Origin of the sequence: Xanthomarina gelatinilytica (genome assembly GCF_000348685.1) — a bacterium.
Classification (GTDB): domain Bacteria; phylum Bacteroidota; class Bacteroidia; order Flavobacteriales; family Flavobacteriaceae; genus Xanthomarina; species Xanthomarina gelatinilytica.
The window spans coordinates 57,672-103,671 of record NZ_ANLA01000020.1; the positions used below are offsets into that span (position 1 = coordinate 57,672).

Here is a 46,000-nt window from a genome sequence, read left to right on the forward strand (position 1 = left end):
TTTGGTTTGCCATGGTTCCAGTAGGAAAAAACAAGGCCTTGGGCTTACCGAACATTTTGGCAAGGCGCTCTTCAAGCACATTTACCGTTGGGTCTTCTTTATACACATCGTCACCAACCTTGGCTTGCATCATAGCTTCCAACATGTCTTTTGTTGGCTTGGTAACCGTATCACTTCTTAAATCTATAGTCATAAAAAAAATTAAAGTATAAAACTATAAAATTAAATCAAGTTATATTTTATCTGCCAGTTTTTAATTTTATTTTTGTGGAAACAAAATTTAACTATGATTACTTCCGATCAAATTAAAGATCTAAACAAACGTCTAAGTGCGCTTAGACAATATCTTTGACATAGATGCCAAACTTATAGAAATCCAGAACGAAGAAGAACAAACATTTTCCCCTACGTTTTGGAACGATTCCACAGCTGCTGAAATTGTGATGAAATCCCTTAGAACCAAAAAAAAATGGGTTGAAGATTTCAATAAAGCCAAATCCCAAGTTGAAGAACTTGAAATCATTTACGAATTTTTTAAAGAAGGCGAATCCACACAGGAAGATTTAGACACCTGCTTTGAGAAAGCTACTGAATTGATTGAGGATTTGGAGTTTAAAAACATGCTTTCTGAAGAAGGAGACAGTTTAAGTGCTGTCCTGCAAATTACGGCTGGAGCTGGCGGAACCGAAAGCTGCGACTGGGCAAGTATGCTTATGCGCATGTATTTAATGTATGCCGAAAAAAGTGGTTTTAAAGTTAAAGAGCTCAACTATCAAGAAGGAGATGTTGCTGGCATTAAAACGGTTACCTTGGAAATAGAAGGCGACTATGCCTTTGGTTGGCTTAAAGGAGAAAACGGCGTTCATAGATTGGTGCGCATTTCCCCTTTTGATAGCAATGCCAAAAGACATACCAGTTTTGCTTCAGTGTATGTATATCCTTTGGTGGACGATACCATTGAAATTGAGATCAATCCGGCAGATATTGAAATTACCACAGCACGTTCCAGTGGAGCTGGTGGACAAAACGTGAATAAAGTGGAAACCAAAGTACAGTTAACCCACAAACCTACTGGGATTCAAATTTCCTGTTCTGAAACCCGTTCGCAACACGATAACAGAGCACGTGCCTTACAAATGTTGAAATCTCAACTATACGAAATTGAGCTCAGCAAACAAATGGCACAACGTGAAGACATTGAATCTGAAAAAATGAAAATTGAATGGGGAAGCCAAATAAGAAACTATGTCATGCACCCTTATAAATTGGTCAAAGATGTACGTTCTGGACACGAAACTGGTAATGTAGATGCTGTTATGGATGGACATATAGAGCCTTTTTTAAAAGCCTACTTGATGATGATGGGACAAAAAACCGAAGAAAAAACCTTATAACTATGATTAAAATTTATCACAATCCCAGATGCAGCAAATCCAGAAATGGATTGGAAATTATTAAAGAATCTGGTAAAAACTTTGAGATTATTGCTTATTTGGAAAACACTCCAACAAAAGAAGAACTAAAACAGCTTATAAATCTTTTAAATATTCCAGCCGAAGATTTAATTAGAAAAAATGAAGCTGCTTGGAAAGAAAACTTTAAAGGCAAAAATTTAACCCAAGAGCAACTTATTGAAGCCATGGTTTCATTTCCAAAACTTATAGAAAGACCCATTGTAATAAATGGCTCCAAAGCTGTAATAGGTAGACCTCCTGAAAAAATTTTAGAAATTATTTAAAGTCATTAAAGCTTCAAACACCTTGGTTTTTGAAGCTTTTTTTATTTAACAAACTTTTAACCAAACACCACTAAACCAAATTCTATTTTTGCAGTCTTACATTGCAAAAACACAATCATGAACAAAATTTTATTTTCCTTTCTTTTTACATTTTTATCATTTGCGACCATGCAAGCCCAAAAAGATGTTACCATTACAGGTAAAGTCATTGACAAAACTACAGGTCAACCCTTGGAATATGCAACAGTTGCTTTTTTTAGCAAAGCTGAAAACAGAATTGTTACTGGAGGCATTACCAATGAAGCTGGAAATTTCAGCATTCCTGTACCAAGTGGCACTTATGATATCTCCATTGAATTTATTTCATTTAAAAAACAAACCATTCCAGACCAAAAGCTTTCAACCGATAAAAACTTAGGGACTTTAAATTTGGAGGCAGATACCGAAGCCTTGGATGAAATTGAAATCATTGCAGAAAAAACAACTGTTGAAATAAAACTTGATAAAAAAATATATAATGTTGGAAAGGATTTAACAGTTCGTGGTGGAACCGTTAGTGATGTTTTAGACAACGTGCCTTCTGTTTCAGTAGATGTGGAAGGTAATGTGGCCTTAAGAGGTAATGAAAACGTAAGGATTTTAATAAATGGAAAACCTTCTGGTTTGGTTGGCATCAATTCCACAGACGCTTTACGTCAGTTACCTGCAGAGTCCATAGAACGTGTTGAAGTTATTACCTCTCCTTCTGCCAGATATGATGCCGAAGGAACGGCTGGAATTTTAAATATTATTTTACGTCGAAGCAAACTGCAAGGTTTAAATGGTGCTATAACCACCAATGTAGGTTGGCCAAAATCTGCTGGAATTTCAGGAAATATCAATTACAGAACGGGAGATTTAAACATATTTAACACTACCAGTTACGATTACAGGGAAGTACCAGGAAACTCTTCATCTTACACTCAATTTTTCAATAAAGAATTTGATGATAATGGCAATTTAATAGTAGATAATTTAGATACTTATTCAGATGAAACAAATGATTACGACCGTGTTAGAAAAGGTTTGAGCACCAACTTTGGTGTGGAATGGTATATTACGGATTCGGCCTCATTAACTGGTGCCGTTTCTTACAGAAATGGTGACAATGAAAGCAACACCACCAATACATTAATTTACTTGGATGAAAATCAACAGTTTGAATCTCAAAGCAATCGTTTCGATCCAGAAGAGGAAACAGACAACGTTCTTCAGTATTCCGTAAACTTTACTAAGAATTTTGACGATGGTGGCCATAAATTAACCATGGATTTTCAATATGAAGATAATTCGGAAGATGAATTTTCTAAAGTATTACAAGAAGGAATAAATACAGAAAAAGTTGCTACACTTGAAGACCAAAGCCGCATTTTACTTCAAGCTGACTATGTTTTACCTATTGGAGAAAAAAGCCAGTTTGAGTTAGGATATCGTGGTAATTTTAACGACCAAGATACAGATTATACTGTAGAGTTTTTAAATGAAACCACCAATGAGTTTGAGTTAAGCACAGGACTTTCCAACTTTTTAAACTATCGTGAATATGTAAATTCAGCGTATTCACAATTTGGTAGTAAAGTAGGAAGTAAATTTTCTTATTTATTGGGACTTCGTTTGGAAAGCACACGTATTACTGTAGATCAACCTACAAGTGGGGATTACAGTAAAAACGACTATACTGGTTTATTCCCTACAGTAAACTTAAGCTATGAGTTAAGTGAAAATGAAAATGTAACTTTAGGTTATAGCAGACGTATTCAAAGACCAAGATCTTGGTTTATCAATCCATTCCCTTCTAGATCCAGTGTAACCAGTATTTTTAGAGGAAATCCAGAGCTGGCTCCAAGTTATTCAGGATTATTTGATTTGGGTTATTATAAAAAATTTGGTAAAGTCTCTTTAAATACTTCGGCTTATTACCAACATACAACAGATGCCTTTAGTTTTATAAGTTTTGATACTGGGGAAACAGTGGATGTAAATGGCCAAACATTTTCTGTAATTGAGCGTACACCAATTAACTTGGCCGAAGAAGACAGATACGGATTTGAATTTACGCTTACCTATAACCCTATACGTAAATGGAATATCAATGCCAACTTCAATATATTTAGACAATCCATCACAGGTACAGACCCAAACGGCTTGTCTCTTGACAACGATAATACCAGCTGGTTTGCCAGATTAAATAATAAATATACCCTTCCAGGAAAAATAGAATGGCAAACAAGTTTAAACTATAGAGGACCATCAGAAGATGCCCAAAACAAAAGAGAAGGTGTATTTTCTGCAAACATGGCTTTTAGTAGAGATATTTTCAACGAGAATGCTTCTATAGCACTTAACGTAAGCGATTTATTGAATAGTAGAAAACGTACTATGGACACTACAACTCCTACATATACGGGAACTTCAGAGTTTCAATGGAGAGAACGTAGTATCAATCTATCCTTTACCTACAGATTCAATCAACAAAAGAAACGTCAACAACGTAATGGTTATGGTGGAGACGATATGGATTTTGAAGGTTAAGATCTTCAAAATGCAACCCATAAAAAAAGGAAGCCAATTGGCTTCCTTTTTATTTATATGTTAAAAACAAAATTAATTTAATTCACGTTTTGCTTTTTTCTCTTCTTTAATTTCTTTCATACGCTCAATGAATGCGCCACCAATCCAATAAGGGATTACAAACGTTAATAAAAATATCATTAACCAAAAACCAATTGTTAATATGGTTAAAAATGCTATAAATCCTAAGTATTGGTCAAATTCGAACATGATGAAAATTTCTTTTTTAAATTAACTATCGCAAAGATACATGAAAAGGTTTTTTTACACAACAGTAAAATTAAGATTTATTAACATCTTTATTAAGTGTTTTATTAAGAGACATGTTTTTTATACACATATTCTATAACAAAACAACATAATATAATAGATAGGATTACAATAACACCCACAAAATTAGAAGTGTATTGCTGAATCAATAAGGTTATAAAAGCAATTGCACACATTAAAAAACCAAACAATGAAATGATTCTTTTTCCACTAATTTGTTTGGAAAGCTTAAATGCCACATAATTCACTATGGCAAAAATCAATAAAAACCCTGCACTTCCAGCAGTTGATATGCTTTCAAGCTCTAAGGTGTTTGCTATTAACAAGGTTAAAACTGCAGTAATTAACAATCCAATGGGTTTGTTCCACAATGTACTTGTTAAATGGTGAGGTAGTTCATCGTCTTGAGCCACTCCAAAACTTACCCTACTTCCACCATAAAGCGAAGCATTTATGGCAGAGAAAGTTGAAATTAATGCTGCTATGGTCATAATAGTAAACCCAACTTGTCCAAGCATGGGTTTCGCTGCTTCAGCCAAAACATAATCTTCAGCCTTTGCAATGGTTTTAAAAGGCAACGAACCTACTGTTACAATAGCGATAATGACATATAAAAATACCACAAACCATACCGAATAGTTATAGGCTTTAGAAACATTCTTTTCTGGATTTACTATATCTGGCGCTGCATTTGCAATTAATTCAAACCCTTCATAAGCCACAAAAATAACCATGCCTCCAGTTAAAAGCAGCAACGGACTTTCCCAATTGGATATAGCAAGTTGCTCCAAATTTGGGTTTCCAAACAAACCGTAAACGCCAATTCCTACAAATGCCAACAAAATAATAAGCTTAACAATAACAGCAAATGATTCAATTTTACTAACTAAAGATATACTGTAATAATTAATAACAGTTGCCAAAACAATAATTGCACTTAAATAAATATGGGAGTCCATTGAGGTTTTACCTGTAAGCTGATATAGATTGGGAGCATAAGACCCAAAAGCAGATGCATATAGCGATAACATTACTATATAACTTACCCATAACAAATTGTTAATGGTGCCACTGAACACCGTTTTTCCAAAACCTTGATTTATAAATTTAACTGTCCCTCCTCTATCGGGAAAAGCCAATGATAATTTGGAATAACTGTAAGCAGTGAGACTGGCAATAATTCCTGCAAAAAAGAAAGCTATTGGTGTTCCTCCTTGAGCTAATGACACTGCCAAACCCAAAACAGCAAAAATACCTCCACCAACCATTCCTCCAATGCCAATGGAAATGGCTTCGCGTAAACTTATTTTATCAGTGTCTTTGGATTGTATAGGCATGTTTTATTCTATTTATTACATAAAATTAGTTTTTTTAACTCAAGATGAACATCCTAATTGAATATTTTCTTACAAATAACTCTTTAACTCTTAACTAATTTAGTCATAAAATCGTAATTTTGTGGGACATTTAATTTTATTACAATCATGAATTTTAGAATAGAAAAAGATACCATGGGCGAAGTAAAAGTGCCTGCTGACAAACTTTGGGGAGCTCAAACAGAGCGCTCTAGAAATAATTTTAAAATTGGAGCTCCAGCTTCCATGCCATTAGAAATAGTATATGGGTTTGCGTATTTAAAAAAAGCTGCTGCATATACCAATTGCGACTTAGGGGTTCTTTCTGAAGACAAGCGCGATTTAATCGCTCAAGTTTGTGATGAAATCCTGGAAGGTAAACACGACGACCAATTTCCTTTGGTTATCTGGCAAACGGGATCTGGCACACAGAGTAACATGAACGTTAACGAAGTGATAGCAAATAGAGCACATCAACTTGCAGGAAAAGTTATTGGTGAAGGAGACAAAACCATTCAACCAAACGACGATGTAAATAAATCACAATCATCTAACGATACCTTTCCTACTGGCATGCACATTGCAGCCTATAAAAAAATTGTAGAACACACCATTCATGGTGTCATCCAATTAAGAAACACATTCCATACCAAGTCCATTGAATTTAAAAATGTGGTGAAAATAGGTAGAACCCATTTAATGGATGCGACACCTTTAACGTTGGGACAAGAGTTTTCCGGATATGTGTCACAGTTGGATCATGGCTTAAAAGCCCTACAAAACACCTTGCCACACCTGTCTGAACTGGCATTGGGAGGAACAGCAGTTGGTACGGGTTTAAACACGCCAGAAGGTTATGCTGAATTGGTAGCAGAATATATCGCAAAATTCACCAACTTACCTTTTGTTACAGCCGAAAATAAATTTGAAGCTTTGGCTGCTCACGATGCATTGGTAGAAACACATGGAGCCTTAAAACAATTGGCTGTTTCTTTAAATAAAATTGCCAACGATATTAGAATGATGGCTTCTGGACCTCGCTCTGGAATTGGTGAAATTATAATTCCGGCAAACGAACCTGGAAGTTCTATCATGCCAGGTAAAGTTAATCCAACTCAATGTGAGGCCTTAACCATGGTTTGTGCCCAAGTTATGGGTAATGATGTTGCAGTGACAATAGGTGGCACTCAAGGTCACTATGAATTAAATGTATTTAAACCTATGATGGCTGCAAATGTGCTGCAATCTGCTCAGCTTTTAGGTGATGCCTGCGTGAGTTTTAACGAACATTGTGCCATTGGTATCGAACCAAATCACGAAGTTATCAAACAACTGTTAAACAATTCGTTAATGCTAGTAACAGCTTTAAACACCAAAATAGGTTATTACAAAGCTGCTGAAATTGCAAATACAGCACATAAAAATGGCACCACTTTAAAGGAAGAAGCTATTAATTTAGGTTATGTTACTGCTGAGGAATATGATGCTTGGGTAAGACCTGAAGATATGGTTGGTAGTATAAAATAAACTCTAAATAAAATAAAATCAGTATATTAGCACCAACATAACCAACCAAGAATATGAAAAAAATATTACTTACTTTCCTTAGTTTTAATGCAATAATTTTTGCAGGATTTAGTCAAGAGGAAGGCTTTGCAATCCATACTGTTGGACCAACAGGTTCTAATCCGTATGTCATTGACTCCGGACATTTAAACCCAGGAGCCTATCCAGATTTAGCAGTAGGCACACAATCGGGAAATACTGTAGAAATTTATATCAATAATGAAGATGGAACTTTTGCAGCACCAATCATAAAAAATTTAAGTCTGGTAAGTGGTGTTCATATTGCAGATATTGATGGAATAAATGGTAATGATGTTTTGGCATCATCAAGTGGTGGGAGTAAATTAGTTTGGTATGCCAACAATGGAGATGGTACTTTTGCAGACGAAGCAATCATTTCAAGCTCCTTGGATACTCCTGGAACCATTGTTACAGGTTATATAGATTCTGATGCTACACTGGACATCGTATTATCTGTATATGGAGCCAGTGGAGATACAGACAGGGTCATTTGGTTTGCTAACGATGGTTTACCTTGGACAGAACAAGATGTTGTTCCAGCCACTGCAGGTTTAGGCTGTGGAAATATTGACATTGCAGATGTAGATGGAGATACCGATTTAGATATTGTGGTTGCCAATACAGATGCTGGTACTGTTGAATTGTATTACAACAATTACAATCCATTAACAGATAATAACCCTGTTAGTTTTACAGAATCTGCAGGTGGAGATATCTCTACTGGAAACACGTATTTGTTTGGTCTGGATTTTGGTGATGTAAATGATGATTCTTTTATGGACATTGTTAAAGTTGATTTATCTGGTCATGAAATTGCTTATTATCAAAACGATGGAGCCGGGAATTTTACTGAAGTACCAGTAAGTTCTCATCAATATCCATCAATTGCTTTTGTTACAGATTTAAACAACGATGGATATAATGATATAGTTGCAGCAGATGGCCTCAATCAAAATGACGATATGTTTTGGTTTGAAAGCGATGCCTTTGGTGGTTTAGGAGCTGAAACTATAATAACAAACAACACTTTACATAACCAAGTGTATAACTTTACCATAAACGATTTTGACAATGATGGTGACATAGATTTTGCTACATTAGGTTATCAAGATGGTACTTTAAAATGGATTGAAAATAATTTAAATTTAATTGGCACTCAAGAGTTCAAATTAAATACTGTAAGTATCTACCCTAACCCTACTTCCAATAGAATTTATTTTAAAGGTTTAACATCAAATACAGAAAGGGTTTCTGTATATGATATTTTAGGAAAGAAAATCTTAAGTAAAACAGTAAACACCAATAAAGGGTTAGATGTTTCCAAACTTCAAAACGGCATCTACATCTTAAAATTGGATCAATTGAATACAAGCTATAAGTTTGTGAAAAAATAGACTTTTTTCAACTAAACCATGAAACGCTATCATCTTTTCTTGATAGCGTTTTTTTTTTATCAGTAAAAAATTACGGAACTTTGAAAAAAACATAACATTTTGTCACTATTAATTAAAAACATCAAAGAACTTCTTCAAGTTAGGGAGTCACATATTTCAGTAGTAAAAGGAAAAGACATGCGTGTGCTTCCCAGTATTAAAAATGCCTACTTGCTTATTGAACACGATACAATTGTAGATTATGGCTCCATGGATGATATTCAAAACTTAGAAGCCGATAAAATAATTGATGCTTCAGGAAAAATAGTACTTCCTACCTGGTGCGATTCTCACACACATATAGTATATGCTGGCAACAGGGAACAGGAATTTGTTGATAGAATCAACGGATTGAGTTATGAAGACATTGCCAATCGTGGTGGAGGCATTTTAAATTCTGCCGAAAAACTTCAAAACACCACTGAGGAAGACTTATATCAACAATCGGCCAAACGCTTAAAAAATGTCATCAAGTTAGGTACTGGAGCCATTGAGATAAAATCCGGTTACGGGTTGACCCTTGAAGCTGAACTAAAAATGCTTCGTGTTATAAAAAGATTGAAAAAGGAATTCCCAGTAAAAGTAAGGGCTACTTTATTAGCAGCTCATGCTGTACCTAAGGCCTATAAAAACAACAAAACAGCTTTTGTGGATTTGGTTGTGAATAAAATGATCCCAGAAGTAGCCAACGAAAAACTAGCAAACTACATAGATGTGTTTTGTGAGAAAGGATATTTTGACCTGGAAGATACAGAGCGTATTTTAAAGACAGGAAGAGAACATGGCTTGATTCCTAAAATACATGTCAACCAGTTTAATGCCTTTGGTGGTGTAGGAATGGGTGTTAAATATCAGGCGCTTTCCGTAGATCACTTAGAGCAAATGGACCAAGAAGATATTGAAGTACTTAAAAACAGTGATACCATGCCAGTGGCCTTACCATCCTGCTCCTACTTTTTAAGCATTCCTTATACACCTGGCAGACAACTTATTGATGCTGGACTACCATTGGCTTTGGCAACAGATTACAATCCTGGTTCCACACCAAGTGGCAATATGAACTTTGTAGTTAGTACAGCTTGTATTAAAATGAAAATGACACCAGAAGAAGCCATAAATGCTGCTACCATTAATGGTGCTTATGCCATGGGAATAAGTAATATGTATGGTAGCATTACCAAAGGGAAAAAAGCCAACCTAATAATTACCAAAGAAATACCAAGCTATGCCTTTATGCCTTATGCCTTTGGCGAGAACCATATTGAGCAGGTAATTATTAATGGTTTAATTTATTAAAATACCCTTAATTGATATAAAAAAACCCGAAAGCTTAAACTTTCGGGTTTTTGTCATTATTAGTTCTATGGATATTAACTAATGATAACTACTTGTTATTTTAAAGTGAATTCTGAAGTTGACACCAAGTCCTTTTCATTGAAAACGTTAACGGTATAACGGCCTTTTTCAAAACCATCAGCATTTGGAGTCACAAATTCACAAATATTTAAGTTTGCATTTTCGTAATTAAATTTGCTTACCAAACTGTAATTAAGTGTCTTTTCTCCAAATTGAACTTGTTCGTTTACACCCAAGGTGTTGTTTTTAGGATCAATAACCTGAACATAAAGTTCTTGCTCTCCTGGTTGAACCAAAGCGTTCTTGGCAACAGTATAGCATACTCTAATTTTATCGGAACGTCCAGCTCTTTCTGTTGGAATCAATTTCCCTGAAGATCTTTCTATAACACCATAGCCTTTTAAACCAACTGTGGTTAATACAGCTGCATTTTCAACAACTTCTGCTAAAGCTGTATTTTGAACCATTAATGAATCTGTAAACATGGTACGCTCTTCCAATCGAACCCTTGTACTATCCAAAGATGTAGCTAATAAGGAATTTTCAATTTTTAACTTATCGTTTTCTGTTAACAATACATCCATTTCTTTTTGTAAGGCTAGGTATTTGGACTTGTATCTCCACAAGCTTTTTACATTGGTTTCAGAAATTTGTAACGAATCAATTAAACCTTGAATTCTAGCTTTGGCTTCAACTAAATTTTTATTGGCAATTTCATTGTCTCCTATTACAATATCGTATTGCTTGGCCATATTACTTAAGTCTTTCATGACCAATTGTTTTTCCTCTATTAATTGTGCTTCTGTTTCTTTCTTATCTTTTAACAGGTTGAAAGAATAAAAAGCAGCTCCTAAAAAAAGTACCAAGGCAATGCCCAAAGCCACTTTTAAACCCATGTTGTTATTTTTGTTGTTTTCCATTGTTATTTGTGTTTGTTGTTTTTAATTTAATTCCGGTTTTAGTTTTTTTTGTCTAAAAAAATGTAATTTTAACTTCTTTAATATCTAGCCAAAATGGAAGACAAACTTGTTTTATTTAATCCTTCAACTTTAAAAAAGCTGCTTAAAAAAAGACCAGCCGAATCCAAATTTGGTGAACATATTAAAATGTTAACCGACATTTCCAATATATACGAGGATATTAAAAGTTTGGACGTTGATTATGTAATTCTTGGAGTCCCTGAAGATGTAGGGGTTTTCGCAAACTACGGAAAATCAGGGACTTCAGCTGCTTGGGATGCTACAATTAAAATTTTGTTAAATATTCAAGCCAACACATTTACCCACGCAGATAGAGTCCTGGTACTAGGTCATTTAAACTTCGATTCGCTTTTAAAAAAATTATCCTTATTGGACCAAAATCATCCTAAAGACGTTTTAAAAGCCCGAAAAATGGTTTCTAAAATAGATGCTGAGGTTTCAGATATTATTTACAAAATTGTTAAAGCCGGAAAAAAACCCATTATCATTGGTGGCGGTCACAACAATGCATATGGTAACCTAAAAGGAACTTCTTTAGCTTTAAACGCACGTGTAAACGTGGTTAACTTTGATGCACATACAGATTTTAGAAAAGAAGAAGGCAGACACAGTGGCAATGGATTTAAATATGCTTATTCTGAAGGGTTTTTAAGAAAGTATTTCATATTTGGATTGCATGAAAATTACACCTCCATGGATGTGTTTAAAACCTTGGATAACCTTAAAAACATTGCTTACAATACCTTTGAATCCTTATTTATAAGAAAAGAAGTGAAATTTAAAGCAGAAATGTCCAAAGCTCTCCATCATGTGTCAGACCATCCTTTTGGAATAGAAATAGATTGTGACGCCATACAAAACATTCCTAGTAGCGCTATGACACCTACTGGGTTTAGTGTTAATGACACCAGACGTTTTGTTTCATATTTTGGCAAGGATCCCAACGCAACCTATCTGCACATTTGCGAAGCTGCACCAACACCAGAAACAGAATCACAGGTAGGCAAACTTATTACTTATTTAATTACAGATTTCTTAAGAGCCAATGCACATTGACATTATTCCATTCCAAAAAGCATATTCCAAAGATTTTTACTCTCTAAACAAAGAATGGTTGCAAACTTATTTTTATGTGGAACCTTTTGACGAGGAGGTGCTAAGCAAACCCAAAAAGTATATAATAGAACCTGGCGGACATATTTTTTTTGTAAAAATGAAAGATACCATTATTGGTACTGTAGCTTTAATGCCAACCACTAAAACAGCTGTTTATGAATTGACCAAAATGGCTGTGGCTCCAAAATATCGTGGCCTTAAAATTGGACAACATTTAATGCAGCATTGCTTGGAATTTTCAAGAAAACATGCTTTTAAAGAGCTTATACTCTACTCCAACAGAAAACTTGAAAATGCCATTTATATTTACAGAAAGTTTGGTTTTAATGAAGTACCTGTTGAAGAGAACAGTCCGTATAAGCGAAGCGATATTAAAATGACTTTAAAGCTATAATGCTATAAGTGATTTCGAAAAACGAACGTTCGCATAAAAAGCTATCTTTGTAATCATGGAAGAAGACTATATTAAACTCATCTTTGGTTTAAAATTAAAACAAAAACGAACCGAAAGAAACTTATCTCTTTTTGGGCTTTCCAAGCTATCAGGCTTATCAAAATCGTATTTAAACGAAATTGAAAAAGGGAAAAAATATCCCAAACCCGATAAAATTGCCATCCTTTCAGAAAAATTGGATGTTCCATACGACCAAATGGTTTCTTTAAAGCTGGATAAGAACTTAGCTCCCATAGGTGAGATTCTTCAATCTAAAATACTTAAGGAAATCCCTCTTGAACTATTTGGCATCAAGGAAAGCAATTTAATTGATATTGTAGCCAATGCTCCTGCCAAGGTAAATGCATTTATTAGCACCATCATAGAAATTGCCCAAAATTATAACTTTAGCCGTGAGAGTTTTTATTTGGCTTCCGTTCGTTCTTTCCAAGAAGCCAACAACAACTATTTTGATGAAATAGAACAAAGTGTTGTTACCTTCGCCAAAGCCTATCAAATTGATTTAACAAAACCAATTACTTCACACGAATTGGAAGAAATCCTTATTGAAGAATTTGGCTATACCATGAACCAAACAGAACTTGACAAACATCAAGAACTGGACAATTTACGTTCTGTTTACGTACCCAATACAAAAACATTGCTTTTAGCAAGTAGAATGGACGAAGCACAAAAGACCTTCATTTATGCTAAAGAACTAGCTTATAATTATCTGGAATTCAAGGAACGACTGTATACCTTTTCATGGATTAAATTTGAAAATTTCGATCAAGTCCTAAATAATTTTTATGCCTCTTATTTTGCTGGTGCCTTAATTTTACCTAAAGCATCCATTTCAGAAAAACTCCATAAGCTTTTTGCTAAAAAAGCATTTGATGAAACTCTGTTTTTAGATATCATTCAATCTTTTAATGCGTCGCCAGAATCGTTTTATCAACGTTTAACCAATATTTTACCAAAAGAATTCAACATTCAAAACCTGTTTTTTTTAAGGTTTACACATCGTGCAGGAACCGAAAGGTTTCATCTTAAAAAAGAATTGCATTTATCGCATCAACACTCTCCACATGCCAACGAATCCAACGAACATTATTGCAGGCGCTGGGTGTCTTTAAAGGTTTTAAAAGAAATAAGCAATACACAAAAAGAACATATTTTCAATATGCAAATATCAAATTATCCAAGCGATGATATGCGATATTTGGTGTTCTCTTCTGCTACAAAAGACCCTTTTAAAGAAGGCCATTTTAGAAGCATCGCATTGGGTTTGTTGATAGACAAACAATTACTGAGAAAACTAGCTTTTTTAGAACATGCAAATATCCAGCAAATGGATGTAGGTGTCACTTGCGAACGATGTAATATAAAAGATTGCCAGGTACGTCAGGCGCCTGCCATTCGTTTGGAACATAAAGCCAAGAACAAACAAATTGCATTGGTGGTTGAAGATTTGATGAAAAAATTCAGTTAGTTGCCAATTTTTAATAATTTTATATTTTAAATACCGTATTTCAAATGAAACAGAAACTCACTATATTAACTTTATGCATTGTAACGTGTTTATCATTTAGTTGTAAATCTGACAAACAGACATCCAAATTGAAAGAGGAACGAGTGCAAACGGACACGGTTGCTGAAATTGTAAATAAAAAAACCATTTCAGATATTACTGTAAAGCCCATTAACCATGCAAGTTTTATCTTAGAACACGAAGACATTGTAATTTATGTAGATCCTGTTGGTGGCGCAGAGTTATATAAAGATGAAAAACCACCAAGTGTTATTTTAATTACAGACATTCATGGAGACCACTTCGATTTGGAAACTTTTAAAAGTGTCATGACAGATTCTGCCCAGCCCATAGTGCCTCCAGATGTAGCCATTAAAATACCTGAACCTTTGCAATACAACATGTTTGCTGTAAGAAATAATGCCAAAGTAGATTACACAAAAACTGGTTTGGATGTGGTAGTATATTCGGTTCCTATGTATAATTTAAGGGAAGACGCTTTACAGTACCATCCTAAAGGTCGTGGCAATGGTTATATTGTAGAATTTGGAGGCAAACGTGTTTATATCTCTGGTGATACTGAAGACATTCCTGAAATGAGACAATTAAAGGATATAGATATGGCATTTGTTTGTATGAATTTGCCTTACACCATGACCGTTGAAAGTGCAGCCAGTGCAGTTTTGGATTTTAAACCTAAACAAGTTTATCCATATCATTACAGAGGAACCGAGGGTTTTAGTGATGTAGAAAAATTTAAATCACTTGTAAACAAAGGGAACAAAGACATAGAAGTGATACAATTGGATTGGTACAAAAATCCATAGTCTTTTAATAACTAGTTGTTTAGTTAAAAAAAATGTTTATATTTGATTAGCTATTAACCAAATCAAGTACCTACAATGTCACAAGTATTATCACTTTCAGGAACCTTCTCCTTGGCGCTTATTGAACAATCCAGTATTGTTACAGCCCTATCTATTTCAGTTATTTTTTTCTTGGTGCTTTTGATTTTAGGGTTAAGGAAATCTTATTTATTAAGGAAAGAAAGTGAAAAACTAAGTCAATCGTTCTCTTCAGATACCGATGAAGAAACTAAAGTTTACAAAGATTTTACAGAAAGTCACCTGTACGATAACAATTAAAACCAATTATGTTTCCATAAAACTAAAAAGCCTGCAATTGCAGGCTTTTAACTTGTTTCCATATAAAAACTTATCTTACTAATTTTCTATATTTAATTCGTTTAGGCATCAAATCGCCTCCAAGACGTTGTTTTTTGTTTTCTTCGTAGTCACTAAAACTACCTTCAAAGAAATACACTTCGGAGTTTCCTTCAAAAGCAAGAATGTGTGTACAAATTCTGTCCAAGAACCATCTATCGTGACTAATAATTACAGCACAACCTGCAAAATTTTCCAGACCTTCTTCTAAAGCCCTTAAGGTATTTACATCCAAATCGTTTGTTGGCTCATCCAGCAACAGGACGTTTCCTTCTTCTTTAAGTGTCATGGCCAAATGCAATCTGTTTCGTTCTCCACCAGAAAGCATTTTTACTTTTTTGTTTTGTTCACTCCCACTAAAATTAAAACGACTTAAATAGGCTCTGGAATTGACTTGTTTTCCTCCCATCATAATCAATTCTTGCTCATCGCTAAAATTTTGCCAAATGGTTTTTTCAGGATCTATATTGGAATGGGTTTGGTCCACATAGGCAATTTTTGCTGTTTCACCTACTTTAAACTCCCCTTTATCAGGAGTTTCTTCGCCCATAATCATTTTAAAAATGGTGGTTTTACCAGCTCCATTTGGTCCAATAATACCAACAATACCAGCTTGAGGAAGGTTGAAATTTAAATTGTCGTATAATAATTTATCGTCATAACCCTTACTTACTCCAATGGCTTCAATAACATTGGTTCCTAAACGAGGTCCATTTGGAATGTAAATCTCCAGTTTTTCGTCCAATTGTTTTTGGTCTTGACTCAATAGTTTATCGTAATTTTTTAAACGGGCTTTTTGCTTGGTTTGTCTTCCTTTAGCACCTTGTCTAACCCATTCCAACTCACGTTCTAGGGTTTTTTGACGCTTGGAAGCAGATTTTCCTTCTTGTGCCATACGTTTGGATTTTTGATCCAACCATGACGAATAATTCCCTTTCCAAGGAATCCCTTCTCCTCTATCCAACTCTAAAATCCAACCTGCTACATTATCTAAGAAATATCTATCGTGTGTCACAGCAATTACAGTGCCTTTGTACTGTGCCAAATGATGTTCCAACCAATGAACCGACTCGGCATCCAAGTGGTTGGTAGGCTCATCCAACAATAATACATCTGGTTCTTGTAAAAGCAATCTACATAAAGCTACACGGCGTTTTTCTCCACCAGAGAGCACACTAATTTTTTTATCACCTTCAGGAGTTCGCAAGGCGTCCATGGCTATTTCAAGTTTGGTATCCAATTCCCAAGCATCTGAAGCATCAATTTGGTCCTGGAGCACAGCTTGTCTGTTCATGAGTTTTTCCATTTTTTCTGGATCGCTATAAACTTCTTCCAGACCAAACATATCGTTAATTTTATTATATTCTTCCAGAATGGCAACTGTTTCAGCTGCTCCTTCCTTTACAACTTCCATAACGGTTTTGGTTTCGTCCAGTTTTGGTTCCTGTTCCAAGTATCCAACTGTATACCCAGGAGAAAACACTACATCTCCTTGATAGTTTTTATCAACGCCAGCAATTATTTTCAATAAGGTGGATTTACCAGAACCGTTAAGTCCTAAAATCCCTATTTTGGCTCCATAAAAGAAACTTAAATAAATATTCTTTAAAACTGGAGTATTGGCGCTCTGATAGGTCTTGGTTAAACCAGACATAGAGAAAATTACTTTTTTATCGTCGCTCATTTTTTTAATAAGTTAAATTGTTAAATAGAATTAGCTTGTAGTTTTAAACCACAAACTCTTAGACTCTTCCTTTTAGCGCGTTAAAAACCCATGCTACAGCAAAAAAACCAATTCCTACAGCAGCAAAACCCCAGCCTGCAACATCGTCGTATCTAAATGCTCCCAAAGCAATTAAAGCTAATCCTACAAAAATCATGATCCACGTTGCCCAAGCTAAAACGGTATTTTTATTCATTGCCATTATATCTAAAATTTGTAATTAGTAGAAATGCAAATATCGATATTTTTTAAACAAAAAACGCATTGAAATAGCTGCTTTTTAATTGAACTATTTTTATGGGTTATCCCATGGGAACCTCTATAAACAATAAGCTGGATCCCTCCATTGCATCTATTGAAAAACCTACTGCATTTGAAACACCCAATGCATCACGAGTCCCTAAGGTGATGTCTGCAATGCTTACTTGTCCAAAAACAGTCATTACATACACGCCATGATTGTCGCTTTTTAAAGTATACTCATATGTTTTTCCTATGTCCAAATCTATTCTGGAAATTATGGCATCTTGATGAATTTTTAAACTTCCTTCGTGATTTTCATCTATGGAAGTGACTAAAGTTTGCAGTTTGTTTTGTCTGTCTTCATCATGAAATGATTTTTGATCATAACGAGGCTCCACATGTTGTTTATTTGGCATGATCCAAATTTGAAACAAACTCAAATGTGTATCGTCCGAACCATTAATTTCTGAATGCTGAACACCTGTTCCTGCACTCATAACCTGTACTTCTCCAGGAAGTACTTGCTGCCAGTTTTGATGCATACTGTCGCGATGTTTTAAAACACCACTTAGTGGAATGGTTACAATTTCCATATTGTCATGTGGATGAGTTCCAAAACCCATTTTTGGGGCAATGATATCGTCATTTAAAACTCTTAATGCACCAAATTGAATTTTGTCTTTGTTGAAATAACCTGCAAAACTAAAGGAATGATTTGCCTGTAACCATCCATGATTGGCATAACCTCTATCTTCTGCTTTATGTAATACTGTTTTCATTTTATAGTAAATTTTTATTGCCTCGTCTGCCTATTGCAGACAAGAAAGTAGGTTTCAATTTTTTCAATGGAAAGTGACTAATTAAAATTATATCCTGTTTTTAAAAAAAGTATTAACTCAAATTTCTAGTTGAAAAGCTAGTGTTGAAATTTTTCTTTCCTTAGGAATTTATTATCTCATTTTATCCAATAAATCGCTTAATTGTTTAGCTTCTTCTTCAGAAATGTTTTTTAGCAAATCGTGATTAAAATCTTCCGAAATACTTTCTAAAAGTTGTTTTCCTGTTTTAGTGATTTTTATATAAACCACTCTCCTGTCGTCCATACAGGGAAAACGCTCTATAAGCTGTTTGGCAATGAGTTTATCCATTAACCTGGTTGCATTGGGAGAACGCTCTATCATACGCTCTTTAATGGTTTGCACCTTCAAAGCTTGGTCTGTGCCATTCAGGATTCGAAGAATATTGTACTGCTGTGGAGAAATCCCGAAAGGCTTAAAAAACTCGTTTTGAAAACTGGAAATCCAATTTGCCGTGTATAAAACATTGACTAGGGCTTTCACCTTAGCATTTGCAAATTTCGAGTTGATTTCTTTTGAAAGATTTCCCATGTCATTTATTCCTTTGCAACAATTTTAAGCAATAACATCTTTGTACTGGTCTTGTTTTTTCTCAAAAACGGCCTTGGCATAAGAACAGGTTGGTGCAGCCTTTAAGTTGTTTTCCCTCATAAAGGAAACAGCTGCATCAATTAATTTATAACCTATTCCTTGTCCTTTTAAAGTTTCTTTGACTTCGGTATGATCTATATCAATAATGTTGTTATTTTTATAACGATAGGTCATTTCTGCTTCTTGTTTATTGTCTATTTCAATGTAAAACTTACCTCTAGTTCCATTGTCTTCATGTTGTATATTCATAATTATATGGCGTTTTTAAATAAATTAATCTTGTTTTTTAATGCGTCATCAAGCTCTTTGTTGGTTATTTTTCCATCTGAAAAATTGGTTTCAAAAAATGGCAAAGAAAAATCTGCAATAATTTGTGCTTGGTGTCTTGGAAACCTGTCCATTGCCATGGCTAAAACCGAAGCGCCTCCTCTAGCTCCAGGTGCTGCTGCCATTAACAACATGGGCTTGTTTAAAAAGGTTTTCTGTTCTGCCCTGGATAACCAGTCAAAAATGTTTTTAAACACTGCTGTATAAGCTCCATTGTTCTCTGCCAATGACAAAATAATACCATCACATTTTTTTATGTGATCCAGAAATGACAGAGCGTTTGCTGGAATTCCCTGTTCTGCTTCTAAGTCTTTACTGTAAATTGGTAATTCAAAATCATTTAAATCCAAAATGGTAACCGTTACATCGTCAATCAACCTTGAAGCGTAAACGGCCAATTGTTTGTTAATGGAATCTTTGCTGTTACTTCCTGCAAATGCTAAAATGTGTTTCATGTATTATATTATATTTTTTATGTCCTTGAATGAGGATAACCTATTTATTTTTCATTGCAAATATATGTAAAATATAAATAGTTTCCAAGGAAACTAATTCCATGTAATATTATTTAACAAAATATTCGCTTTTAAACCATGTTCTACTTTTGTAAATTCGTAGCAAATAAATATTTCTATGGACATAAACTTCAACAAAAACGAAGATTACAATAAACTTTTAGTTTCAGAATTAAAAAAACGTTTAGCCCAAGTAAAGCTTGGAGGAGGAAAAAAGAATATTGAAAAACACCATTCCAAAGGTAAAATGACTGCAAGAGAGCGTATTGATTACCTTTTGGATGCAAAAAAAAATAGCATAGAAATTGCCGCTTTTGCTGGTGAAGATATGTACGAAGAACATGGTGGCTGTCCTTCTGGAGGCGTTGTGGTGAAAATTGGTTACATTAAAGGAAAGCAATGTATGGTAGTTGCTAACGATGCCACTGTAAAAGCAGGAGCTTGGTTTCCTATAACCGGAAAAAAGAATTTACGTGCTCAGGAAATTGCCATAGAAAACAAGTTGCCAATTATATATTTAGTGGATTCTGCTGGAGTATATCTTCCTATGCAGGACGAAATTTTTCCAGATAAGGAACATTTTGGACGAATTTTTAGAAACAATGCCATAATGAGCAGTTTGGGCATTACACAAATCGCTGCCGTTATGGGTAGTTGTGTGGCTGGTGGTGCCTATTTACCCATAATGAGTGATGAAGCCATGATAGTGGATAAAACCGGTAGTATCTTTTTAGCTGGTAGTTATTTGGTTAAAGCAGCCATTGGTGAAACCATAGATAATGAAACCCTTGGTGGAGCCACCACTCATTGTGAAATTTCGGGAGTTACAGACTATAAAGCAAAAGATGATAAAGACGCTTTGGATAGAATAAAAAATATTATTGATAAAATTGGCGATTTTGATAAAGCTGGTTTTAATCGCTCTACTCCTGCCAAGCCTAAAGAAAAACAAGAAGACATTTATGGCATTCTGCCAAAATCTCGTGCTGACCAATACGATATGTATGAAATCATCAAACGTTTGGTTGACAATAGCGAATTTGAAGAATACAAAGCTGGTTACGGAAAAACCATTATTACAGCTTATGCCAGGATTGATGGTTGGGCAGTTGGGATTGTTGCCAACCAAAGAAAACTGGTAAAAACCAAACAAGGCGAAATGCAATTTGGTGGTGTTATCTATAACGACTCTGCAGATAAAGCAACCCGATTTATTGCCAATTGCAATCAAAAGAAAATTCCTTTGGTGTTTTTACAGGATGTTACCGGTTTTATGGTAGGAAGTAAAAGTGAACATGGAGGAATTATTAAAGATGGTGCCAAAATGGTGAATGCCGTGAGCAATTCTGTGGTTCCTAAATTCACTGTCATACTTGGAAACAGTTATGGCGCCGGAAATTACGCCATGTGTGGAAAAGCTTACGACCCACGATTAATAATTGCATGGCCAAGTGCCGAATTGGCTGTGATGAGTGGTAATAGTGCTGCCAAAGTGTTATTGCAAATAGAAACTGCATCGCTTAAAAAGAAAGGGGAAGTTATCACCAAAGAAAAGGAAGAGGAACTCTTTAATAAGATTAAAGACCGTTACGACAAGCAAGTTTCGCCATATTATGCTGCTTCCAGAATATGGACAGATGCCATTATCGACCCATTGGATACCAGAAAATGGATCAGTATGGGAATTGAAGCTGCCAATCATGCTCCTATTGAAAAAAAGTTTAATCTTGGAGTTATTCAAGTTTAAACTTCCATATTTCACTAAAATTTTGTACCTTAATAACTGAAAATCAAACATTTTCGTTATGGGAACAATTAAATCCTTAAACAAATGGGCTAATGCGCATACGTATTACCCATTAGATGTTTTACGAATTGCGTTAGGCGTTTTTCTTTTTATGAAAGGTGTCCATTTTGTATCCAACACCGAATTGTTGGTGGAACTTATCAAACCCTTGAACACTTATGCTGGAAGTATGATTTTGGCTCATTATGTAGCAGCTTCCCATTTGGTTGGTGGTATTTTAATTGCTTTTGGCTTATTAACCCGTTGGGCAATTATTGTTCAAATTCCTGTGTTGATTGGAGCCATACTTGTAAACTTTATGGGAGACTTTAACACAGCCAATTTGTTATTGGCAAGTGCAACATTTTTGGTGTGTGTGTTTTTTGTGTTTTACGGTTCTGGTAAGCATTCTGTGGATTACTATTTAAAAATGCAAATGTAATTAGGCAATAAGCTCTAATGTTTTTGAACGCTGCAATTTACCCGAAGTGGTTTCAATGAATTTTGAAACTGCATATACCCTCTTTGGTTTTTCATATCCATCCAAATCATCAAAAATAGTAGCTGGTAAATTATTGTTAGCAGCTTCCAAAACTAGGATTAGCCTCTCACCAAGTATTTTATCAGACTCTGAAGCAACAAAAAAACGGTTAGTGATCTTAGACTGCAACTTCTTCTCTATTTGTTCTGGATATAATTTAATCCCACCAGAGTTTATCACGTTATCTATTCTTCCCAACCATTCAAAAGATGTATTGGAATAAAGCGTTACAACATCATTGGTAACCAATTTCCCTTTGGTTAGTTGAGGTGCCTCAATCACTAAACAATGTCTTTCATCTTGCAAAATCTTGATATTAGGAAGTGTGTGATAGATGTTTTTAACTCTTGGATTGGACGTATCATCATAAACATGGTTTAAGGGCATGACTGCAATATGTGTAATGGTCTCTGTCATACCGTACGTTGCATAAACTTTGGTTTTCAAGTTTTTTATTTGCTCTTTAAGATTAAAGGACAAAGGAGCGCCACCTACAATCAGGGTTTTTATATGGCTTATTTTTTTTATGTTTTGTTGTAACTGCATTGGGACCATGGCACAAAAGGTATAGTGTTTTTTTGTATTGAAATTTAAAACACTTGCAGGTTCAACAACATCTATTTGTAGTCCTAAAATAATGGCACGAACCAGCATCATTTTACCAGCAATAAATTGGGTTGGCAAACAATGTAAGGCTTTGTCTCCCGGTTTTAACCCAAAATAATTTCCAGTTGCAATGGCAGAATGCACCATGGCTTGTTTTTTTATTTTTATGGTTTTAGGGTTTCCAGTGGTTCCAGAAGTTTTGGTCTTTATGTAATCTTTGGAGTCCAACCAATCAGCCAAAAAATCGCCAAGTGCCTTCTCAAAAGGTTTTCCTTCTTTGATAAAACTATAAGCAACTTCTTTTAATTCTTCATATGAATAATTTCTGTTGTTCAATTTAAATTTATTGTGAACTTTATCGTAAGTAGGAATCATGAAGGTTATTCTATAAGGTTATTGTCTTCTGTGGTTAAATCTGGATGGGCTGTTTCAAGTAAAGGTGCTTCAACAGGACCAAATAATTTTTCCGACCAATTGGTCCAGTGATATTTTTTGGAAAAAACAAACAAGAGCAATGGAAACAGTATAAAAACTGGCATAAATATTTCTGTAAAACTAGCAGAAGTTGGTTCTGCCATATCCTTTAATACAGAATGTGTTTGAAAGGCTGTCCAATCGGCTGTGACCAACAAAGCTGTAAACAAATTGTTGGCTGCATGAAATCCTAAAGCAAGCTCCATGCCTTCATCCATTAATGTCATGATTCCCAAAAACAAACCTGTTCCTATATAATAAACCATAATTACGTTTCCTAATTTGTCCACTTCAGGATTGGCAATATGCAACATCCCAAATATAAATGAGGTCGTTAATAGTGGTACCCATTTATTCTTGGCCAAAACACCAATGCCTTGCATTAAATAGCCTCTAAACAAATATTCTTCAAAACTGGTTTGCAATGGTACCAATACTATAGCTATGACACATAAAATAATAAAAGGCTGCAATTTAAAATTAACCACATAATCTTCTGGAGACAAAAAATAATCTAAAGTAATAAAACCAGAGCTTACAATTCCCCATAAAATAAAAGCAAACCAAATACGATTCCAGTCAATTTTGGGCCTTGCTGTTGTTAAAGATGTGATACTTTGCTTATGTAGAAATTTTACAACCAGAAACAGCCCAATCAAGCCTACTGCAAAAGAAAGCAACATTAAAAACAAATTTAGGTTGGGTTCCAACATGGTCATCATCTGGGTTTCGTCCAATCCAAAAACACTTTCACCATCGTTAATGGCTTTCATAAAAACAGCTACAGTAAACGGAATTTGACCGATGACCACAGCAATAACAACGAAGACAATTCCAACTAAATATCTCCACCAATCGTGTAACGCATTAAAAGCTTGAGCTATATACATAAATTATAAATTAAAATTCCAATTTTTATTTTTTTGGTATTGCAATGTACCATTTTTTACTAGTAAAGGAGAGTCAAAATTATTGGTAAACAAACCACCTGTGCCCAGCCCTTGATGATAATCTTGATGTAACATATAGGTCCATTGTGCTATGGCATTTAAGCCTACATTGCTTTCCAATGCACTTGTAACCCAATAATATGCGCTTTCTTTTTGTGCCAGGCTTACCCAAGAACCACTTCCTTTAAAACCTCCAATTAAACTGGGTTTTAGAATAATGTATTGAGGTTTTATGGTTTGAAGCAATTTAATTTTTTCTTTTTTTGAAAAAATGCCAATCAGCTCTTCATCCAAAGCTATTGGTATGGGTGATTTTTCACATAATCGAGCCATTTCCTGCCATTGTCCCTGTTTAATGGGTTGCTCTATGGAATGGATTTGTAATTCTGCAAGCTGGTGCAATTTTTCCAAGGCTTCTGAAGCTGAAAAAGCACCATTGGCATCGACCCTTAAAATAATGTCTCTATTTGAAAATTCTTTCCTAATGGATTTTAGTAAGTCTAATTCTGTTTGAAAATCAATGGCACCAATTTTCATTTTGATACAGGAAAAACCAGCTTCAATTTTTTCTTTTATCTGTTGTTTCATGAAACTTTCACTTCCCATCCAGATCAAGCCATTGATAGGAATGGCGTCGGTACCCTTGGTAAAATTTGAAGGTAACAATACAAATTGGTCATCGCTATTTAAAGAAGCAAAAGCCGTTTCCAGTCCAAATTGGATGCTTGGAAATTTATAAAGCTCATCCAATAAAACCTGTAAACCCAAATGGATGTTTAAACAGGTCCATTTTAAAATCTCTTCATAATGTGGAACATCGTCTGCACTCAAACCACGAAACAACCCACACTCGCCCACTCCAATTTTGTCATCCTGTTTCAATATCAGGAACCAGGTTTCCTTGGTTCTTAAAACACCTCTAGATGTGCCACTGGCTTGTTTAAAATTTAAAATATATTTCTTGTAGGTTGCTTTCATAGTAAGTTTCAAAAATACTTAAAATATTTTGTACATTTAGACTTAATAATCTTAAATACTCATGCCTGAATTTCCAAACCTTATTCATTTTGCCATTCCTTTTTTTATAGCTTCCATGCTTTTGGAACTGTTCATCACAACCAAAAAAAACATTAAAAGTTATGAACCCAAAGACGCATTGACTTCTATTGCTATGGGTTTAGGAAATGTATTTATAGGTTTGCTAAGTAAAGGTTTGGTGTTATTGGCTTTATTTTTTGTATATGAAAATTTTAGGATTTTTACCATTCCCATTGCTTGGTGGAGTTTTGTTTTGTTGTTTTTTGCAGACGATTTTTCTTATTATTGGTTCCACAGGATTTCCCATGAGTGTAGATTGTTTTGGGCATCGCATGTGGTTCACCATTCCTCACAACATTATAATCTTAGTACTGCCTTGAGACAAACTTGGTCTGGTAGTTTCTATTCCTTTGTGTTTTGGTTATGGTTGCCTTTGTTAGGATTTCATCCAGCCATGATATTGTTGCAAATGTCCGTGAGTTTATTGTATCAATTTTGGATTCATACAGAAACCATAAACAAACTGCCAAAATGGTTTGAAGCCATAATGAACACACCTTCGCATCATAGAGTACATCATGGAAGCAATCCTGTTTATCTTGATAGAAATCATGCTGGTATTTTAATAATATGGGACAAATTATTTGGGACTTTTCAAGCTGAGTTGGATCATGAAAAGGTGGTTTACGGATTGGTAACCAACATCCAAACTTATAATCCTGTAAAAGTTGCCTTTATAGAATGGTATAACATGCTTAAAGATGCTTTTTCTGGAAAAAAATCACTTTCCAATAGATTGAAATATTTTATAAAACCACCCGGATGGAAACATGATGGTACAGGAAAATTAAGCAACAACTTAAGGGAAGAATGGTTGGCAACACATTTAAATTCTCAATCCAACCCCAAACTTAATGAAAGCAGCGAACATATTTCAATACCTGTCAAGGGCAAAAAAACTATAGCATGACCTTTGAAAATAAAGTGATTTGGATTACTGGTGCCTCTAGTGGCATTGGGAAAGGCTTGGCTTTGGAGCTATCCAAACAACATTGTAAACTCATATTGTCTTCAAGACATCAGGAACAGCTCTTCAGCGTTAAAAAGGACTGTAAAAACCAAGAAAATGTTCAAGTTTTAGCATTGGATTTGGCTCATTATGCAACTATGAGCTTGGTAGTTGAAAAAGCCATGCAACTTTTTGGCCATATTGATTTATTAATCAACAATGCAGGTATTAGTCAACGTTCTCCCATTATTGACACATCTATAGAAGTGGATAAAAAGCTTATGGAAATAGATTATTTGGGTACGGTAGCATTAAGCAAAGCACTATTGCCTTATTTTATTAAAAGTAAAACAGGTCATTTTGTTGTGGTTTCCAGCCTTATGGGTAAATTCAGTTCCCCTTACAGGTCCTCTTATTGTGGTGCAAAACATGCCTTACATGGTTTTTTTGACACCTTGCGTATGGAACACGAAAAAAACCATATTAAAGTGACCATGATCTGTCCTGGATTTGTAAATACCAATGTGGCCAGAAATGCGTTAACTGCTGATGGCAGCAAACAAGGATACCAAGACGAAATGACCGAAAATGGACTGGAAGTTACTGTGTTTGTTAAACGCATGCTTAAAGCCATTCAAAAAGAAAAGTTTGAAGCATATATTGGTAAATCTGAAGTTTTGGGCGTGTATGTTAAACGGTTTTTTCCAAAGTTACTCCATAAATTAGTCTTAAAAAGTAAAGTGACCTAACTGTAGGGGATTTTGCGTAAAATCAAAGCTCAATACTTTCCCCTATATCTAGCAACATCAAGTCTTTATTTTTATCGAAGAATTTTCGTTTGGCTTCTTCATGGTCTATTTCAATATAACCGAAAGTATCGTAGTGATAACCTAAAATTTTATCGCACTCCACAAAGTCACTTGCTATAATAGCATCGTCTATTCCCATGGTAAAATTATCTCCTATAGGTAAAATGGCTAGATCCAATTTAATTTGTAAAGGGATTAATTTCATGTCCATGGTTAAAGCTGTGTCTCCAGCAATATAGATGTTTTTACGCTCTCCTTCTATAACAAAGCCTCCTGGTTGTCCACCATAGCTTCCATCTGGAAATGAAGATGTATGTATAGCATTAACATACTTTACATTACCAAATTCAAAATCCCAACTACCACCATGATTCATTGGATGTCCTTCCAAACCTTTATTTTGGAAGTAACTTACTATTTCAAAATTAGATACGATTACAGCATCTGTACTCTTTGCTATGGTCTCTACATCCAATATATGATCTTGATGAGCATGTGTCAACAAAATATAATCTGCTTTTAAAGTGTTGATATCTATATGTGATGCCTTATCATTTGCAGATATAAATGGATCCACCAATATATGAACGTCATTTACTTCTATTCCTAAACTTGCGTGACCGTAAAAAGTGATTTTCATTGTTTTGAGAGATTTTTTTGAAATTGGAATTTACAAAAAAACTCAAACAAATTGCAAGAATCTGTTTGAGTTTTTCAATCCCCAAAATATGAAGCATTTTAACCGCTTCAATTATTGATAATAACCTACCAACACAATAAATATAAAACATATTTATTTGAAAAACAAGGCTTTATGAAATTATTTTAGTAACTATTGTTAAAGTAAATGACCAATGGCAAGCAAAACACTTAGTATAAATGTGCTTAATGCAAGCTTTTTTAACTCTGGATCCAACAGTTTTGGGTCTGTATTGTCACGAACAGTCATAAGGTGCTTAACAAGAGGAATATAAGCAAGGAAATAGATAAAATTAAAAGGCGAAGAGTAATACAAAATGCCATATAAAATCGATAAAACCATGGCACAACCTATTAACACGTAGTGATAGGTTTTTCCATTCTCAAAACCCATTTTAACTACCAAGGTGTTTTTATTTGCTCTTCTATCGGAATGAATATCCCTTAAGTTATTTAAATTTAATACAGCCACACTTAACAAACCAATGGTACAAGCTGGCAAAAATATAATGTGATCCAATTTTTGAGCGAATAATATATAACCTCCTCCAACACTTATCAAACCAAAAAATACAAAAACAAAAACATCTCCTAACCCTCTATATCCATAAGCATTATTTCCAACAGTATATTTTATGGCAGCATAAATGGCAAATAAACTTAAACCAAAAAAAAGCATGGCCAGTAAAAAGTGTTTAGTCCCAAAAGCAGCCATGATTAAAAAGAACGCCAAGCCGATAACAATTAAAATATTTATTTTAATGGCCTCAAACATCTCATCTGGAGTTATCGTTCCACTCTGTATGGCACGTTGTGGTCCTATTCTATCGTCACTATCTGTACCTTTTACACCATCGCCATAATCGTTTGCCAAATTAGAAAGTATCTGCAAACTTAAGGTTGTTAAAATGGCCAACACAAACACCAACCAATCAAAAACACCATTGTAAGCAGCCAAACTAGCAGCTACAATGATTCCTGATAGAGACAAAGGAAGTGTTCTTAGCCTAAAGGCCGATAACCATATCTTGTATTTTTTTGACATAAATAAGTGCTTGTATCAATAGATTTATGGGATCCATTTTTTAGGAAAATTAGGCTTTCGCTTTTCAAGAAAAGCATCTCTACCTTCTTTAGCTTCATCTGTCATGTATGCCAGACGCGTAGCTTCTCCTGCAAATACTTGCTGGCCAACCATCCCATCATCTGTTAAATTCATGGCAAATTTTAACATTTTGATGGATGTTGGTGATTTTGCCAATATTTCTTGAGCCCATTGGTAAGCAGTCTCTTCTAGTTCATGATGTGGAATTACAGCATTTACCATGCCCATTTCAAAAGCCTCTTGTGCCGAATAATTTCTTCCTAGAAAAAAGATCTCACGTGCTTTTTTCTGACCTACCATTTTTGCCAAATAGGCTGATCCATAACCCCCATCAAAACTGGTAACATCGGCATCTGTTTGCTTAAAAATGGCATGTTCTTTACTTGCCAAAGTTAAATCGCAAACCACATGCAAACTATGTCCTCCACCAACTGCCCAACCTGGAACCACAGCTATTACTGCTTTAGGCATAAAACGAATAAGACGCTGCACTTCCAAAATATTCAATCTATGGTAACCATCTTCCCCAACATATCCTTGATGGCCTCTAGCTTTTTGGTCTCCTCCAGAGCAGAATGAATACACTCCATCCTTTGTTGAAGGCCCTTCAGCAGAGAGTAATACCACACCAATATTTACATCTTCACTTGCATCATAAAAAGCATCATATAATTCTTTGGTGGTTTTAGGCCTGAAAGCGTTACGTACATTTGGTCTATTAAAAGCAATTCTAGCAACACCATTACACTTTTTGTAGGTAATATCTTCGTATTCTTTGGCTGTTTTCCAGTTGATTTCACTCATAATCTTGTCACTTTTTTCGGTGTAAAAATACATAATTACAACAAATATCAGCTATTGCATTTGCTTTTATAAACAAAATTATATAACTTATATTTTCAGGTATGACACTATGAAAACACTAAAATCTTCTTTTGCATCAGAAATTGATGCTACCGTTTCATTGAAAATAGGTGACTTTCATTTTATTGAAAACATGATTATTGCTGAATTTAAAGAAGGTAGCCATGTAACTTTTAACAAGTTTAATGAGGTTCTAGAACTTAAAAACGAAACCCACAATGGGATGCCCCAGTTTTTTATTTCCAACCGAATATATTCGTATTCTGTAGATCTTATGGACATCTTGTCTAATTCGAAAAACTTAAAGTTTCTTTCTGCTTATGTTATTGTGTCTTACAACCATCTTACCAATAAAGTGATTGAGTTGGAAGATGCCTATTTTTCATTTCCCAGAAAAAAATTTGAAACTTTAGAAGAAGCTGTAACTTGGGTTAGAAGCAAAAAAACGACTTAATGTAATAAAAACATGCAAACACCAGTACGCTCCTCTTTTCTATCCAGCAAGATAATGAAACACATAGCTCTTAAAATAGGGGATTTTTACTTTTTTGAAAATTTTGTTTTGGTAGAATATGCCAAAGAAGCCATAATTTCCATGCGTGCCTTACATGAAATAAAAACCAAAGGTTTGGGGCAATTTGCCAACAACAAACCTTTTGGGTTAATTGTAAACAAAATACATCCTTTTAATACGGTACCAACCGATGCCATGCAGCTTGAAAAAGAAATCCCTAACCTGGTTGCCACAGCTGTAGTTAGCGAAGATTTGACCAAAACCGTAAATTTTGATTTGGAAAATCATTTTTTTAAAAAAATCAACAGACGGTTGTTTTCTTCTTTGGAAGAAGCAGAAGCGTGGATCAATGAAAAAGTTGAAGCCAAAAAAAACAGCTATACCAAATAAATCCCGTCTTCTTTTATTTCTATAAGTTTTTGCTTGTATAAGGAACCAACTGCTTTTTTAAAGCTTTTTTTACTCATTTTAAGCACTTGTTTAATGGTTTCAGGATCCGATTTGTCCGTTAAGTTTAAATATCCACTGTTATCACGAAGTTCCACCATAATGGCATCGGCATTTGGTTCTATGTTTCTATAGCCTATTTGGCCTAAAACCACATCAATTTTATTATCAGGCCTGATTTTTTTTATGTAACCCTTCAACCTGTCCCCAACACTTAAATCCTGAAAAATATCGTCGTTGAAAATAAGTCCCAAGTGTTTTTTGTTGATAATCACGTTCATACCTATTTCTGAAGGATGGGACACGATTAAGTCTACTTCTTCAAACTGACTTACCGTAAGTTCTTTGTTATCCAGAAATTGATTTGTTTTACTGGAAGCAACCAATCTGTTACTTTTTTCATCCAGAAAACAATACACAAAATACCAACCTCCTTTTTTCATTTTAAAGGCCTGTTCCCGGAACGGACAAAACAATTCTTTAAGCATGCCCCAATCCAAAAAAGCACCATGTTCCGTTACGGCATTACATCGTAATAATGCAAAATCACCTTTTTTAATATAAGGTTTATCGGTTACGGCAACCAAACGTTCTTCATTGTCCAAATAGACAAAAACGTCCATTTTATCCCAAATTTTAAACGATTCCGGTACGTATCGGTTTGGCAACAACACTTCGTTCCCTTCTTCATCTGCTAAATATAAACCTTGTTCAGATTCGCGAAGTATTTCTAACGTATTGTATTCTCCTAAATGTATCATGCTGCAAAGGTAGTAATAATAGATGTTGAAAATGAAAAAAATCAGCTTTGATTACAGGCTATTTAATAAACTTGAAATAATCCAACAACACATCGTCGTTAAGGGTTCTTGGAGTAAAAATTTCCAATAATTTAGGTTGGTTGGATTCTTCAAAAAATGTTTTTAATTGCGCCTTCAACTGCCTTTCATTAGCTGCTACATCGTATTCAAATTCATACATTTTACATAACTGTTTTGCTGTAAGGTTATGCGTGGTTTCAAAATAAGTATCGAATTTTTTGGTGTTTTTATGGCCAGGAAGGATTCTAAATATACCTCCACCTTGGTTGTTGATAAGAATGATCCTAAAATGGTTGGGAATGTAATTGTTCCAGAGCGCATTGCTATCGTAGAAAAAGCTTAAATCGCCTGTAATAAAAACGGTTTGTTTTTTGTGTACCTTAGCGCAACCAATGGCTGTACTGGTACTGCCATCAATACCACTTGTCCCTCGATTACAAAACACCTGAATGGTTTTCTTAAGGTCGAAAAGTTGCGCATATCTTACAGCAGAACTATTACCCAACTGCAAAATGGTTTGTTCTGGCAACACTTTAAGAACCGTATCAAACACCTTAAAATCGCTAAAGGGTACCTGCTCTAGATATTCTTGATGTTTTTCGTCCCTTAACAGCTTTATGTCGTTCCAAAAAGGTTTGTAATCGCTTTTAACAAAATGTGTTAATCTTGGCAAAAGCGCATTAAAAAACTGATTGGGAGTAGCTTCTATATGTTTGTCCAAACAAAAAAAGGTGTCGTTTGCATTTTTCTTGTCTATATGCCAATGATGTTTGGGTTGGAATTTACGTAAAAACCCCTTGATTTTTTTAGATACGATTAAACCACCAAAAGTTACCAAAATATCAGGTTGCAAAGCTTGAAACCCTTCTTCTGTTAAAGGTGCAATCATTTTATCGATACTATTGAAAAACTGTTTGTTATGGATGTTCGATGTTGTTTCTGTAAACACAATCACACTGTTGTCCTTAGCCAACTCATCCAATATATGTTGATCGACCTTATTGGGCTGATTGGCACCAACCAAAATCATCTTTCTGGAATAGGTGTTCCAATCGTCATAACACTCCTGAATAAAGAAATCGTCTATCTTTTTCTTCTTGGTCTCAAACTCAATCACTTTAGGTTCCACAGTCATTTTGTCTGTGGTTTCGTAAAGGGGTTCTTCAAAAGGGATATTGATGTGCACAGGACCATTAAGCGATATGGCTTTGTTTAATGCTGTGTTTATTTTGGTTTCGTTTTCATCGTCCAGTTCCTGTTTAACACCTAACATACGTTCCAATTTATTTTCTATGGACCTAATGATAGCTGGTTCTGTCTCATTGGAATTTTTTGGGGCATTTTCAAAATTCAACTTTAAATTAGCCGAATTTAAAATATGATTGGCATACACATCTTTTTGGTTAATGGTTTGTCCATCTCCAATTCCAATTAAGTATCGAGGTCTGTCTGCTGAAAGCACTACCAAAGGGATATCGCTATAAAAAGCTTCGGCAATAGCTGGATAGTAATTAAGCAAGGCACTTCCAGAAGTGCAAACCAAAGCCACAGGACGTTCTATTTGCTGGGCAATCCCTAAAGCAAAAAAACCAGCACAACGCTCATCTACAATACTATAACAAGTAAAGAAAGGATCGTTGGTAAAACCAATGGTCAATGGTGCATTTCTACTTCCAGGAGAAATCACAATATGCTGAATGTTTTTGGCTTTACAAAGCTGAATAACAGTTTGTGCTAGAGGGTTTTTTGGGTATAACATGTAAGATAAAATCTAAATGCAAATGTAACAAATAGACATACGAAATAAAATTATTGCAATACCTTTTTCATGACATCTGCTTTTGCTACGGTTTCTTGCCATTCGGCTTCTGGATTAGAGTCTTTTGTGATGCCTCCACCAACGTAAATTCCAGTTTTTTTATTCAAAATTTGCATACAACGCAGGTTAACAAACAAATTGGAAACGTTTTTTATGGAAGCATACGCATTGTTTTCCACGTTTCTTCTATTGGTATTCCTGTTGGTTTTTAACTGCACGTTCAACTCTCCCAAAAAACCGGTATAAAACTCACGCTGGTAAGGTTCATGTTTCAATATAAACCGTTTAGACGCTTCTTTGGGCAAACCACATACGGCTGGTGTTGGATGCAATGCTAAAAGTACTTGTTTAAAATCTGTATTTTTTAAGTTTAAGGTCCCAGAAATCGACGTTTTAAGATGAAGGAGGTTTCCTGCCTTTATGGTTTCTACTTCAGATATTGCCAAATTGTTGGCAAATGGTTTTAAGCTGTTAACTATAAAATCTGTAACAAACTGTTGTTCTTCTTTTTCTTTGTGTTGCCAAACAACCTTATCTGTACCTAAAAATTTTTGGGTTCCTGCCAGAGCCATGGTTTTAAAACGGGAACCTTCCACATGAATCAATGTTTCTGGCGTTGCTCCAAGCCAAAAGCCTATTTGTGGATGATACCAACAATATACAAAGGCTGAAGGATAATGATGCAATAAGGCATTGAAAACTTCTATTGGATTGGTTATTGTGTGTTCTGTTTTTTCAATCCTGGACAAAACCACTTTTTGAAAAAGACCTGCTTTAATGGCATCCACGCCTTTTTGAACCAATACCAAATGTTGTTCCCTATCCAAATCCAAGGCTTGGTACTTAGTATGACTTTTGTTGTTTTTAATTATTTGAGGGTTTTGACATGAAATCCCTTTAGAGTGTTCCAAAGGAATCAATATGGCTGCTTTTGTGCTATCAAAAGGCGCAAAAACAAATCCCTTTTCAGAATAATCATCTACCGTAAAAACGTCATCCGTTGGTTGCAGCATCGCGTTTACCAATATTTCCCCAGGCTTCCTGTAGGCTACAAAAGGTAAATGCTTGTCCAATTGGTGTTGGATTTGTTCAAAAAAAACTTCGGAAGTCATTATTTCTTTTTTGGAAGCGAGATGGTTGATAATCTACAAACAGACACCAAATTATCGTTATCATCTGTAATTCTAATATCCAATAATTGAGTGGTCCTTCCTTTGTGCAAAAAAGTTGCTTTGGCATATACATAACCTTCTTTCACACTTTTTAAATGGTTGGCTGTTATTTCAATACCTCTCACAAATACATCGTCTAAATTAGCAAACAAATGTGAAGCATAACTTCCTACACTTTCTGCCAATGCAGCTGTTGCGCCACCATGTAATACGCCATCTGGCTGATAAACTCTTGAGTTAACAGGCATTCTAGCAATTAAAAAATCGTCGCCACAATCGGTAATCTCGATGCCTAGAGTTTCCATCAAGGTATTTTTGCCAATTTTATTTAATTCAACTAAAGTCTCTTTTTTAGATAATTGCATAGAATTCTTGTATTTTTAAAACCGAAATGTAAAAGTACAAAATGAATTTAGAAGAAAAAGAAATATCCTATACAACTACCAATAGTTATGCAACTTTAAATAGTTTAACCAGCCATACCAAGAACATTTGGTTTGTATGTCATGGCATGGGATATTTAAGCAGGTATTTTTTAAGGTACTTTAGTGGGTTGAATGCCAATGAAAATTATATAATTGCACCACAAGCACAAAGCAAGTACTACATACCACCAAAATTTAAACATGTTGGTTCCAGTTGGCTGACCAAAGAAAACACCATAAATGAAACCGAAAATGTGATGCGCTATTTTGATGCTGTTTTTGAAGCAGAACATCTTCCTAAAGACAAAAATTTAATTGTATTAGGCTATTCCCAAGGTGTTAGTGTAGCCATGAGGTATGTTGCCAAAAGAAAATTAAATTGTTCGCAGCTGGTATTGCATTCTGGAGGTATTCCCAAGGAGTTAACGCCTGAAGACTTTGAGTTTTTAAACACAAAAGTAACCATGATTTATGGTACGGAAGACGAATATTTAAATAATGAACGCATTTCACATGAAACCCAAAGAGCCAAAGCCATGTTTGGAAAAAACCTAAATATTATCCCTTTTAAAGGCAAGCATGTTGTAAATGTAGAACTTATCAATACCTTGATTTAATTATTTTTTATGGATATACCACACTTGGAAAACAATCATGTTAAACTCACTTTATTGGATTTGAGCAATTACAAACATCTACAAAACATAGCGAGTGAAGAAGATTTGATATACTATTCTCCCAGCGATATTTCAACGCCAGAGACACTTAAAGAATACGTGCAAACTGCTGTAGATGGTTATTATCATAAAACAACAATGCCATTTATTGTCTACGATAAAACCAAACAAGGGTATGCAGGAAGTACTCGTTTTGGACAGATAGATTGGAAAAACAAGCTCTTACATATAGGTTGGACCTGGATTGGGAGGGAATTTCAAGGGTCTGGATTAAACAAACACATGAAGTTTCTAATGCTTCAATATGCCTTTGAGGTATTGTTTTTTGAAAAAGTGGAATTTAGAATCGATGAAAGGAACATACGTTCCAGAAAAGCTGTAGAAAAGATTGGAGCTTCTCTTGAAGGTGTTTTACGAAAAGACACACTCATGCAAGATGGTTTTAGACGCAATACCTGTTGTTATGGCATTTTAAAGGAGGAATGGCCAGAAATAAAGACAGATGTCTTTGGAAGATTGCTAAATTAATCAGAAATAAGCTTATTAATTATGTCCTTAGTTGGTAAAATAGCTTTGGTATGCTCAATACTGGGTCCTGCAACCCAAACGGTTTTATAGGTGGCTTGGGTAGCTGCTTTGGTTGTAGCATTCATACCAATGGAAAAACGAATCATTTTTACCCATTTTTTAAGTTTTTTGTTTTTGTTCAAAACAGATTCCAACCAAGATTCCTTAGTTCCAATTTTTTGAACATAAGGTGTGTTTATAACAGTACATGGTGTACCAGAAATGCGCTGTGTCATTACAATGTCTTTAGCGCCATAATCCACACAGGCTTGTTTGTATTCATTGGTAACATTGGCTTCTTCTGAAGCAATAAATGGACTTCCAACAGAAACACCAGCTGCACCATAGCTAATCATTTGATCCATATCAGCTTTACAGCCAACACCTCCTGCTGAAATTACAGGAATGGACAGATTCTTGGTCAATAAAGTCAATAATTCTTCAGGGGAATGGTTGCCTCTATGGCCTCCAGCTTCATTATTTACTGCAATGGCGGCATCTGCTCCCAAGGCTTCCACTTTTTTTGCAAATTTTAAATCGGTAACATCGCAAAATACTTTAATTCCTACTGCATGAGCACTGTTTATGGTTTCTTCTGGACTTCCCAAAGAGGTGATAATAAAGTCGCAACCCTCTTCACACAACACGCGTAATTGTTCTTTATATTTAATGTTGGATTTGTTTACAATTAAATTAAACCCAAACGAACCATTCTCTACTTTTGCAGCTTTTAATTCCTTAATAGCTGCACGTAACTCTTCTAAAGTTCTGTAATTTAACGCTGGGATACAACCTGCTATTCCTGCTTTCATGGCTTCAATAACCATGGCTGTGTTCGATACCAAAAACATGGGAGCTTGAATAATAGGGTATTTAATATTTAAAAGTTGGGTAAGCTTGGTTTGCATGAGTTTTAATTGTTTTAAAATGACTTAAGGGGTTTCTTTCATAAAAATTGGAACTTCTAATTACATTTTATGAAACACAAATATATAACAATTTATTATGCATGCATAACAAAAAATCTGGTGTTCATAAAAAAAACGCAACCAAATAAATGATTGCGTTTTATTAGTATTTGTACTCAGTCTAAAAGACCTTTTATTTTAGCTCGGTATAAGCTATTCAACTAATCCCGGTAAAAAAATTGGGATTGGCTCTCTGCTTACTTCACTTCTTCGAAATCCACGTCTTCTACGTCGCTTCCTTCGTTAGCGTCGCCGCCTGCATTGGCATCAGGACCTGCTTGGGCTCCTCCTTGCTGTGCTTCTGTTTGGGCTTTGTACATTTCTTCGCTAGCTACTTTCCAAGCTTCATTAATTTTCTCCAAAGCTGGATCTATAACTGCTATGTCTTTTGTTTCAAACGCTTTTTTCAATTCTTCAAGCGCTTCTTCAATTGGTTTCTTTTTATCTTCAGATAATTTGTCACCAAACTCTTTAAGCTGACTTTCAGTTTGGAAAATCATGGCATCTGCAGCATTCAATTTATCGGCTTTTTCCTTTGCTGCTTTATCTGCTTCAGCATTTGCTTCAGCATCTTGCTTCATTTTTTCTATTTCTTCTTCGGTCAATCCAGAAGAAGCTTCAATTCTTATGTCTTGAGATTTTCCTGTTGCTTTATCTGTAGCTGAAACCTTAATTATACCATTGGCATCAATATCGAAAGTTACTTCAATTTGAGGGGTTCCTCGTCTTGCTGGTGGAATACCGTCCAAGTGGAAACGTCCTATGGTTTTATTGTCGGCAGCCATAGCTCTTTCTCCTTGCAATACATGGATCTCTACGGATGGCTGGTTGTCTGCTGCTGTAGAGAACACCTGACTTTTCTTTGTAGGAATGGTCGTGTTGGCCTCTATTAGCTTGGTCATAACATTACCCATAGTTTCAATACCAAGAGATAATGGTGTTACGTCTAATAAAAGTACGTCTTTTACATCACCTGTTAATACACCACCTTGGATTCCTGCTCCTAATGATACAACTTCGTCTGGGTTTACACCTTTACTTGGTTTTTTACCAAAGAATTTTTCTACAGCTTCTTGTACTGCAGGAATACGTGTCGATCCACCTACTAGAATCACTTCATCAATATCGCTTTTACTTAAGCCTGCTGCTTTAAGCGCTTTTTCACATGGCTTAATGGTACGTTTTACCAAATCGTCTATTAATTGCTCGAATTTAGAACGTGTTAAAGTTCGCACCAAGTGTTTTGGCCCAGTAGCTGTGGCTGTTACGTAAGGTAAATTAATTTCTGTTTGTGCAGAAGATGATAATTCTATCTTCGCTTTTTCGGCAGCCTCTTTTAAACGTTGTAAAGCCATTGGGTCTTTACGTAAATCGATGTCTTCTTCAGATTTAAACTCGTCTGCCAACCAATTAATGATTTTTTCATCCACATCGTCACCACCTAAATGGGTATCTCCATCTGTTGAAAGTACTTCAAAAACACCATCACCCAATTCCAGGATGGAAACGTCATGTGTTCCTCCACCAAAATCGAATACCACTATTTTTTGATCCGTTCCTTTTTTATCCAAACCGTAAGCCAATGCTGCTGCAGTAGGTTCGTTAATAATTCTTCTAACTTTTAAACCTGCAATCTCACCAGCTTCTTTTGTTGCTTGACGTTGACTGTCATTAAAATAAGCAGGTACAGTAATAACTGCTTCGCTAACGGTTGTTCCTAGGTAATCTTCAGCTGTTTTCTTCATTTTTTGAAGAATCATTGCCGATAATTCTTGAGGTGTGTACAAACGACCATCAATATCAACTCTAGGTGTATCGTTTTCACCTTTAACTACTTTATATGGTACGCGTTCTGCTTCGTTTTTAGATTCAGAATACTTATTCCCCATAAAACGCTTAATAGAATAAACCGTTTTTGTTGGGTTTGTAACTGCTTGACGTTTTGCTGGGTCACCAACCTTAATTTCGCCTCCATCAACAAAAGCGATTACAGATGGTGTTGTACGTTTACCTTCTGCGTTTGGGATAACAACTGGCTCGTTACCTTCCATAACAGAAACGCAAGAGTTGGTTGTTCCTAAATCGATTCCAATAATTTTACTCATAATTTATAATTTGTTTTAGTTTTCCGTTTTCACGGAAATAAAGTGTTGAATAATCTGTTTTAAATTCGGTATGTATAAGTCAATGATTATGCCATGTCAAAAAATCTGACAGGATGTCACATAAAAAAACAAGAACCTTGTTTAAATGGGTTTTTAAAAGGTCCAGTGCTTAATCGGAAAATTCTTGATAACTCCCAGATGAATTATCTTTTAATTGAAAGAAAGACTTTATATTTGTTATTTATATAAATTGACGGATTATGGAGTGTATTTCGGTTTTTGATATGTTAAAAATAGGTGTTGGGCCTTCTAGTTCACATACCTTGGGCCCTTGGCGTGCTGCAGAACGTTGGATTAAAGAATTGAAAGCCAGCAACAAATTTGATGCTGTGGAACATATTAGTGTTGATTTATATGGTTCCCTCTCTTTAACAGGTAAAGGACACGCCACAGATTATGCTGTGATGTTGGGATTAAGTGGTGCTGACCCTGAAATAATCCCTACAGATACCATTGAGGTCATCATTAGCTCCATTAAAAACAATCACGTTTTATTTTTCAATAATGAAAAATCCATACCTTTCAATCCAGACACCCAAATTACGTTCAACAGAAAGTTTCTTCCATATCATGCCAATGGATTGGTGTTCACTGCAACCATTAATGGCAGAAAATCCAAATCCACTTTTTATTCCATAGGTGGAGGTTTTGTAGTTAAAGAAGAGCGAAAGAACTCTAAAAAAAACAAGGAGATATTTCTAAACACCTTTCCCTATCCCATAGCCAAAGGAACAGAACTGATTGCTTATTGCAACCAGTTGAACATGCCAATATCCAGTATTGTTTTGGAAAACGAAAAATCCTTAAGGGATGAAAACACCATAGATTTTGAGCTACAGCGAATTTGGATGACCATGTTGGAATGCATGTATATTGGTTGCCATACGGAAGGCAACTTGCCTGGAGGCTTAAACGTAAGACGTCGCGCTTACGATATGTATCAAAATTTAAAAGGTGAATTGCCTTATGCCGACCCACAGGAATGGTTGGAAACCATAAGAAAAACCGAAGTTAAGTTTAGACAAATCCTAAAATGGGTAAGCTGTTTTGCTTTGAGTGTCAACGAAGTAAATGCGTCTTTGGGACGTGTGGTTACGGCTCCTACCAATGGTAGTGCTGGTGTCATTCCATCGGTTTTAATGTATTATATGGTTATAGAAAACCACGACGCTAATTTTGAACATATAAAACGCTTTTTATTGGTTGCTGGAGAAATAGGAAGCATCTTTAAAAAAGGGGCAACCATAAGTGCTGCCATGGGAGGCTGTCAAGCTGAAATTGGCGTATCGTCTGCCATGGCTGCTGGAGCCTTGTGCGAATTGTTGGGTGGCTCTCCGGAACAGGTTTTAATTGCGGCTGAAATTGCCATGGAACACCATTTAGGCCTAACCTGCGATCCTATTGGTGGTTTGGTTCAGATTCCTTGTATTGAAAGAAACTCCATGGGAGCCATGAAAGCCATACATGCAGCTGAAATGGCCATTGACACCAATCCCGAAAATGTAAAGGTGCCCTTTGACAAAGTGGTAGCTACCATGTGGGAAACAGCAAAAGATATGAATTCCAAATACAAGGAAACCAGTGAAGGTGGTTTGGCTGTTGGTGTGAATTTATCTGATTGTTAAAAACCCATTTCAATCGTTTACAAATTATCAGTTTCCAGACAGACGAAAGTTTTTAGTTTATCTATACTGCCTACAAAACACTAAGACTGAAAACTGTTTTATTGGTTACACCCTTCTCTCCTTCTAGTATCCATAAGGTATATAATTTTCCATTGGCCTTCATCATTAAAAAGTTGAAACGAATTCACGCCACAATGACTAAATTGATGGTTTACCCAAAACTCATAAGGTGTCCAAACATGAGCCATGGTTCCATCTATTTGAATGTTATAATCCAGTAAGCGTTCCTCCCACTTTTGGTCTGCTGGTCTGTTGGCAATGGTTTGTATCATTTTTGCAACATCATCTGTTACCAGTTTCCCTTTCCCCTCTCTGTCTTTATAGGTTGTTTGTGTCAACATGTTGTTATACATCACAGATTTCATAAGTAAGGTATCCCCTTTATGAAAACCTTCAAAAAAAGTGTCAATTGCTTTTTTTAAGTCCATTTCGGCTTTGTTTTGTGCTGTAATAGTGGTCGTAATCAGTAAGACCAGAAAAATAATAACGCGTTCCATAATTAATTGGTTTTGAACTAAAGTAGTTCAACATGTAGCTATATGAAAGACTTTAAAGAAAAGTTTAACATTAAGTATCTAATTTAGTACTTTTACAGCCTGAACTCATTTTGGTTTTTTGTTCATACCGAAAATGAAAAGAAATTTGTTCTATTTCATTCAATTTTATGAAACGGAAAAAATCAAGATGCGTTCCTATTAAAAAGAAGTACCTATATGTCTGTAGCAAAAAAAGAATACAAAAGAATTACCGTAAAAACTTTAGTGGATATGAAAGCCAATGGCGAAAAGATATCCATGCTCACTGCCTACGATTTTACCATGGCAAAAATTGTAGATGGTTCTGGTATAGATGTTATCTTGGTTGGAGACTCGGCAAGTAATGTCATGGCTGGACATGAAACCACTTTGCCCATTACTTTGGACCAAATGATATATCATGCCTCATCGGTAGTAAGGGCTGTAGAACGTGCTTTGGTGGTTGTAGATTTGCCTTTTGGAAGCTACCAAAGTGATCCTAAAGAAGCTTTGCGCTCTGCCATTAGGATTATGAAAGAATCTGGTGGACATGCTGTTAAACTGGAAGGTGGCAAAGAAGTCAAGGAGTCCATAAAGCGTATCTTGAATGCTGGAATTCCAGTCATGGGACACTTGGGATTAACACCACAATCCATTTATAAATTTGGAACTTATACGGTTCGTGCCAAAGAAGAAGAAGAAGCCAAAAGATTAAAAGAAGACGCTCTAATGCTAGAAAAAGCTGGTTGTTTTGCCATTGTATTGGAAAAAATACCTGCCAAATTAGCCAAAGAGGTTGCAAAAAGTGTTTCCATTCCTATTATTGGCATTGGAGCAGGAAATGGTGTAGATGGTCAGGTTTTGGTTTTACACGACATGATAGGCATGACCCATGAATTTCATCCACGTTTTTTAAGACGATATATGAACCTCTATGAAGATATGACAGCTGCCATTTCTCAATATGTGGAAGATGTGAAAACCGAAGATTTTCCTAACAGTGAGGAGCAGTATTAAGGTTGAAAGCTCAAGGTTTAAGGTTCTTGGTTCTTGGTTTATTAATAAAATAAATTATTCCTGTATTTGTGGCAAAAACTTCAGATAAAATACTTTCCAATAAAGAAAACCTTCAAGTTTTATACGAAGACAACCATATCATCATTGTAAATAAACGTGCTGGTGACATTGTGCAAGGGGATAAAACTGGAGATAAACCCTTAAGTGATGTTGTAAAGAATTATATTAAAGACAAATATAACAAGCCTGGCAACGTTTATCTTGGCGTGGTACACAGACTGGACAGACCTACCACTGGAGTGGTTTTGTTTGCTAAAACCAGCAAAGCCTTGCCTAGGTTAAATAAACTGTTTGCAGACAAAAAAACCCAAAAAACCTATTGGGCTTTGGTTAAACAAGAACCACCTAAAACAGAGGACACTTTAATTCATTGGTTAAAAAAGAATCCTAAAAACAACAAATCCACAGCATATCCCAATGAAATTCCTAAAGGGAAAAAAGCCGTCCTTCATTATCAAGTAATTAAAAAATTGGATAGCTATTATCTTTTGGAAGTTACTTTGGAAACAGGCAGACATCATCAAATACGTGTGCAGTTGGCAAGTATGGGCTGTCCCATTAAAGGGGATCTAAAATATGGGTTTGACAGAAGCAATAAAGACGCAAGCATTAGTCTACATGCCAGGAGCCTACAATTTACACATCCTGTTTCAAACAATTTTATAGATGTAACTGCACCATTGCCAAAAGATCCTGTTTGGGATGCTTGTCTAAAATAAATTCAAATTCGAATTCAACTTCTATCTTAAATCGTTAACCTACAGTTGCGCTTTCCAATAAAGGATATTCTATTTGAAGTTGCACGCCTTCATTGGGTTTGGAGTGCATTTGGAAAGTAGCGTCTATAAGTTCTGCCCTACTTTTCATATTAATGAGTCCAGACCCTTTTTTGGCAGTTTCCACGTCAAAGCCCTTGCCATCGTCCGAGGCTATAATAATCATTTTATCATCTAAATACTCCAGAGTGACCTTTAGGTTGTTGGCTTCGGAATATTTAACCGAGTTTGAAAAAAATTCCTGAAGGATTCTAAATAAAATAATTTCATGTTTTTTATTATCCAAGGGTCTTTTGTTTCCTTTAATATGAAGCTCTGCCGAAGCAAATTTCATGCGTTTTAATCGATCTAACTCATTGGTTATGGATTTTTCAAAACCAATGTTCAAAATCACATCATTGTTTAAGGATTTGGACAAGGAACGTACCTCCTTTAAACTTTCTTTAATGGTACTTGTGGTTAGGTCTAAAGTGGATTTCAAGTCTTCCGGAATTTTTGCTCCCAACATGTTTAATTGCATGCTGGCATAAGCCAATAACTGACCAACATTATCGTGAAGTTCCCAACCAATATGTTTTAAGGTCTGTTCTTGGATTTCGGTTTGAGTTATGGAAAGTTCTTCTTCAAAGGCTTGTTGTTGTCTTATCTTGTCCAATAAAAGCTTGTTCTTTCGCTTTTGAAAAACAATAAAAAATATCACGACCAAGGAAGTTACTATAAGCAAAACACCAATCATATAAATTAGCAAATAACGTTCTGCTGAGGTGGACACCGAAGGTTGTGCTTGCAAAAAAGTATTAATAAGCTTGGTCATTGTTAGGTTTTAATAATATTAGGGCCAATGAAAAAGATAAATACATAAAGATATTGGCATAGAGCATGATCAACCACTTTAATTCAGCTTGATTGGGATCTGTTGCTGCGTTGCCACATACAAAATGTACCAAAGGAATGGTTAGCAGCAACCAAATTAATAGGATGCCACTTATATAAAAATGAATGTCTTTATAAAACTCAAGTATTTTTTCGGTATGAAGTAATTCATAAATATAAAACACAGCACTTAACATGATAATGGACATGTTTCCAATACGAATCAATTTAAAGGTACCATCAAAAAAATGTTGAAAATTTAAAGCAATGCTTCCTATGGAAACAGCAAGAAACACATACAAAGCGTATTGCAAAATGTTTTTTAAAAAGTTGTTTTTTAACAATTTTTTGTAATACCATGCAAAAAACATGGCAGAACCTATATACCAGGTTAGCGTAAACCACCAAAAATTAAACCTAAAAACCGTGTTTTCAATAATATGATAGCTATTAAAGTAATTTAAAATTCTTGCATAAGAGCCCAATACATGTGTTATAAACACATACAGCAAGAAATAAATAAAGTAACTAACTGGTGACTGTTTAAACTTATGTAAAGACAATAAGCCTGTTACTGCAGCAATTAAAATAACAGCCAAATTTACATACATGTAATGTTGTAACAGAACGTCTTTCATCCTTTAAAAGGCTTATATACTAAAGGTTCATAAAAATTTTTCTTATTTGGGATAATCTTTTGTAATATATTACATAAATATATCCTAATCAAATAATTCGATTTTAAATCATAATTTATATACAACTCATTCGCTTTCTGGTTTGCAAAAAATTAATGCAAAAGCAAAACCCAAATACATAAAGATATTTGCAATTAATTTAATTGTCCATTTAATTGTTACAAAATCCCAATCAGAATCTGAATTATAAACTTCAAAAAAGTTTAATGGAGTAGTAATTAGCCACCAAACTAACAAAATTATAGCTACATAAAAATAAAGAGACTTAAAAGCATTTAATAATTTTTCAGAATTTAACAAATTATATAAATAAGAAACTGTGCTTAAAATTATAATAGCAACATTTAAGACTGTTATATAGGTTGGCCTAATCTCAAAAAAAAGTTTATAATCAATTATTGCAGTCACTAACATAGTCAAAACATAGCCATATATACAAAATTTTATTATTGTTTTTAACGTGTTTGAATCATACTTTTGGCTCAAAAACCATGAATAAAATATGGTTGCAACTGATGCCCAAGATATCGTGTACCACCAATAATTGCGTTCTATTAAAGTTCCTTCTATTAAATACTCTAAATTATAATCCTTTAAATGACGTGGATAATTACCAATGGTTTCAACAAAGACTATCCAACCCAAAAACCAAATAAAATATTTGACTGGAGTGTTTTTATATTTTTTATAGACTATAAGACTTACAACAAAAGCTAATATTTCTACGCTCTTCGTTAAAAATGTATAATAATCATATAAAAATTCTCTCAATTTGTAATCGGGTTATGTATAATGATATCTATAATACTAAAAAACTATTTTTCTGTTTTTTGAATAAGCAATTAAATATACATATACACCATCCATAGAGCAACTTAAATCTTTAGATTCGTTTTCAACATAGTTTAAATAACTCATATTTTTTATATAAAATTATAATTAGATTTCTTGTTCTGGATCACACCAAATTAAGGCTAAAGAAAATGTTAGTGTAGGCTTCCCCTTTTTAGGACACCTCAAAGTTCGATAAAT

48 protein-coding genes (1 of these 48 running past the window's edge) are annotated in these 46,000 nt (G+C 34.9%); 22 read left to right on the forward strand and 26 right to left on the reverse strand.

Annotated features, from left to right (window positions below; all coding sequences use genetic code 11):
* Nucleotides 1-193: the start of a threonine aldolase family protein gene (locus D778_RS12240; RefSeq protein WP_007651176.1), read on the reverse strand. The gene continues 833 nt to the left of window position 1, outside the view; 193 of the gene's 1,026 nt are visible here — the first part of the coding sequence; it begins with the start codon at nucleotides 191-193; its stop codon lies off the left edge, out of view.
* A gap of 93 nt (nucleotides 194-286) precedes the next feature.
* Between D778_RS12240 and prfB the strand changes: the two genes are divergently transcribed.
* From prfB to D778_RS12255, 3 genes are all read left to right on the forward strand, one after another.
* Nucleotides 287-1,394 (forward strand): peptide chain release factor 2 gene (gene prfB, locus D778_RS12245; RefSeq protein ID WP_155949956.1). Its coding sequence is split into 2 segments (ribosomal slippage): nucleotides 287-349 and nucleotides 351-1,394, totalling 1,107 coding nucleotides; the frame shifts between segments, so codons are not numbered across the junction.
* A 2-nt stretch (nucleotides 1,395-1,396) separates the two neighbouring features.
* Entirely contained in the window at nucleotides 1,397-1,738 is a 342-nt protein-coding gene (gene arsC / locus D778_RS12250; protein ID WP_007651184.1) for an arsenate reductase (glutaredoxin), read from the forward strand.
* A gap of 117 nt (nucleotides 1,739-1,855) precedes the next feature.
* Nucleotides 1,856-4,309: a TonB-dependent receptor gene (locus tag D778_RS12255; RefSeq protein ID WP_040492407.1), complete on the forward strand. Its 2,454-nt coding sequence runs from the start codon at nucleotides 1,856-1,858 to the stop codon at nucleotides 4,307-4,309.
* A 72-nt stretch (nucleotides 4,310-4,381) separates the two neighbouring features.
* Here the strand turns inward: D778_RS12255 and D778_RS14705 are convergent, their stop codons facing one another.
* Together D778_RS14705 and D778_RS12265 are read right to left on the reverse strand one after the other, a co-directional pair.
* The gene (locus D778_RS14705) at nucleotides 4,382-4,558 is read right to left on the reverse strand and encodes a hypothetical protein (RefSeq protein ID WP_007651187.1); all 177 of its coding nucleotides are present in this window, start codon (nucleotides 4,556-4,558) and stop codon (nucleotides 4,382-4,384) included.
* A 104-nt stretch (nucleotides 4,559-4,662) separates the two neighbouring features.
* The gene (locus D778_RS12265; protein WP_007651188.1) at nucleotides 4,663-5,955 is read right to left on the reverse strand and encodes an APC family permease; all 1,293 of its coding nucleotides are present in this window, start codon (nucleotides 5,953-5,955) and stop codon (nucleotides 4,663-4,665) included.
* Between the two features lie 147 nt (nucleotides 5,956-6,102).
* Here D778_RS12265 and fumC point away from each other — a divergent pair, with 147 nt between their 5' ends.
* The 3 genes from fumC (at nucleotide 6,103) to hutI (ending at nucleotide 10,289) form a co-directional block, all read left to right on the forward strand.
* Nucleotides 6,103-7,500 (forward strand): class II fumarate hydratase, encoded by a 1,398-nt coding sequence (fumC, locus tag D778_RS12270; RefSeq protein ID WP_040492409.1) that lies wholly within the window; start codon nucleotides 6,103-6,105, stop codon nucleotides 7,498-7,500.
* Between the two features lie 53 nt (nucleotides 7,501-7,553).
* Nucleotides 7,554-8,954 carry an FG-GAP repeat domain-containing protein gene (locus D778_RS12275; protein ID WP_007651190.1) on the forward strand — a complete coding sequence of 467 codons (1,401 nt, stop codon included), beginning with the start codon at nucleotides 7,554-7,556 and terminating at the stop codon, nucleotides 8,952-8,954.
* 99 nt (nucleotides 8,955-9,053) lie between these two features.
* Complete coding sequence (gene hutI, locus D778_RS12280) at nucleotides 9,054-10,289, forward strand: imidazolonepropionase (RefSeq protein ID WP_007651192.1); 1,236 nt, start codon at nucleotides 9,054-9,056, stop codon at nucleotides 10,287-10,289.
* A 95-nt stretch (nucleotides 10,290-10,384) separates the two neighbouring features.
* Here hutI and D778_RS12285 read toward each other — a convergent pair whose 3' ends face one another.
* The gene (locus D778_RS12285; protein ID WP_007651195.1) at nucleotides 10,385-11,269 is read right to left on the reverse strand and encodes a hypothetical protein; all 885 of its coding nucleotides are present in this window, start codon (nucleotides 11,267-11,269) and stop codon (nucleotides 10,385-10,387) included.
* A 93-nt stretch (nucleotides 11,270-11,362) separates the two neighbouring features.
* Between D778_RS12285 and D778_RS12290 the strand changes: the two genes are divergently transcribed.
* From D778_RS12290 to D778_RS12310, 5 genes are all read left to right on the forward strand, one after another.
* Entirely contained in the window at nucleotides 11,363-12,385 is a 1,023-nt protein-coding gene (locus tag D778_RS12290) for a formimidoylglutamase (RefSeq protein WP_007651196.1), read from the forward strand.
* Nucleotides 12,375-12,839, forward strand: a complete 465-nt coding sequence (locus D778_RS12295) for a GNAT family N-acetyltransferase (protein ID WP_007651197.1) — start codon at nucleotides 12,375-12,377, stop codon at nucleotides 12,837-12,839. Before D778_RS12290 ends, D778_RS12295 begins: the two co-directional genes overlap by 11 nt.
* Before the next feature lie 55 nt (nucleotides 12,840-12,894).
* Nucleotides 12,895-14,370 carry a helix-turn-helix domain-containing protein gene (locus D778_RS12300; protein ID WP_007651198.1) on the forward strand — a complete coding sequence of 492 codons (1,476 nt, stop codon included), beginning with the start codon at nucleotides 12,895-12,897 and terminating at the stop codon, nucleotides 14,368-14,370.
* Nucleotides 14,371-14,498: 128 nt separating this feature from the next.
* Complete coding sequence (locus tag D778_RS12305) at nucleotides 14,499-15,236, forward strand: MBL fold metallo-hydrolase (RefSeq protein ID WP_007651199.1); 738 nt, start codon at nucleotides 14,499-14,501, stop codon at nucleotides 15,234-15,236.
* 75 nt (nucleotides 15,237-15,311) lie between these two features.
* Entirely contained in the window at nucleotides 15,312-15,554 is a 243-nt protein-coding gene (locus D778_RS12310) for a hypothetical protein (RefSeq protein ID WP_007651200.1), read from the forward strand.
* Between the two features lie 70 nt (nucleotides 15,555-15,624).
* On the opposite strand, the gene ettA is transcribed toward D778_RS12310, so the two are convergent.
* The 6 genes from ettA to D778_RS12340 form a co-directional block, all read right to left on the reverse strand.
* Nucleotides 15,625-17,316, reverse strand: coding sequence for an energy-dependent translational throttle protein EttA (gene ettA, locus D778_RS12315; RefSeq protein ID WP_007651201.1), 1,692 nt, complete (start codon nucleotides 17,314-17,316; stop codon nucleotides 15,625-15,627).
* A gap of 58 nt (nucleotides 17,317-17,374) precedes the next feature.
* Nucleotides 17,375-17,557 (reverse strand): CAL67264 family membrane protein, encoded by a 183-nt coding sequence (locus D778_RS12320; RefSeq protein WP_007651202.1) that lies wholly within the window; start codon nucleotides 17,555-17,557, stop codon nucleotides 17,375-17,377.
* Between the two features lie 100 nt (nucleotides 17,558-17,657).
* Nucleotides 17,658-18,377, reverse strand: coding sequence for a pirin family protein (locus D778_RS12325; RefSeq protein WP_007651210.1), 720 nt, complete (start codon nucleotides 18,375-18,377; stop codon nucleotides 17,658-17,660).
* 171 nt (nucleotides 18,378-18,548) lie between these two features.
* Nucleotides 18,549-18,986, reverse strand: a complete 438-nt coding sequence (locus D778_RS12330; RefSeq protein WP_007651211.1) for a MarR family winged helix-turn-helix transcriptional regulator — start codon at nucleotides 18,984-18,986, stop codon at nucleotides 18,549-18,551.
* A gap of 24 nt (nucleotides 18,987-19,010) precedes the next feature.
* Nucleotides 19,011-19,295 (reverse strand): GNAT family N-acetyltransferase, encoded by a 285-nt coding sequence (locus D778_RS12335; protein ID WP_007651212.1) that lies wholly within the window; start codon nucleotides 19,293-19,295, stop codon nucleotides 19,011-19,013.
* 2 nt (nucleotides 19,296-19,297) lie between these two features.
* Nucleotides 19,298-19,828 carry an NADPH-dependent FMN reductase gene (locus D778_RS12340; protein ID WP_007651213.1) on the reverse strand — a complete coding sequence of 177 codons (531 nt, stop codon included), beginning with the start codon at nucleotides 19,826-19,828 and terminating at the stop codon, nucleotides 19,298-19,300.
* A gap of 178 nt (nucleotides 19,829-20,006) precedes the next feature.
* On the opposite strand from D778_RS12340, the gene D778_RS12345 reads away from it, so the two are divergent.
* Entirely contained in the window at nucleotides 20,007-21,635 is a 1,629-nt protein-coding gene (locus D778_RS12345; protein ID WP_007651214.1) for an acyl-CoA carboxylase subunit beta, read from the forward strand.
* Between the two features lie 58 nt (nucleotides 21,636-21,693).
* On the forward strand, nucleotides 21,694-22,116 hold the full coding sequence (locus tag D778_RS12350; RefSeq protein ID WP_007651215.1) for a DoxX family protein: 423 nt from the start codon (nucleotides 21,694-21,696) through the stop codon (nucleotides 22,114-22,116).
* Here D778_RS12350 and D778_RS12355 read toward each other — a convergent pair whose 3' ends face one another.
* Genes D778_RS12355 through D778_RS12365 form a run of 3 tightly spaced genes read right to left on the reverse strand, consistent with a single transcriptional unit; the run spans nucleotide 22,117 to nucleotide 25,223 of the window.
* On the reverse strand, nucleotides 22,117-23,196 hold the full coding sequence (locus D778_RS12355) for an AMP-binding protein (protein ID WP_007651216.1): 1,080 nt from the start codon (nucleotides 23,194-23,196) through the stop codon (nucleotides 22,117-22,119). It abuts the gene before it with no gap.
* Nucleotides 23,197-23,201: 5 nt separating this feature from the next.
* A complete protein-coding gene (locus D778_RS12360; RefSeq protein ID WP_007651217.1) occupies nucleotides 23,202-24,185 on the reverse strand; it encodes a CPBP family intramembrane glutamic endopeptidase in 984 nt (327 codons plus the stop codon).
* Between the two features lie 3 nt (nucleotides 24,186-24,188).
* Complete coding sequence (locus D778_RS12365) at nucleotides 24,189-25,223, reverse strand: o-succinylbenzoate synthase (protein ID WP_007651219.1); 1,035 nt, start codon at nucleotides 25,221-25,223, stop codon at nucleotides 24,189-24,191.
* 61 nt (nucleotides 25,224-25,284) lie between these two features.
* Here D778_RS12365 and D778_RS12370 point away from each other — a divergent pair, with 61 nt between their 5' ends.
* Both D778_RS12370 and D778_RS12375 read left to right on the forward strand, forming a co-directional pair.
* The gene (locus tag D778_RS12370) at nucleotides 25,285-26,253 is read left to right on the forward strand and encodes a sterol desaturase family protein (RefSeq protein ID WP_007651224.1); all 969 of its coding nucleotides are present in this window, start codon (nucleotides 25,285-25,287) and stop codon (nucleotides 26,251-26,253) included.
* The gene (locus tag D778_RS12375; RefSeq protein WP_007651225.1) at nucleotides 26,250-27,041 is read left to right on the forward strand and encodes an SDR family oxidoreductase; all 792 of its coding nucleotides are present in this window, start codon (nucleotides 26,250-26,252) and stop codon (nucleotides 27,039-27,041) included. Before D778_RS12370 ends, D778_RS12375 begins: the two co-directional genes overlap by 4 nt.
* A 22-nt stretch (nucleotides 27,042-27,063) precedes the next feature.
* Here the strand turns inward: D778_RS12375 and D778_RS12380 are convergent, their stop codons facing one another.
* The 3 genes from D778_RS12380 to D778_RS12390 all read right to left on the reverse strand — a co-directional run bounded on the left by D778_RS12380 (nucleotide 27,064) and on the right by D778_RS12390 (nucleotide 29,742).
* Nucleotides 27,064-27,741 (reverse strand): metal-dependent hydrolase, encoded by a 678-nt coding sequence (locus D778_RS12380; protein ID WP_040492420.1) that lies wholly within the window; start codon nucleotides 27,739-27,741, stop codon nucleotides 27,064-27,066.
* A gap of 198 nt (nucleotides 27,742-27,939) precedes the next feature.
* Nucleotides 27,940-28,845, reverse strand: coding sequence for a 1,4-dihydroxy-2-naphthoate octaprenyltransferase (menA, locus tag D778_RS12385; RefSeq protein ID WP_007651227.1), 906 nt, complete (start codon nucleotides 28,843-28,845; stop codon nucleotides 27,940-27,942).
* A 24-nt stretch (nucleotides 28,846-28,869) separates the two neighbouring features.
* Nucleotides 28,870-29,742, reverse strand: a complete 873-nt coding sequence (locus tag D778_RS12390) for a 1,4-dihydroxy-2-naphthoyl-CoA synthase (protein ID WP_262507728.1) — start codon at nucleotides 29,740-29,742, stop codon at nucleotides 28,870-28,872.
* Between the two features lie 76 nt (nucleotides 29,743-29,818).
* Between D778_RS12390 and D778_RS14260 the strand changes: the two genes are divergently transcribed.
* Entirely contained in the window at nucleotides 29,819-30,223 is a 405-nt protein-coding gene (locus D778_RS14260) for a hypothetical protein (protein WP_007651229.1), read from the forward strand.
* Between the two features lie 12 nt (nucleotides 30,224-30,235).
* Nucleotides 30,236-30,673: a hypothetical protein gene (locus D778_RS12400; protein WP_155949957.1), complete on the forward strand. Its 438-nt coding sequence runs from the start codon at nucleotides 30,236-30,238 to the stop codon at nucleotides 30,671-30,673.
* Here D778_RS12400 and D778_RS12405 read toward each other — a convergent pair.
* From D778_RS12405 to D778_RS12420, 4 genes are read right to left on the reverse strand one after another with little or no spacing between them, the layout of a single operon-like run.
* Nucleotides 30,661-31,491, reverse strand: a complete 831-nt coding sequence (locus tag D778_RS12405) for a CvfB family protein (protein ID WP_007651231.1) — start codon at nucleotides 31,489-31,491, stop codon at nucleotides 30,661-30,663. The two genes, D778_RS12400 and D778_RS12405, sit on opposite strands and share 13 nt — an antisense overlap.
* Nucleotides 31,492-31,549: 58 nt before the next feature.
* Nucleotides 31,550-33,310 (reverse strand): 2-succinyl-5-enolpyruvyl-6-hydroxy-3-cyclohexene-1-carboxylate synthase, encoded by a 1,761-nt coding sequence (gene menD / locus D778_RS12410; protein ID WP_007651232.1) that lies wholly within the window; start codon nucleotides 33,308-33,310, stop codon nucleotides 31,550-31,552.
* Nucleotides 33,311-33,360: 50 nt separating this feature from the next.
* Nucleotides 33,361-34,482, reverse strand: a complete 1,122-nt coding sequence (locus D778_RS12415) for a chorismate-binding protein (RefSeq protein ID WP_007651234.1) — start codon at nucleotides 34,480-34,482, stop codon at nucleotides 33,361-33,363.
* Nucleotides 34,482-34,907 carry a PaaI family thioesterase gene (locus tag D778_RS12420; protein ID WP_007651235.1) on the reverse strand — a complete coding sequence of 142 codons (426 nt, stop codon included), beginning with the start codon at nucleotides 34,905-34,907 and terminating at the stop codon, nucleotides 34,482-34,484. Before D778_RS12420 ends, D778_RS12415 begins: the two co-directional genes overlap by 1 nt.
* A gap of 41 nt (nucleotides 34,908-34,948) precedes the next feature.
* Between D778_RS12420 and D778_RS12425 the strand changes: the two genes are divergently transcribed.
* Together D778_RS12425 and D778_RS12430 are read left to right on the forward strand one after the other, a co-directional pair.
* Nucleotides 34,949-35,584, forward strand: a complete 636-nt coding sequence (locus tag D778_RS12425) for an alpha/beta hydrolase (RefSeq protein ID WP_007651236.1) — start codon at nucleotides 34,949-34,951, stop codon at nucleotides 35,582-35,584.
* A 9-nt stretch (nucleotides 35,585-35,593) separates the two neighbouring features.
* Nucleotides 35,594-36,172: a GNAT family N-acetyltransferase gene (locus tag D778_RS12430; RefSeq protein ID WP_040492423.1), complete on the forward strand. Its 579-nt coding sequence runs from the start codon at nucleotides 35,594-35,596 to the stop codon at nucleotides 36,170-36,172.
* Here D778_RS12430 and D778_RS12435 read toward each other — a convergent pair.
* On the reverse strand, nucleotides 36,169-37,119 hold the full coding sequence (locus D778_RS12435) for an NAD(P)H-dependent flavin oxidoreductase (protein WP_007651238.1): 951 nt from the start codon (nucleotides 37,117-37,119) through the stop codon (nucleotides 36,169-36,171). The genes D778_RS12430 and D778_RS12435 overlap by 4 nt on opposite strands.
* A gap of 257 nt (nucleotides 37,120-37,376) precedes the next feature.
* Nucleotides 37,377-39,284, reverse strand: coding sequence for a molecular chaperone DnaK (gene dnaK, locus D778_RS12440; RefSeq protein WP_007651239.1), 1,908 nt, complete (start codon nucleotides 39,282-39,284; stop codon nucleotides 37,377-37,379).
* Between the two features lie 260 nt (nucleotides 39,285-39,544).
* On the opposite strand from dnaK, the gene D778_RS12445 reads away from it, so the two are divergent.
* The gene (locus D778_RS12445; protein WP_007651245.1) at nucleotides 39,545-40,969 is read left to right on the forward strand and encodes an L-serine ammonia-lyase; all 1,425 of its coding nucleotides are present in this window, start codon (nucleotides 39,545-39,547) and stop codon (nucleotides 40,967-40,969) included.
* Between the two features lie 98 nt (nucleotides 40,970-41,067).
* Here D778_RS12445 and D778_RS12450 read toward each other — a convergent pair whose 3' ends face one another.
* Nucleotides 41,068-41,526: a nuclear transport factor 2 family protein gene (locus D778_RS12450; protein WP_007651247.1), complete on the reverse strand. Its 459-nt coding sequence runs from the start codon at nucleotides 41,524-41,526 to the stop codon at nucleotides 41,068-41,070.
* 216 nt (nucleotides 41,527-41,742) lie between these two features.
* On the opposite strand from D778_RS12450, the gene panB reads away from it, so the two are divergent.
* Both panB and D778_RS12460 read left to right on the forward strand, forming a co-directional pair.
* Complete coding sequence (panB, locus tag D778_RS12455; RefSeq protein WP_007651249.1) at nucleotides 41,743-42,561, forward strand: 3-methyl-2-oxobutanoate hydroxymethyltransferase; 819 nt, start codon at nucleotides 41,743-41,745, stop codon at nucleotides 42,559-42,561.
* A 68-nt stretch (nucleotides 42,562-42,629) separates the two neighbouring features.
* Nucleotides 42,630-43,340 (forward strand): RluA family pseudouridine synthase, encoded by a 711-nt coding sequence (locus D778_RS12460; RefSeq protein WP_007651250.1) that lies wholly within the window; start codon nucleotides 42,630-42,632, stop codon nucleotides 43,338-43,340.
* Between the two features lie 34 nt (nucleotides 43,341-43,374).
* Here D778_RS12460 and D778_RS12465 read toward each other — a convergent pair whose 3' ends face one another.
* From D778_RS12465 to D778_RS12475, 3 genes are all read right to left on the reverse strand, one after another.
* Nucleotides 43,375-44,211, reverse strand: a complete 837-nt coding sequence (locus tag D778_RS12465) for a sensor histidine kinase (protein WP_007651252.1) — start codon at nucleotides 44,209-44,211, stop codon at nucleotides 43,375-43,377.
* On the reverse strand, nucleotides 44,195-44,908 hold the full coding sequence (locus D778_RS12470; RefSeq protein WP_051052655.1) for a hypothetical protein: 714 nt from the start codon (nucleotides 44,906-44,908) through the stop codon (nucleotides 44,195-44,197). Before D778_RS12470 ends, D778_RS12465 begins: the two co-directional genes overlap by 17 nt.
* Nucleotides 44,909-45,034: 126 nt before the next feature.
* Nucleotides 45,035-45,739 carry a hypothetical protein gene (locus tag D778_RS12475; RefSeq protein WP_007651255.1) on the reverse strand — a complete coding sequence of 235 codons (705 nt, stop codon included), beginning with the start codon at nucleotides 45,737-45,739 and terminating at the stop codon, nucleotides 45,035-45,037.
* Nucleotides 45,740-46,000: the final 261 nt, after the last annotated feature.

Excerpts from the sequence above, each read along its gene's own strand:
- arsC (WP_007651184.1), top strand. The coding sequence starts at position 1,397 with ATGATTAAAATTTATCACAATCCCAGATGCAGCAAATCCAGAAATGGA.
- D778_RS12255 (WP_040492407.1), top strand. The coding sequence starts at position 1,856 with ATGAACAAAATTTTATTTTCCTTTCTTTTTACATTTTTATCATTTGCG.
- D778_RS14705 (WP_007651187.1), bottom strand. The coding sequence starts at position 4,558 with ATGTTCGAATTTGACCAATACTTAGGATTTATAGCATTTTTAACCATA.
- D778_RS12265 (WP_007651188.1), bottom strand. The coding sequence starts at position 5,955 with ATGCCTATACAATCCAAAGACACTGATAAAATAAGTTTACGCGAAGCC.
- fumC (WP_040492409.1), top strand. The coding sequence starts at position 6,103 with ATGAATTTTAGAATAGAAAAAGATACCATGGGCGAAGTAAAAGTGCCT.
- D778_RS12275 (WP_007651190.1), top strand. The coding sequence starts at position 7,554 with ATGAAAAAAATATTACTTACTTTCCTTAGTTTTAATGCAATAATTTTT.
- D778_RS12285 (WP_007651195.1), bottom strand. The coding sequence starts at position 11,269 with ATGGAAAACAACAAAAATAACAACATGGGTTTAAAAGTGGCTTTGGGC.
- D778_RS12290 (WP_007651196.1), top strand. The coding sequence starts at position 11,363 with ATGGAAGACAAACTTGTTTTATTTAATCCTTCAACTTTAAAAAAGCTG.
- D778_RS12295 (WP_007651197.1), top strand. The coding sequence starts at position 12,375 with ATGCACATTGACATTATTCCATTCCAAAAAGCATATTCCAAAGATTTT.
- D778_RS12300 (WP_007651198.1), top strand. The coding sequence starts at position 12,895 with ATGGAAGAAGACTATATTAAACTCATCTTTGGTTTAAAATTAAAACAA.
- D778_RS12310 (WP_007651200.1), top strand. The coding sequence starts at position 15,312 with ATGTCACAAGTATTATCACTTTCAGGAACCTTCTCCTTGGCGCTTATT.
- ettA (WP_007651201.1), bottom strand. The coding sequence starts at position 17,316 with ATGAGCGACGATAAAAAAGTAATTTTCTCTATGTCTGGTTTAACCAAG.
- D778_RS12320 (WP_007651202.1), bottom strand. The coding sequence starts at position 17,557 with ATGGCAATGAATAAAAATACCGTTTTAGCTTGGGCAACGTGGATCATG.
- D778_RS12325 (WP_007651210.1), bottom strand. The coding sequence starts at position 18,377 with ATGAAAACAGTATTACATAAAGCAGAAGATAGAGGTTATGCCAATCAT.
- D778_RS12330 (WP_007651211.1), bottom strand. The coding sequence starts at position 18,986 with ATGGGAAATCTTTCAAAAGAAATCAACTCGAAATTTGCAAATGCTAAG.
- D778_RS12335 (WP_007651212.1), bottom strand. The coding sequence starts at position 19,295 with ATGAATATACAACATGAAGACAATGGAACTAGAGGTAAGTTTTACATT.
- D778_RS12340 (WP_007651213.1), bottom strand. The coding sequence starts at position 19,828 with ATGAAACACATTTTAGCATTTGCAGGAAGTAACAGCAAAGATTCCATT.
- D778_RS12345 (WP_007651214.1), top strand. The coding sequence starts at position 20,007 with ATGGACATAAACTTCAACAAAAACGAAGATTACAATAAACTTTTAGTT.
- D778_RS12350 (WP_007651215.1), top strand. The coding sequence starts at position 21,694 with ATGGGAACAATTAAATCCTTAAACAAATGGGCTAATGCGCATACGTAT.
- D778_RS12355 (WP_007651216.1), bottom strand. The coding sequence starts at position 23,196 with ATGATTCCTACTTACGATAAAGTTCACAATAAATTTAAATTGAACAAC.
- D778_RS12360 (WP_007651217.1), bottom strand. The coding sequence starts at position 24,185 with ATGTATATAGCTCAAGCTTTTAATGCGTTACACGATTGGTGGAGATAT.
- D778_RS12365 (WP_007651219.1), bottom strand. The coding sequence starts at position 25,223 with ATGAAAGCAACCTACAAGAAATATATTTTAAATTTTAAACAAGCCAGT.
- D778_RS12370 (WP_007651224.1), top strand. The coding sequence starts at position 25,285 with ATGCCTGAATTTCCAAACCTTATTCATTTTGCCATTCCTTTTTTTATA.
- D778_RS12375 (WP_007651225.1), top strand. The coding sequence starts at position 26,250 with ATGACCTTTGAAAATAAAGTGATTTGGATTACTGGTGCCTCTAGTGGC.
- D778_RS12380 (WP_040492420.1), bottom strand. The coding sequence starts at position 27,741 with ATGAAAATCACTTTTTACGGTCACGCAAGTTTAGGAATAGAAGTAAAT.
- menA (WP_007651227.1), bottom strand. The coding sequence starts at position 28,845 with ATGTCAAAAAAATACAAGATATGGTTATCGGCCTTTAGGCTAAGAACA.
- D778_RS12390 (WP_262507728.1), bottom strand. The coding sequence starts at position 29,742 with ATGTATTTTTACACCGAAAAAAGTGACAAGATTATGAGTGAAATCAAC.
- D778_RS14260 (WP_007651229.1), top strand. The coding sequence starts at position 29,819 with ATGAAAACACTAAAATCTTCTTTTGCATCAGAAATTGATGCTACCGTT.
- D778_RS12400 (WP_155949957.1), top strand. The coding sequence starts at position 30,236 with ATGCAAACACCAGTACGCTCCTCTTTTCTATCCAGCAAGATAATGAAA.
- D778_RS12405 (WP_007651231.1), bottom strand. The coding sequence starts at position 31,491 with ATGATACATTTAGGAGAATACAATACGTTAGAAATACTTCGCGAATCT.
- menD (WP_007651232.1), bottom strand. The coding sequence starts at position 33,310 with ATGTTATACCCAAAAAACCCTCTAGCACAAACTGTTATTCAGCTTTGT.
- D778_RS12415 (WP_007651234.1), bottom strand. The coding sequence starts at position 34,482 with ATGACTTCCGAAGTTTTTTTTGAACAAATCCAACACCAATTGGACAAG.
- D778_RS12420 (WP_007651235.1), bottom strand. The coding sequence starts at position 34,907 with ATGCAATTATCTAAAAAAGAGACTTTAGTTGAATTAAATAAAATTGGC.
- D778_RS12425 (WP_007651236.1), top strand. The coding sequence starts at position 34,949 with ATGAATTTAGAAGAAAAAGAAATATCCTATACAACTACCAATAGTTAT.
- D778_RS12430 (WP_040492423.1), top strand. The coding sequence starts at position 35,594 with ATGGATATACCACACTTGGAAAACAATCATGTTAAACTCACTTTATTG.
- D778_RS12435 (WP_007651238.1), bottom strand. The coding sequence starts at position 37,119 with ATGCAAACCAAGCTTACCCAACTTTTAAATATTAAATACCCTATTATT.
- dnaK (WP_007651239.1), bottom strand. The coding sequence starts at position 39,284 with ATGAGTAAAATTATTGGAATCGATTTAGGAACAACCAACTCTTGCGTT.
- D778_RS12445 (WP_007651245.1), top strand. The coding sequence starts at position 39,545 with ATGGAGTGTATTTCGGTTTTTGATATGTTAAAAATAGGTGTTGGGCCT.
- D778_RS12450 (WP_007651247.1), bottom strand. The coding sequence starts at position 41,526 with ATGGAACGCGTTATTATTTTTCTGGTCTTACTGATTACGACCACTATT.
- panB (WP_007651249.1), top strand. The coding sequence starts at position 41,743 with ATGTCTGTAGCAAAAAAAGAATACAAAAGAATTACCGTAAAAACTTTA.
- D778_RS12465 (WP_007651252.1), bottom strand. The coding sequence starts at position 44,211 with ATGACCAAGCTTATTAATACTTTTTTGCAAGCACAACCTTCGGTGTCC.
- D778_RS12470 (WP_051052655.1), bottom strand. The coding sequence starts at position 44,908 with ATGAAAGACGTTCTGTTACAACATTACATGTATGTAAATTTGGCTGTT.